This is a genomic window from Halodesulfovibrio oceani subsp. galateae (assembly GCF_055397225.1).
Genome location: NZ_AP042453.1, coordinates 2,709,160 through 2,766,830, shown reverse-complemented (window position 1 = coordinate 2,766,830; position 57,671 = coordinate 2,709,160). Strand labels below are relative to the sequence as shown.

General features: G+C 43.7%; 46 protein-coding genes and 2 tRNA genes (2 of these 48 only partly in view). 32 read left to right on the top strand and 16 right to left on the bottom strand.

The window, feature by feature from the left end:
• From ACZ5V1_RS12440 to ACZ5V1_RS12430, 3 genes are all read left to right on the top strand, one after another.
• On the top strand, positions 1-321 hold the 3' portion of the coding sequence (locus tag ACZ5V1_RS12440; protein WP_160712842.1) for a Na+/H+ antiporter NhaC family protein. The gene continues 1,023 nt to the left of window position 1, outside the view; only the last 321 of its 1,344 coding nucleotides appear in the window; the start codon falls outside the window, past its left edge; the stop codon is at positions 319-321.
• Positions 322-568: 247 nt separating this feature from the next.
• Complete coding sequence (locus tag ACZ5V1_RS12435) at positions 569-1,579, top strand: M23 family metallopeptidase (RefSeq protein WP_464389111.1); 1,011 nt, start codon at positions 569-571, stop codon at positions 1,577-1,579.
• 522 nt (positions 1,580-2,101) lie between these two features.
• Entirely contained in the window at positions 2,102-2,497 is a 396-nt protein-coding gene (locus ACZ5V1_RS12430) for a hypothetical protein (protein WP_464389110.1), read from the top strand.
• Positions 2,498-2,658: 161 nt separating this feature from the next.
• Here the strand turns inward: ACZ5V1_RS12430 and ACZ5V1_RS12425 are convergent, their stop codons facing one another.
• Both ACZ5V1_RS12425 and ACZ5V1_RS12420 read right to left on the bottom strand, forming a co-directional pair.
• Positions 2,659-5,073 (bottom strand): methyl-accepting chemotaxis protein, encoded by a 2,415-nt coding sequence (locus tag ACZ5V1_RS12425; protein ID WP_464389109.1) that lies wholly within the window; start codon positions 5,071-5,073, stop codon positions 2,659-2,661.
• 528 nt (positions 5,074-5,601) lie between these two features.
• Positions 5,602-6,168, bottom strand: a complete 567-nt coding sequence (locus ACZ5V1_RS12420; RefSeq protein ID WP_464389108.1) for a flavodoxin family protein — start codon at positions 6,166-6,168, stop codon at positions 5,602-5,604.
• Between the two features lie 223 nt (positions 6,169-6,391).
• Between ACZ5V1_RS12420 and ACZ5V1_RS12415 the strand changes: the two genes are divergently transcribed.
• Positions 6,392-7,006: a LysE family translocator gene (locus ACZ5V1_RS12415; protein ID WP_160712558.1), complete on the top strand. Its 615-nt coding sequence runs from the start codon at positions 6,392-6,394 to the stop codon at positions 7,004-7,006.
• 193 nt (positions 7,007-7,199) lie between these two features.
• On the opposite strand, the gene ACZ5V1_RS12410 is transcribed toward ACZ5V1_RS12415, so the two are convergent.
• From ACZ5V1_RS12410 to ACZ5V1_RS12400, 3 genes are all read right to left on the bottom strand, one after another.
• The gene (locus ACZ5V1_RS12410) at positions 7,200-7,925 is read right to left on the bottom strand and encodes a LuxR C-terminal-related transcriptional regulator (RefSeq protein ID WP_464389107.1); all 726 of its coding nucleotides are present in this window, start codon (positions 7,923-7,925) and stop codon (positions 7,200-7,202) included.
• Positions 7,926-8,436: 511 nt separating this feature from the next.
• Positions 8,437-8,646: an alkylphosphonate utilization protein gene (locus ACZ5V1_RS12405; protein WP_160712562.1), complete on the bottom strand. Its 210-nt coding sequence runs from the start codon at positions 8,644-8,646 to the stop codon at positions 8,437-8,439.
• Positions 8,647-8,755: 109 nt separating this feature from the next.
• Complete coding sequence (locus ACZ5V1_RS12400; RefSeq protein ID WP_464389106.1) at positions 8,756-9,196, bottom strand: PACE efflux transporter; 441 nt, start codon at positions 9,194-9,196, stop codon at positions 8,756-8,758.
• Positions 9,197-9,354: 158 nt separating this feature from the next.
• On the opposite strand from ACZ5V1_RS12400, the gene ACZ5V1_RS12395 reads away from it, so the two are divergent.
• Positions 9,355-10,239, top strand: a complete 885-nt coding sequence (locus ACZ5V1_RS12395) for a LysR family transcriptional regulator (RefSeq protein WP_464389105.1) — start codon at positions 9,355-9,357, stop codon at positions 10,237-10,239.
• Between the two features lie 92 nt (positions 10,240-10,331).
• Here ACZ5V1_RS12395 and ACZ5V1_RS12390 read toward each other — a convergent pair.
• The 3 genes from ACZ5V1_RS12390 to ACZ5V1_RS12380 all read right to left on the bottom strand — a co-directional run bounded on the left by ACZ5V1_RS12390 (position 10,332) and on the right by ACZ5V1_RS12380 (position 15,050).
• Positions 10,332-10,407 (bottom strand) — tRNA-Thr (locus ACZ5V1_RS12390).
• Positions 10,408-10,548: 141 nt separating this feature from the next.
• Positions 10,549-13,707, bottom strand: a complete 3,159-nt coding sequence (locus tag ACZ5V1_RS12385; RefSeq protein ID WP_464389104.1) for an efflux RND transporter permease subunit — start codon at positions 13,705-13,707, stop codon at positions 10,549-10,551.
• 2 nt (positions 13,708-13,709) lie between these two features.
• Entirely contained in the window at positions 13,710-15,050 is a 1,341-nt protein-coding gene (locus ACZ5V1_RS12380; protein ID WP_464389103.1) for an efflux RND transporter periplasmic adaptor subunit, read from the bottom strand.
• A gap of 415 nt (positions 15,051-15,465) precedes the next feature.
• Here ACZ5V1_RS12380 and ACZ5V1_RS12375 point away from each other — a divergent pair, with 415 nt between their 5' ends.
• Genes ACZ5V1_RS12375 through ACZ5V1_RS12365 form a run of 3 tightly spaced genes read left to right on the top strand, consistent with a single transcriptional unit; the run spans position 15,466 to position 20,050 of the window.
• Positions 15,466-17,055, top strand: coding sequence for an ArnT family glycosyltransferase (locus ACZ5V1_RS12375; protein WP_464389102.1), 1,590 nt, complete (start codon positions 15,466-15,468; stop codon positions 17,053-17,055).
• Positions 17,055-17,597, top strand: coding sequence for a zinc/iron-chelating domain-containing protein (locus tag ACZ5V1_RS12370; protein WP_464389101.1), 543 nt, complete (start codon positions 17,055-17,057; stop codon positions 17,595-17,597). Before ACZ5V1_RS12375 ends, ACZ5V1_RS12370 begins: the two co-directional genes overlap by 1 nt.
• A gap of 26 nt (positions 17,598-17,623) precedes the next feature.
• A complete protein-coding gene (locus tag ACZ5V1_RS12365; protein ID WP_464389100.1) occupies positions 17,624-20,050 on the top strand; it encodes a penicillin-binding protein 1A in 2,427 nt (808 codons plus the stop codon).
• Between the two features lie 167 nt (positions 20,051-20,217).
• On the opposite strand, the gene ACZ5V1_RS12360 is transcribed toward ACZ5V1_RS12365, so the two are convergent.
• Positions 20,218-21,594 (bottom strand): ATP-grasp domain-containing protein, encoded by a 1,377-nt coding sequence (locus ACZ5V1_RS12360; RefSeq protein WP_464389099.1) that lies wholly within the window; start codon positions 21,592-21,594, stop codon positions 20,218-20,220.
• A 298-nt stretch (positions 21,595-21,892) separates the two neighbouring features.
• Between ACZ5V1_RS12360 and ACZ5V1_RS12355 the strand changes: the two genes are divergently transcribed.
• The 10 genes from ACZ5V1_RS12355 (at position 21,893) to ACZ5V1_RS12310 (ending at position 34,252) form a co-directional block, all read left to right on the top strand.
• A complete protein-coding gene (locus ACZ5V1_RS12355; RefSeq protein WP_464389098.1) occupies positions 21,893-23,281 on the top strand; it encodes an NAD(P)/FAD-dependent oxidoreductase in 1,389 nt (462 codons plus the stop codon).
• 500 nt (positions 23,282-23,781) lie between these two features.
• Positions 23,782-23,859: transfer RNA gene (locus ACZ5V1_RS12350), tRNA-Glu, on the top strand.
• Between the two features lie 882 nt (positions 23,860-24,741).
• Positions 24,742-26,358 (top strand): aldolase catalytic domain-containing protein, encoded by a 1,617-nt coding sequence (locus tag ACZ5V1_RS12345; protein ID WP_464389097.1) that lies wholly within the window; start codon positions 24,742-24,744, stop codon positions 26,356-26,358.
• A 9-nt stretch (positions 26,359-26,367) separates the two neighbouring features.
• On the top strand, positions 26,368-27,072 hold the full coding sequence (locus ACZ5V1_RS12340; RefSeq protein WP_464389096.1) for an acylneuraminate cytidylyltransferase family protein: 705 nt from the start codon (positions 26,368-26,370) through the stop codon (positions 27,070-27,072).
• Positions 27,072-27,737 carry an HAD family hydrolase gene (locus ACZ5V1_RS12335; RefSeq protein ID WP_464389095.1) on the top strand — a complete coding sequence of 222 codons (666 nt, stop codon included), beginning with the start codon at positions 27,072-27,074 and terminating at the stop codon, positions 27,735-27,737. The genes ACZ5V1_RS12340 and ACZ5V1_RS12335 overlap by 1 nt, the downstream gene beginning before the upstream one ends.
• A 57-nt stretch (positions 27,738-27,794) precedes the next feature.
• Positions 27,795-29,591, top strand: coding sequence for an ABC transporter ATP-binding protein (locus tag ACZ5V1_RS12330; RefSeq protein WP_464389094.1), 1,797 nt, complete (start codon positions 27,795-27,797; stop codon positions 29,589-29,591).
• A 17-nt stretch (positions 29,592-29,608) separates the two neighbouring features.
• The gene (locus ACZ5V1_RS12325) at positions 29,609-30,982 is read left to right on the top strand and encodes a nucleoside/nucleotide kinase family protein (protein WP_464389093.1); all 1,374 of its coding nucleotides are present in this window, start codon (positions 29,609-29,611) and stop codon (positions 30,980-30,982) included.
• Positions 30,983-31,049: 67 nt separating this feature from the next.
• Positions 31,050-31,718 (top strand): phosphotransferase family protein, encoded by a 669-nt coding sequence (locus ACZ5V1_RS12320; protein ID WP_464389092.1) that lies wholly within the window; start codon positions 31,050-31,052, stop codon positions 31,716-31,718.
• A 43-nt stretch (positions 31,719-31,761) separates the two neighbouring features.
• Complete coding sequence (locus ACZ5V1_RS12315) at positions 31,762-32,502, top strand: hypothetical protein (protein WP_464389091.1); 741 nt, start codon at positions 31,762-31,764, stop codon at positions 32,500-32,502.
• A 1,255-nt stretch (positions 32,503-33,757) separates the two neighbouring features.
• On the top strand, positions 33,758-34,252 hold the full coding sequence (locus ACZ5V1_RS12310; protein WP_464389090.1) for a LysR substrate-binding domain-containing protein: 495 nt from the start codon (positions 33,758-33,760) through the stop codon (positions 34,250-34,252).
• Positions 34,253-34,836: 584 nt separating this feature from the next.
• Here ACZ5V1_RS12310 and ACZ5V1_RS12305 read toward each other — a convergent pair.
• Positions 34,837-36,510, bottom strand: a complete 1,674-nt coding sequence (locus tag ACZ5V1_RS12305) for an amidohydrolase (protein WP_464389089.1) — start codon at positions 36,508-36,510, stop codon at positions 34,837-34,839.
• A 379-nt stretch (positions 36,511-36,889) separates the two neighbouring features.
• Positions 36,890-37,363: a phosphate-starvation-inducible PsiE family protein gene (locus ACZ5V1_RS12300; RefSeq protein WP_464389088.1), complete on the bottom strand. Its 474-nt coding sequence runs from the start codon at positions 37,361-37,363 to the stop codon at positions 36,890-36,892.
• A gap of 138 nt (positions 37,364-37,501) precedes the next feature.
• On the opposite strand from ACZ5V1_RS12300, the gene ACZ5V1_RS12295 reads away from it, so the two are divergent.
• Positions 37,502-40,159 carry a cation-translocating P-type ATPase gene (locus tag ACZ5V1_RS12295; protein ID WP_464389087.1) on the top strand — a complete coding sequence of 886 codons (2,658 nt, stop codon included), beginning with the start codon at positions 37,502-37,504 and terminating at the stop codon, positions 40,157-40,159.
• A 60-nt stretch (positions 40,160-40,219) separates the two neighbouring features.
• Here the strand turns inward: ACZ5V1_RS12295 and ACZ5V1_RS12290 are convergent, their stop codons facing one another.
• Positions 40,220-40,681: a universal stress protein gene (locus ACZ5V1_RS12290; RefSeq protein ID WP_464389086.1), complete on the bottom strand. Its 462-nt coding sequence runs from the start codon at positions 40,679-40,681 to the stop codon at positions 40,220-40,222.
• A 722-nt stretch (positions 40,682-41,403) separates the two neighbouring features.
• Here ACZ5V1_RS12290 and ACZ5V1_RS12285 point away from each other — a divergent pair.
• A complete protein-coding gene (locus ACZ5V1_RS12285; RefSeq protein ID WP_464389085.1) occupies positions 41,404-42,903 on the top strand; it encodes an ATP-binding cassette domain-containing protein in 1,500 nt (499 codons plus the stop codon).
• 783 nt (positions 42,904-43,686) lie between these two features.
• Positions 43,687-45,321 carry an L-serine ammonia-lyase, iron-sulfur-dependent, subunit alpha gene (locus ACZ5V1_RS12280; RefSeq protein ID WP_464389084.1) on the top strand — a complete coding sequence of 545 codons (1,635 nt, stop codon included), beginning with the start codon at positions 43,687-43,689 and terminating at the stop codon, positions 45,319-45,321.
• A gap of 291 nt (positions 45,322-45,612) precedes the next feature.
• Here ACZ5V1_RS12280 and ACZ5V1_RS12275 read toward each other — a convergent pair whose 3' ends face one another.
• A complete protein-coding gene (locus ACZ5V1_RS12275) occupies positions 45,613-45,882 on the bottom strand; it encodes a hypothetical protein (protein ID WP_464389083.1) in 270 nt (89 codons plus the stop codon).
• A 127-nt stretch (positions 45,883-46,009) separates the two neighbouring features.
• A complete protein-coding gene (locus ACZ5V1_RS12270) occupies positions 46,010-46,393 on the bottom strand; it encodes a DUF4345 domain-containing protein (RefSeq protein ID WP_464389082.1) in 384 nt (127 codons plus the stop codon).
• Positions 46,394-46,619: 226 nt separating this feature from the next.
• Between ACZ5V1_RS12270 and ACZ5V1_RS12265 the strand changes: the two genes are divergently transcribed.
• The 11 genes from ACZ5V1_RS12265 to ACZ5V1_RS12215 all read left to right on the top strand — a co-directional run bounded on the left by ACZ5V1_RS12265 (position 46,620) and on the right by ACZ5V1_RS12215 (position 55,521).
• A complete protein-coding gene (locus ACZ5V1_RS12265) occupies positions 46,620-47,735 on the top strand; it encodes a sensor domain-containing diguanylate cyclase (RefSeq protein ID WP_464389081.1) in 1,116 nt (371 codons plus the stop codon).
• A 67-nt stretch (positions 47,736-47,802) separates the two neighbouring features.
• Complete coding sequence (locus ACZ5V1_RS12260; protein WP_464389080.1) at positions 47,803-48,348, top strand: SiaB family protein kinase; 546 nt, start codon at positions 47,803-47,805, stop codon at positions 48,346-48,348.
• 9 nt (positions 48,349-48,357) lie between these two features.
• Positions 48,358-48,741 (top strand): DUF1987 domain-containing protein, encoded by a 384-nt coding sequence (locus tag ACZ5V1_RS12255; RefSeq protein ID WP_464389079.1) that lies wholly within the window; start codon positions 48,358-48,360, stop codon positions 48,739-48,741.
• A gap of 71 nt (positions 48,742-48,812) precedes the next feature.
• On the top strand, positions 48,813-49,478 hold the full coding sequence (locus tag ACZ5V1_RS12250) for an HD-GYP domain-containing protein (protein WP_464389078.1): 666 nt from the start codon (positions 48,813-48,815) through the stop codon (positions 49,476-49,478).
• A gap of 47 nt (positions 49,479-49,525) precedes the next feature.
• Complete coding sequence (locus ACZ5V1_RS12245; protein WP_464389077.1) at positions 49,526-50,707, top strand: PP2C family protein-serine/threonine phosphatase; 1,182 nt, start codon at positions 49,526-49,528, stop codon at positions 50,705-50,707.
• A 139-nt stretch (positions 50,708-50,846) separates the two neighbouring features.
• Entirely contained in the window at positions 50,847-51,857 is a 1,011-nt protein-coding gene (locus tag ACZ5V1_RS12240; protein WP_464389076.1) for a hypothetical protein, read from the top strand.
• Positions 51,858-51,895: 38 nt separating this feature from the next.
• Positions 51,896-52,207 carry an HMA2 domain-containing protein gene (locus ACZ5V1_RS12235; protein WP_464389075.1) on the top strand — a complete coding sequence of 104 codons (312 nt, stop codon included), beginning with the start codon at positions 51,896-51,898 and terminating at the stop codon, positions 52,205-52,207.
• Between the two features lie 130 nt (positions 52,208-52,337).
• On the top strand, positions 52,338-52,592 hold the full coding sequence (locus ACZ5V1_RS12230) for a hypothetical protein (RefSeq protein WP_464389074.1): 255 nt from the start codon (positions 52,338-52,340) through the stop codon (positions 52,590-52,592).
• A gap of 145 nt (positions 52,593-52,737) precedes the next feature.
• Positions 52,738-52,944 carry a hypothetical protein gene (locus tag ACZ5V1_RS12225; RefSeq protein ID WP_373794389.1) on the top strand — a complete coding sequence of 69 codons (207 nt, stop codon included), beginning with the start codon at positions 52,738-52,740 and terminating at the stop codon, positions 52,942-52,944.
• Positions 52,944-53,306 (top strand): hypothetical protein, encoded by a 363-nt coding sequence (locus ACZ5V1_RS12220; protein WP_464389073.1) that lies wholly within the window; start codon positions 52,944-52,946, stop codon positions 53,304-53,306. Before ACZ5V1_RS12225 ends, ACZ5V1_RS12220 begins: the two co-directional genes overlap by 1 nt.
• A 79-nt stretch (positions 53,307-53,385) precedes the next feature.
• Positions 53,386-55,521: a heavy metal translocating P-type ATPase gene (locus ACZ5V1_RS12215; RefSeq protein ID WP_464389072.1), complete on the top strand. Its 2,136-nt coding sequence runs from the start codon at positions 53,386-53,388 to the stop codon at positions 55,519-55,521.
• Between the two features lie 49 nt (positions 55,522-55,570).
• Here ACZ5V1_RS12215 and ACZ5V1_RS12210 read toward each other — a convergent pair whose 3' ends face one another.
• Both ACZ5V1_RS12210 and ACZ5V1_RS12205 read right to left on the bottom strand, forming a co-directional pair.
• Entirely contained in the window at positions 55,571-56,005 is a 435-nt protein-coding gene (locus ACZ5V1_RS12210; RefSeq protein ID WP_464389071.1) for an HMA2 domain-containing protein, read from the bottom strand.
• Positions 56,006-56,384: 379 nt separating this feature from the next.
• Positions 56,385-57,671, bottom strand: the 3' portion of a protein-coding gene (locus tag ACZ5V1_RS12205; protein ID WP_464389070.1) for a SulP family inorganic anion transporter. It continues 483 nt past the right edge of the window; 1,287 of the gene's 1,770 nt are visible here — the last part of the coding sequence; the start codon falls outside the window, past its right edge — the gene reads right to left on this strand; the stop codon is at positions 56,385-56,387.

Sequence of the window (57,671 nt, the reverse complement as noted above, 5' to 3'; positions counted from 1 at the left end):
GCTGGTGAATTCAGCATCGCGGCTCTGGCTGCCTTGGCTGATGGCTGTATCGCTAACAACACTGTGGCGATTATTCTTTCCGGCGGTATGGCAAAAGAAATTGCAAAACGTAGCGGGATTTCTGCAAAGCGTAGCGCAAGTCTGCTCGATATTTTCTCCTGTGTAGTACAGGGCTTGGTTCCTTACGCAGCACAGGTTCTGCTTGCCGGTTCCCTTGCAAAAGTATCCCCTGTGGATATTGCAGTGAGCAACTGGTACTGCCTGATTCTCGCATTTACCGGTGCAGCAGCTATCTTCTTGGGAAAACCGTCTGAACGATAGTTTTTGCCGACCTTACAAAGACCAATACGAAGGGTTCCTTGCATACGCAGGGAACCCTTTTTTTGGCTATTTTTTAGACCGATATGGATTCCGACACCTAAAACGACTGTTTTTACGCTCTGGATGCTCTTAGCCATCAGTATTCTTATTATAAATTGCTAAGAGCTATACATAATAGCATTAAAATCATCTCGAGAGATATCAAAAGTATGTAATATTCTTACGATATTTCAGTTTCGAGGTGAGTATGAGTATACAATGTATTCGAGTGATAGTTGTTGCATGCTGCTTAGCCTATAGCGTTACAGCATACGGTGTTACTTTCATCCCACCGGTTGCTCCACCAGATAGCGGTTACTGTTTTATTCAAAATTATGTCGATGTTGATCCTGAACACGGTGGGCAGGATTGCTATACCCATGCCAGAAGTTATGAGCAGCATAAGGGAACGGATTTTCGTGTGTCTTACGACGCAATGCTCGCAGGGGTCGATGTTCTCGTAGCCGCTAACGGTACGGTGCTTCGTACCCGCGACGGCATGGATGATGTCTTTTTTCAGGATGGAATGGTTGATGTTGAAGGCCGTGAATGCGGAAACGGCGTGATTATAGATCATGGAGATGGATGGCAGACCCAATATTGTCATTTGAAGAAGGGCTCTGTTCAGGTGGTTCAGGGAGAATCGGTAAAGGCGGGCAGTGTGCTTGGTCAGGTCGGTCTTTCTGGAAAAACAGCGTTCTCGCATGTGCATTTCCAGGTAATATGCCGTGGTGAGATTGTTTGCCCGTTTTCTAGTGCACGGTTGGAATCAGTGAAAACAGGGGATGCGACAGGATTGCAGAAGATAGAATCCGGTACCTCCTTATGGCAGAATGAATCAAACGAAGTCTTGCAATATGTTCCGTCTCAATTGTTGAAGGTTAATTATTCAACGTCGCCTCCACGTTCTGCACGAGAGATTCTTCAACGCCCTAATTACATTGAAACGGTAAAGGCAGGACGTACCCCCTTTGTTTTTTCTGTGGTGACAGCGATGCTTCGGAAGGGAGATTTGCTGATTCTTAGATTGAAAACTGAAGGGGGAACGTTGCTTGCGGAAAAAGTTGTGAGTATTTCTTCGTATACTGCACAGCGGGTTGATTGTATTGGACGTAAGAATTCTGCAATGTATGCACATATGGACTTAGAAGGCATTGTAGAATTACGGCGGGGGAATGTGCAGGTTTTTGAGCATAAATCTCGCGTCTCGGTGCAATAGTCGTTCTAGCAATGCCCCTTCTGCAGGGGCTTTTTTTTTGTTCTTGTTTTTTAAAAAGTAAAAAACGAAAGGCATGGGGTGAGTATTTGAAATAGACGGCTATAACGTAGCTATTAAGCCAGAATATAAAGAAAAATAAGATGATAAGTGATGATAGTCTTGCAATGTGCAAGGCTTTTTTTGTGTAAAATTACAGCATATTAAACGTTATTTTTGATTTTGTGAAAGCCTATAACGCGCCGGCGTGGCGAAAAATCTATAACGCCAAAAGGAGTCAGTATTTCATTGGGTTTTGATTACGGGTCAAAAAACGGGCGAAATTGTGTTGAGCAAGCTGTACTCTCTGCTACAATGGCGATGAAAACTGTTAGTGGATCGCGAGATGCTTGTTCTGAATGTTGCAGCACAAAGTTTCGTATTCAAGATCTTTTAATAATAGAGATGTTGTAGATAAGTTACTTTCTGTGCGTCATCATGGATGTGCTGCAACAATTCGGAATTCTGGTATAAAAGGAGAGAATTATGCGACAGGAAAAGTTAATTGCTATTGCATTTGTAGTTGCAGCACTGATTTTTTCAACTGTAACGTATTCATTTGCTGAAAGAGTTATCGTAATCCAGAAAATGACTCCCGTTAAAGTGCAGATGGTCGAATTCAGCATGTACCGTGTATCCCCTTGTAATATTGGTGCGGTCGTCGTCCGGCCGATGATGCCGCGCCCACGGGGATACCAACCAATGTATATGTCTCCGATTTGTCCACGATACATGATGATGTGTCCTTGCACGAAAGCATACCCAGACGAAAGTCGAATTAGGACTCACAGAAGTGAAAGAGCAGCAATGGTCCCTAATCTTGATAACAGAACATACGGGGTTAAATACCATAACCTTCATGGCGATTACGTTGCTCAATAACCGTTAATGACGGCTGTGTCCGTACCCTGCCTTATGTAGCGGCTAGTGGCTATTTTAGGTCGCGCAGGGTGTTAACATACATGAAGCCCCGCATACTATACTATGCGGGGCTTCTCTATGTGACTGCATTTGCAGTGCGGGGGATGCAGTAGATTCAGTTACTATCTGGATAAAGAATCCAGACGTTGTGCCAGTCTTGAAAGATCCTTAACGTTTTGAGCAGATTCTTGCATTTCTGTCGTAACGCTTCCTACAAGGATATTTATGTCTTCCATTGCTCGGGTCATCTGCTCAGAAGTCGAGGACTGTTCTTCTGCAGCAGTGGCAATAGTTCCAATTTGACTGGCAGCCTCATTCGCAAGGCCTACAATTTCGGAAAGGGCGTTCCCCGATTCGTTTGCGAATGATGTAGCTGTCTCTACGAGCGTCATAGTATCTTGAGTTGTTTGTATAGAAGCGACAGCGTGTTGTTGAATAGCAGCAATTGCACGGTTTACTTCCTGAGTTGCCGTCATGGTTTTTTCAGCAAGCTTACGGACTTCATCTGCAACAACAGCAAAGCCTCTTCCTGCATCTCCTGCCCGTGCAGCTTCAATGGCGGCGTTCAGTGCCAGTAAGTTTGTCTGATCTGCAATATCTGAAATCACACCCAGTACCGTACCAATTTCATCTGCCTGAGAACCGAGCTGCGTCATTGCACCATTCATGGTGTCTGCATGCTGGTGCAGGCTCTCGATGGATTCAATTGCATTTGAAACAATGTTTGCTCCCTGTTCTGCCCGTTCTCGCGTGGCTTCTGACTGCTGTGCAGCCCTTGAAGCACTTTGCGCAACTTCAAAAACAGAAACGTTCATTTGCTCCATGGCGGTGGAAGTTTCACGAATTCGCATTTGCTGTGAATCAACTGAGCCGGAAACATCAGTTATTTTTGATTCCAAAGAGGTGGCAGAATCCAGTAACTCGTGCGCTACCTCTTTTGTTCCTTCGTAAACACCTTCGATAGTGGAGAGTTGCTCATTTATTTCACGTTCGGAAATAACAAGATCTGTTACGTTTCGGGCAACCTCAATGTATCCGGCACGATTGCCTTCAGCATCGTACAAAACATCTGCAACAGGCTGAATGTAGATAGGGCCATTTTCACTCGGGACGGTAATGATGTCTGCTACTACACGCTTCTGTGTTCGTTTTACTTGCTCAATAGGGCAATCTGAAGTCGTACAGACTTCAGTATTGAACACATCGTGACACTGCAGGCACATGAGTCCTTGCTGGTCTGTTCGCGCGGCTTCTTCCACTGCTTTGTTGGCAAGCAGCAAGTTGTAGTTGTTATCAACAGCGAAGATAGGATCAGGAACAGTGTTCAGAACGTTTTTGAATCCTTCCATCTCGTTCAGCATGGTGGTGAGACGTTCCATGAGGGTGTTAAACCAAAGAGTCAGGTCGCCCACTTCATCTTCCTGATTTACAGTAATGCGGTCCTTGAGATCTGCCTTGTCTTCGGCAAGCATTTGGATTTTGGTTGTGATGCTGTTAAGCGGCGCGGTGATATATTTTTTGAGCACTAAAATCATGCCCAGAAGCGGCAGCAGCAGGATTGCTGCAAGAGTTGTTGCCAGTGATGTGTTAGCAGTGCTGGCAAGGCTGAGCGCTTCTGAAGAATCAATGGCACCAATGAGCGTGCCGATGCGCTGCCCTCTGTAGTCGAGCATCGGGGAGCCGATTAGCGTGTAGTTGCCAATCCGCTCAGATGTTTTTTGACGTGATGCGGTGGCGAGAAATTGCTCAGATACCATTTCTACAAACGGCTGATTGTCCGAATTTTTGTTTACAAGAATGGTATCGTAGACAGACGGATATTTGGATGAATTATTAAGGCGTGTGGTAATATTAAGGAACTTTTTGTCCATAAAGAGCATCATTGGGATGTTCTTTTGTTTTGCGATGTCGAATACAGACGCAAAGCTTTTAAGGACTTCGGCAGAACCTACGGTGACGCCGTTATCGTCTTTAACCGGAACAATGCCGCGCATGACAAATCCGCCGCGCCCAAGCTCAATGCCTCGAACAGGGGCACCTGTGCTGTTTACATCCAGTACTGTGCGTCGGAATGAAGAAATATCGTCTGAAATATCAACCCAGCTTCCATTTTTCTTTGTCTGCTTTTTACGCCAAAGACGGACAAGGCTTCTGCCGTTGGGCAGATGGAAGTGAAGCTTCAGTTTTTTACCTGTTGTGGTTTTATAACTTTTTAGTTGTGGCGCGAGTTTTTTGCGAAGCATTGTGCGTGCTTCTTGTGACTCTTTTGATGTAGCATCATCAATATCTCCTGTATGAGCAAGCTGATACGCTGCCAATACTTCTGAAGAATGTGCAAATAGAGATGCAGTTTCTTGAGCAGAAATGCTTACCTGCTCAATATTTTTTTCAATAGCAATGAATGTATCATCAATAATGTATTCAAGGTTATGCTGTTGAATAGCTATAAAACAGTTACTGATGAGAAAGTAGCTTATGATACCAAGTATCGGTACCAGTATCATCTGGGGAAGAGAGAGTTTCCAAAAAAGTTTCATAGCGTAACCTCCATCACAGTTGTGCTATTATGGGCATATGTTGTGCGTTAAATATATGCCGCATGGAATAAGTGATGCATTAAACAAATTTAGCTGCTGAAAATTGCTTTGTAATAGCGTGCAGTGTAATAAATAATCAAAAAACAATGTAATAGTTATTTTTACATTGTGAAATTTTTAACAATATGTACAGCACTATTTGCTACTAAGGGGATAGGTTATGATGAAATGGAGGTTTTGTTGTGATAATAATCACAAACTAAGGTTTTTTAACATTTGGACGATGTTACTCTGTGCCGGAAAATTGGTCATAAAAAAGCCTCTAGTTTTTACTAGAGGCTTTTTTTGTTTTTTGTCAGCGGAAACTGATGGTCGTGGTGCGCGAGGTGGCAGTAAATAAAACATGAGCCGATTGCTTTATGGCTTGAGTATGCTCGACCACACCTGCGCTGCTTCATGTGCTAAATAGGAACGTGGCAGCGAGAATAGGGACGAGATCTGTCCCTTCAGTCGCTGAAGATAGTAGCTTTACGCTACAAGGTTTCGGGCAAAGGCAAGAGCACGTTTTTCAGTGTCTTCAGGGCGGTTGCCGTCGATAGTGCATTTTTCAATGAACAGTTCGCCAACGTTCTGAGTTTTGTAGAATGCCTGAAGCTTATTGAAAGCAAAGCCTAACCCTTCAGCATTGTTTTCGTACATACCGCCGCCTGTGAGCAGAACAGCCTGACGCTTGCCTTCAAGTAACGACACATGATTTGGTTTGTGGTAGTTACAAACGAGGCTCCAGCTTCTGTCCATAAGTGCTTTTACCGGTGCTGTGTAGCCCCAGAAGTATGTAGGGGATGAGAAAAGAGTCACATCAGCGTCGATCATTTTCAGTAAAATTTCTTCTGCATCATCTTTCTGAATACAGTTAATTTCTGTTTCAGATTCTTTGCATTTTGCGCAACCAAGGCATGGTTTGATATCTTTCTTTGTCAGGTTTATGCGTTCTACTTCATGCCCCATTGTACGTAATTCATCTTCCACCCAGCCAAGAATAGTTGCGGTGTTACCGTTTGCTCTGGCGCTGCCGAGCAGTGTTACTATTTTCATTGTAATTCCTTGTAATTTGAATGGTCGATTAGAGGTGAAAAAAGCTATGCAGAAAATGCACTGTAAATTCAATGTGCAGCAGTATATTGCGGTTCAAGAATACTGACAATTCCAAATTGTCATTTGCAAAAGTTTTCTGCAATACATAGAAAATAGTTACTTGCGCACTCGCGCTGGAGAACAAAGAAAGCGCATCAGCGCACGTTAAGTTGGGAGAGATTGGATGACGTTAAGCGTTTGGGTTTCACTGGTATTAATTTGCATTCTTGGAGCAATGTCTCCGGGGCCTAGTCTTGCTGTTGTAGCAAAAAACTGCCTAGGCGGTAGCTGGAAGAATGGTGTTGTCACTGCGTGGGCACACGCTTTGGGTGTGGGAATGTATGCGCTGGCTTCCGTTCTGGGGCTTGCTATTGTTTTGCAGCATAACCCGAACCTGTTTAAAGGGATTGCATATCTTGGCGCTGGCTATCTATTCTGGCTGGGGATAAACGCTGTTCAGTCTAAGGGCGGTGTTGCTGCGAAGCTCACAGCGGGCGGGCAGAGCTCTTTGCTTCAATCTGCTCGTGACGGAGCTATGATTTCGATGCTTAATCCTAAGCTTGCCTTGTTTTTCCTGGCTTTGTTCAGCCAGTTTGTAGCAGCAAGTAATGCTTCGGAAAGCAGAGCGATTGTTATTGCTACTCCAATGCTGATTGACGGATTGTGGTACACAATAATCAGCTTTTTACTTACCAGACCGAGTATTCTTGAAAAGATCAAAGCACGTGCAGTGATGGTGGATAGATTAACTGGTGTGGTTCTTATTGGATTAGCATTGCGAGTTGTCTACACCATTTAGTACCTTATGTTCCCGTAAATAGATTTTCGAAAAAGCCTGAATGCTTCATTCAGGCTTTTTTTTGAAATTTGCATTGGGGTTTATCCGATCAATGTAACCAGCACGATTAAAAAGAGTAATTTGAATACAACAAATGACTCAGTCGTTTCAACTGGGGAATCGCTTTGATCGGGGCAATTGTAACCACTAGGTATTACGGGATGCTTATTAGACCGGCTGTGAGCGCTTTGGCCACTGCCTGAATTCGGGTTGCTGCACCTAATCGTTCTTTTGCAGAATCAATGTGCATTTTCACAGTATGATGACTAATACCGATTTTATCTGCAACTTCGTGAGAAGTAAGTCCACAGGCCAGCCATGTAAGGCATTCCTGCTGACGGGGAGTCAAAGATATAGCGTGCGTATTTTTTGATGTCAGAACATAGAGTCGCTCGTGTGCTGTGCTTGATACGAGAAGTAGTTCTAAAATTCTGTCAGTCGGGACATCATTAAGTTGTGAGACTGTTTCAGGGAAGCAAACGTTAATACCACCTATACGTTTATTGTTGTAAAATGAGGGCATTGTGATGCCGCTGCCATAGTTGAACTCAGACGTTGTCATCTGAATGAGCTTTTGCGCTTTTTCGCAAAGAAGCGGATTTCCAATATCTTTATCACATCCGTATAATAACGGGCCATTGCCTGTAAGGGTGTGATTGATAATATAGTCATACTCAATTGCATTGGTCTCTACGTAGTAGTGGTGCCACCATTCGGGTACCGTAGAGAAGCAGCTGATATTGTTATTAGTATTTTTAAACCAAGTATGAAGTTGGGCTGCTCCCATATGTTTCGCATATTCAACAAATTTTTCCCATAAGTTCTCATGGGAATCAGTAGTAACAATTGTTTCTAATATCTCGTGCAGTTTGTCGTTCATTTCAGTCTCCCATTGCTGGATATGAAAGGCTGTGTGACCTACCTGTTTAGGGAGGTGTTTTAAGCAACATTATGATGTATAGATGTGCACACCATTACGTGTTGAAGTTGCAGTGCATGTAAACGAGTAAGTTGCTTTCTCGCGAGCATGCCACTTCGGCATATAATTCAGATTGTTAGATCCATTTATATACGAGTGTCAGCACGGTTTTATGTGGCGTGTGATACCAGCATTAGCCCATAAAATATGCTGTGCTTTTCTTTTAATGCTTTGTTTAGAAGTATTGCCTCCTCTATACCCTTGGTAGGTGTGGCGTTTTTTATCTACCAGGCGGTTTATATCGACACGGTACGTATATGTAGGGAAAGTGGATCAACTTAGGAGCCGTTGTGTCTCTCAACGGCTCCTTAATCTTAGATAATCTCTTTTTTTCTGCTACTAAAATCAGCAAAAAATAAAAAAGACCGGACAAATCGTTGTTCGGTCTTTTTTTATATGATTTGAAAAGTCGCTATGCTTTTTTCAGGAAGCAAGTCTTAAGGACGATCTGTCCTTTACCTACGCGACATTCAATGTGTTCTGGATTAGAAGTAGTCTGAATTTTTTTGATAACAGTTCCGCGCTTCAGAGTCATGGAAGCACCTTTAACTTTAAGGTCTTTAATTACCAGAACGCTATCGCCGTCGTTAAGAACGTTGCCGTTTGAATCTTTAGTTTCCATACAATCCTCTTTTTTATAACGTCGGTAGTATCCTACCGGTGTGTTTTTTGCTCGCGCCGATTATGGCAGATGTGGCAAACAAAAGAAAGTTGTTTGAAGCGCCTGATTATTAAGCAACTACTGCAACCGGCGGTGGAAAAACCCTGTCGTAGGCCATGTTGTATACAAATGCATATACCGGAACAAACGCTGCAAAACCGATATCAACCATCAATGCTTTCATGAATGAGAAGTTGAGCATAAGCATGACTGCCGGAACCGTGATAACTAACAGTGTTATCTCAAAAAGTATTGCGTGGAGCACTCGGAGCATTCCACTTCGAGGATACAGCGGTTTGTTGAACCGAACCAATGCGTGATCGAACAGGTAATTGTACATGTAGTTCCATGATGCACCGGCGATACTGAGCATAACGCTCATGGCACCAACCTCTTCTGCCGGTTTGCCCAGCGCAAAAGTCATGATTGGAATACAGAGTAGTAAAAGGAAAAACTCAAAGAGAAGTGTGTGACGCAAACGGTCTTTAGGGGTACGCATTACAATAGTCATGTTAAAAGCCTTTATTATTACTGATTTTGTTTTTGAACGAATCATTATTCTTTTTGTTCAATAGACATATATCTCTTGAAAAGAGATTGTTCTAATTAGATACTATCCGAAAAGCGGATAGATAAAGAATCAGGAATGTATTTTTGCAGGAGGGTAAGGTGCTATTTTCTATTGAACAGCTAGAGGCTTTTGTCGCGGCAGTAGAGCACGGGTCGTTTTCCGCAGCAGCCCGATATTTAGGCAAAGCGCAGAGCAGGGTCAGTACGTCGGTTGCGAACTTGGAAATTGATCTAGGTGTGACGTTATTTGATCGTTCAGGAAAATTCCCTGTGCTGACCAGTGAAGGCGAACGGATGCTGAGCACCGTGCGGGCTGTGTTGTATCAGTGCAGAGTTGTCACAGATACAGCGGATCAGATTATTGAAAAGCCACAGGTTCTACTCAGGCTGGCGGTAGAGGAGCTTGTTTCTTCTGAAGTCATCGGCGGTGTACTGGCGGAATTTTCAAAAGAGTTCGACTATATTCAGGTAGAGGTGCTGTGGGCTGCCATTGGTGAAGTAAAAGAATTGATCCTGGAAGATAGAGTGGATGTAGGTATTGCTATGCCTGCATCTGGTTTTCCGGACGAAGATTGTTCATGGGAGCAGCTTGGGAGTGAAAAATTTTGGCCTATGGTCGGCTCAGTGCACCCCCTTGCAAAATTAACTTCTGTGACTGCCGATGACTTATGGGAGCACACACAACTTGTTGCTTCCAGTAAAGATGGAGTGCGCGAAGCAGATTCAGGGATGTTCAGTGAGAAAACGTGGCTGTGTGAAGATAGCCAATTGATGATAGAACTAGCACGTCGCGGTGTGGGCTGGGCATGGCTTGCAGAATCGCAGACATTGCGGCTGCGTCAGCGAGAAGAAATGGTTTCGTTGCCCCTGACATTTCTACAGGAAGGTTACAGCAACTCTTTTTATCTGTTGTGGAAAAAAGATTATCCGCTACGTCCTGCTGAAAAGTGGTTGGCAGCGCGATTGCAGAATGTGCTGACATAACCATGTGGGATGTGCTCCATCCATTAGATCAATCTTCAAAGGTAGATACAAAAAAAGCGGACAACTTACTGAGTAAGTTATCCGCTAAAATATGGAGCTCTCAAGCAGAATTGAACTGCTGACCTCATCCTTACCAAGGATGCGCTCTACCAACTGAGCTATGAGAGCTTCTATATAGAGACCTTGACTGTGTCGAAGGTCAATAGTGCTGTATTGTGAGCACGAGTAACGTGCTGCGAAGAGGGTGTTTATATGGAACACATGTGGGCGTCAACAAGAAAATGTTTTTTTACTGTAAAAAACGTAAAGCTAAGACTCTTCCTGTGTTTTTTCGACTGGAGGTTCACTTTTTGCGTTTGTTTTCTTGCCAAAAAACTCAAGCCAGCGTTGTAAGTGATAGTAGAATCCCGGAACTAGTAACGGAGCAAAGATAGTTGCGGTGATCATACCGCACATTACGGCGATACCAAGAGAGTGTCTGCTTGCAGAACCGGGACCGGATGCTACAACCAGTGGTGATACACCAAGCACAAAGGAGAATGCTGTCATAAGTACTGCGCGGAAGCGTAACTTTGAAGCGGTAAATGCTGCTTCTTTCGCTGTTTTTCCTTCTTTGTAGAGATCCATAGCAAATTCAACAATAAGAATAGATGTCTTGGCAGCCATACCAATCAGAAGAATTACCCCTACCTGCGCATAAATGTTATTGCTCAGTTCATAAATTGGTGCCCAGTAATGGATACCTGCTATGGCGCCGAAAATTGCTAAAGGAACAGACCCAACAATGGCGATAGGCATAATCCAACTTTCGTACTGCGCCACAAGGAACAGGTATACGAATGTGAAGGAAAGCAGGAAGATGAGCGGTGCAAGGTTGCCTGCTTCAATTTCCTGAAGTGAAAGTGCTGTCCATTCAAATGTGTAACCGGGGGGAAGCTTTTCGGAAAGTTTTTCCATGGTTGCAATGGCATCACCGGAACTATATCCGAGTGCCGCACCGCCATTGATGGCAACGGTGCTGTAAAGGTTGTAGTGAAAGACCTGTGCAGGGCCGAGAATCGGAGTGATTGCTGCAACGGAACTAACCGGAACCATTTCATCTTTGCCGTTGCGTACGTAAAAAAGTCGGAAGTCTTCTGGCGTTGCGCGGAATTGTGCATCTGCCTGAATATTTACCTGATAAATTTGTCCTTCCTTCACAAAGTCGTTCACATACAGAGAGCCGAATTGTGCTTGCAGTGTTGCGTAAATATCCCCGAGTGAAATTCCCAGAACCATCGCTTTGTTTCTGTCTACATCAAGGAAATATTGAGGAACATCTGTACGGAAAGTGGTGAACGCCATTTGTACTGCTGGGTCTTGCGTTGCATCAAAGGCAAGTTGTTGAGCAACCTTGGCGATGTTTTGCGGTGGACGACTTAATGTATCCTGAAGCTGGTATGCAAACCCGTTGGTGGTACCGATACCCGGAATTGCAGGTAACTCAAATGATCTAAGAAAGGCATCAGGATATTTTCTATACAGCTTATTAGCTTCAGCCATAATATCCCGTAACGTTTTACCCTCCGGCCTGCTGTCCCAATCTTCCAGCATAACAATAATAAGACCGGTGTTGGATAAGTTACCGGAAAGAAAGCTACGGCCGGAAACTGTAATTACACGCTCTACGCCGCTCACTTCTTTCGTCATATCCGTAATTTCTGTCAAAACTCTCTGGGTTCTATTTAATGATGAAGCTTCAGGAAGCTGTGCATCAACAAAGAAGAATCCCTGATCTTCGTTAGGAATAAATGCAGTCGGAGTGTTGGTGTACAGGTACCCTGTGTATCCGAAGATCGCGAGAACTATGACCAGCGTAAGAAACCCTCTACGAAGGATGCCTGTGATAATTATTCCGTATCGTTCTGTTGACCATTTAATGGCGCGGTCAATCGGTCGAAGGAAAAAAATAGGTTCGAGCTGTCCTTCTTTAAGGATGAGTGAGCACAGGGCAGGGCTTAACGTTAGTGCGTTAACCGATGAGATAAGAACAGATACGGAAATGGTTACCGCAAATTGTCGATACAAACCGCCGGTAATGCCCGGCATAAACATAACAGGAACAAATACAGCCAGTAGAACAAGCGTTGTTGCAATGATCGGGCTTGTTACTTCTGACATGGCGACACGTGCCGCTTCTTTAGGCGGTAGTTTCGAGTCAGTCATGTGCCGTTCTACGTTTTCGATGACCACAATGGCATCGTCAACGACGACCCCGATGGCAAGCACAAGTCCAAATAGCGAAATGGTGTTGATGGAATATCCCAGAGCCTGCATAACGGCAAAGGTACCAATCAGGGATACAGGGATAGCTACTGTCGGAATAAATGTGGCGCGTACGTTTTGCAGGAAAAGAAAAACAACTAAAACAACAAGGAAGACAGCCTGAAGCAGGGTGGTCACAACTTCATCAATGGAGCGACGGATAAAAATTGTTGTGTCGTAAGGGATTAAATAGTCGACCCCGTTAGGGAACTGCTTGGAAAGAATTTCCATTCTTTTGTAAATATTTTGTGCAATATCCAACGCGTTGCCGTCGCTGTTCTGATATACAACAACAAAAGCCTGCGGCTTGTTGTTCAGATTTGCATAAGAGTCGTACGATTTGTCACCCAGTTCTGCACGTCCGATATCTTTGACACGAACAATTGCTCCATTGGGTGATGTACGAAGGATTATGTTGTTAAATTCTTCTGCGGTAATTAATCGACCTTGAGCCTGCACTGTGTATCTGAATTGTTGCTGCGGAACGTTCGGGCCGCCGCCAACGCTACCGGCTGCAACAATAATGTTCTGTTGTTCCAGAGCGTCTTGAACATCAGACGTAGTCATTCGGTACGATTCCATAAGTCTTGGATTAAGCCATATGCGCATTGAATATGGGGAACCGAAAATCTGTACGTCTGAAATACCTTTGATTCGTTTAAGCGGATCAACAATAAATTGTTTCGCGTAGTTGTTTAAAAACAAGCTTGAATACGTGTTGTCCGGTGAAATAATACTGACGCCGAGCAGCATGGTTGTGGACTGTCTTTTAACGGTTATCCCCAATCTTCGAACTTGCTCCGGAAGGTTAGGCAAAGCCTGTGAGACTCGGTTCTGTACGTTTACCTGCGCAATATCCGGATCAGTATTCGGAGCAAAGGTGATTGAGGTTGTGGATGTACCTGTGGTGTCGGCGGTAGAAGAAATGTAGATCATGTCTTCAACGCCGTTGATATTATCCTCAAGAGGCTTGATGACCGTTCGCTCTAAAATTTCTGGGCTCGCACCCGGGAAATTTGCCGTTACGGTAACAACTGGCGGCGTAATGTCCGGGTATTGAGCAACAGGGAGCGTGATCAATGCCAAAGTCCCCACAAGGGTAATGACGATGGATATGACAATGGCGAACTTAGGCCGGTCAATAAAGAAATGGCTGATTGTCATACTCAGCTCCCACTATTTGGAGTGGAAGATGGTGACGTTTTTTTCGATGAATTGGGTGGTGGCAAAATAGTATTTGGCTTAGCCGGCGGTAACTTTTTTGCATTCGGATCGGCGTCAGGTGACGCATCTTTTTTGTCAGGTTCTGTTTCAGTCCAGCGTGGGTTTTCGGGAATATTTTTTTTCGAACCAGTTTTTTTCGGAACAATTTTCGATGGGCCAGAACCTTTAATTTTCTTTGTTGGATGCTTTGTAATAACACCTGTTTTGGGGTCAACATTAACAAGGTGAGGATCAACAGGCTTGCCTTGCTGAACCTTCTGTAAGCCTTCTACAATAATATGTTCTCCGGCATGGAGTCCGCTTATTACTACCCACATAGCATCAAGACGCATCCCGAGTTCAACTTTACGGGACGTTGCAACATTGTCTTTATCCACTACGACAACGGTGTAGCCGGATTGGGTTTGCTGTACGCTCGATTGCGGGATGACTGGCATACGTTTTTTTTCTGCATCTTCTACTATAACAGAAACGTACATGCCGGAAAGAAGCAGGCTTTCAGGATTTGGAAAAACGCAGCGCAAATCAATTGTGCCGGTATCTTTATCAATAAACGGTTGTGCAAAATCCAGTTTTCCTTCCAGAGGGTACGAAGTGCCGTTAGGAAGTCTGAGCATGAATTTCAATTCAGGTGATGATCCGTAGCCCCATTTTTCGCGGTATGTGACAACGTCCTTTTCATCCACAGTGAAATACACGTAGATTGGGTCAATTGAGTAAATAGTCGCAAGTGTGCCGCTGCTAGGAGAAATAAGGTTGCCGACAGAATAAACAATTTTACTTATGCGACCTTTGAACGGGGCAGTAATAGTGGTGTATCCAAGATTGATGGCAGCAGAATAGACCTGAGCTTTGGTTGCATCGACTTCCGCTGCGGCTTGTCGTTCTGTACTGGTGTACGCATCCAATTCAGATTTACTGATGTTTTTTCCTGCATACAGCTCTGCACCGCGTCGAAGATTTTGTTTTGCTTCAACAAGAGCCGCTTTTGCTTTTTCAACATTAGCCTTTGCCAGCTGAAGATCAGCTTCAAATGGTTTAGGGTCTATTTTGAAAAGCACCTGATTTTTTTCGACAATATCACCTTCCACAAAGCCCTGTGTTAGCAAAAAACCTTCCACGCGGGATTTAATTTGCACGATGTCTTTTGAATCAACACGCCCAACGGCGTCCCATTTATTGGCGACAGGAAATTCTGAAACAGAAATAACATCCACACTCGGCGCAGGGCGTTGTTGCGGAGCTCCGTTATCGGAACAGGCTGCAAGTGTGAATACACACATACAACATGCCGCTAGGGATAATATTCTCTGATAGTAACAAACTGCCATGCCGCCTCCGGATGTAGTCTCAATATTTTTAATTCACGGATTTTCGGAATAAATGTAAAGCTGACGAGTCGAGGGAAATGTCAGACAGTGTAGCATGTTACCATAGTTTCTATGCAAAGCTAAGAGAGAAGTGTGTTATATCCATGAGGCTAAATAAAAAATACAGGGAACTACGTTCGTTTCGAAGATTAATTGAAATATCAAATAGTTATTTAAAAACCTGCAGAGTTGACAATTGGGGATAACTGGTATGAATTAGGGAGCGTTTTCCGTATCAAGGATATAATGCGCTTTTTCTGGTGCTCGTCACATTTTTTTGAGCCTTGAGCTAGCGTGATCATTGTATATTGTTTTTGTGAGGTCTATTTTGAATAACACGGCTATTTGGCAGCGACATCCATATCTTGTGGCTGCTGCGATTATTGTATGCACAACTTGTATTCGCATCGCGTTTTTATCGAGTAACCAGCTTGATCTTGTGTACGACGAAGCCCAGTATTGGGATTGGACTCGTCACATGCAGTTTTCTTACTACTCCAAAGGACCTCTGATTGCATGGATCATTAAAGGTTGGACAACGCTTTTTGGTAACACACAGTTTGGTGTTCGTTTTGGCGCTGTTTTTAACTCTTTTTTGACTCAAGGTATTCTGTTGTACGGCATGGGACACATAATGAAGCGTCCGATTGCAGCCCTCTGGGCAGTAATTCTTGCCAATACAATTCCATTGTTCCTCGCTTCCGGCGTATTGATGACAACAGACAGCCCTCTACTTGTGTGCTGGCTTACGTCTCTATTCGCAATCTACGCTGCCAGTGAAAATCCTGAACGAAAAGCACCGTATGTAATACTCTGTATTGCGGTTGCTCTTGGAATTCTTGCTAAATACATGATGCTTGCCATGGCGGGTGTTGTGTTCTTTTATTGTATCGGGCTGTGGCGCAGAAAGATGCTCAGTCCCGTGTTTGTAAAGCGTGCGGCCATTGCTATTGCTGTTGGCACAGTTATCGGTTTCTTGCCGATTCTTATCTGGAATATGCAGAACGACTGGGTGGGCTTCCGCCATGTTGCTAAGCTTGCAGGGGTTACTTCCACTGCTACTGCAAAACCGTTTTTCCGTTTTGACCGCTTTCCTGAATATTTCGGCTCTCAGATCGGCTTAATCACCCCGTGGTGGTTTGCTTTCCTTATCTTTGGTGGTTGGACAGCCCTGAAACAGGGGTGGACGAAAAAAGGTGCCGAAGCTCTCGGAGATGACAGCAAGGTGCGTCAGGCTATCTTGTTAAGCGTCGGTTTCTGGATGTTGTGGGGCTTCTTTATTTTTTGGAGTTTCCATACCCGCATCTATCCTAACTGGTCTGCAATGAGCTACGCAGCGGGCATTATGCTTGCGGCACTGGCAGCTGAGCAGGGACATGTCTGGGGTAAAACTGCACTGGTTATCCGCAGCAAACGTATTCCGCTTCGTAAAACGGGCGTTATTATCGGGGTAGTGCTGTTTCTTGTGATGCATTCACTGGGAGAACTACCGTTTAGAACCCGTTCTTTTAACCCTGCTATGCGTTTGATGGGTTGGACAGATATGTCCAGTAAGCTTCAGGAGCTTACTGATAAGATGCCGGACCCTGATAAAGTTTTTTATTTTTCTGACCGCTATGGTGTGACTGCGAACCTTTCATTCTACGCACCTAAGCAGCCGCAGGCGTTTTGCGCGGATTTCGGACGTCGAAAAGCACAATATGACCTGTGGGAGACACCTGAAGCCAAAAAGGGCTGGGACGCAATATTTGTCCGTCATAAACCTATTGATCTTCAGCCACTTAAGAAGCTGTTTGAATCCGTCGAAGTTATGGAGTATCAAACAACGCATACGAATGGCTACGGTCCCAAATATTATATTGCTATCCTAAAAAATTATAACGGCGAATGGCCAAAACGTGACAGCGGAAGTTATTAATGACTGCATCTATCTCTACGAAAATTGATCCAACTGTTTGCGAACGTTGCGCAGAAAAATACGACACCTGTTGTCATGCAGACCCCCAAGATATCGAGCTTTGCTTCCCATTGTCGGATGCAGAGTGGGCTAAAGTTAAAGCGGCGGCTCCTGAAGTTTCAGGGGCAAATGACGTTATTAACTCGCCTGAATTTATCACGACATTAAAACGACTTTTTCCTCATGATGGATTAAAAATAGATACACAATTCCCTGCAAACGAGACTCATAGGGTTCTGCAATCCAATGAAAAGGGATATTGTGTTTATCTGACAGAGCAAGGGTGTAGACTCCCGAGAGAAGCGCGCCCATGGTTCTGCCTGCTGTTTCCCTTCTGGGTACGCGGCAACGAGCTGACTATGTTCACGGCACAAGGGTGTCTTGTATGCCGTGAAACCGACACCGTAGAAGAATCGCTGGAACTGCTAGGAATGGACAAACCCCAGGTTAGGGAGTTGTTTGCATCACTGCGTTCAGCGTGGGGCTTCGATAAAGGCGAGTAGCCACCCTGCAAACGAGATTAAACTTTATGAAAAAAATATTCCTGTATGTTTGTATCTGCGTTGCGCTTGTGGCGGCATTGGGTACGTTAGCTGCCTCCGGTTTATACTGGTGGGCATCTAAAGACTTACCAAGTTTTACCCGTATCAATGACTATCAGCCGCCATTGGTCACAACTGTATATGCTCGTGATGGGCAAGTGCTCGGGCACTTTTATCGGGAAAAACGTTTTCTGGTTTCTCACGAAAATATGCCTGACCTCGTTAAGCGAGCTTTTCTTGCTGCTGAAGATGATAGTTTTTACGACCATGATGGAGTTGACCCGAAAGCAATTTTCCGCGCGTTTATCAAAAATATGCGTGCTGGCTCTATCAGACAGGGTGGTTCTACAATCACTCAGCAGATTATCAAGCGACTGCTTCTTTCCTCTGAGAAAAGCTACGAGCGTAAAATTAAAGAAGCAATTCTCGCATTTCGTCTTGAGCGTTATCTGACGAAAGATGAGATTCTTACTATCTACTTAAACGAAATTTATCTTGGTGCTGGAGCTTACGGCGTAGAAGCCGCGGCTCGCACCTATTTTGGTAAACATGTTAATGAACTGACCATTGCGGAAGCTACAATCTTAGCTGGGCTTCCACAGGCACCTTCAAAATACAACCCATTACGTGCTCCGGGGTCTGCTAAGGCTCGTCAGCGTTACGTGTTGGGTCGTATGCTCGATCTTAACTGGATTACTCAGGAACAGTACGACACCGCAATTACAGCACCGCTTGTTTACAAGAGCATGGAAGATCCAAGCTGGAAACGTGGGGCATGGTATTTAGAGGAAGTACGCAGGAAGCTTATTAACTACCTGAGTGAAGATAACATGCGTAAGCTTGGTATCGAACTTCCTCGCTACGGTGAAGACGCTGTCTATGAAGCTGGTCTTCAAGTACACACAGCTGTTGATTTAGACTATCAGGATGCTGCTGAAGTGGCCTTACGTGCAGGTTTGGAAGCATCTTCCAGACGCAGGGGCTGGCAGGGACCTATTCAGTCGATTGAACCAGAAATGGTAGATGATTTCTTGCAGCAGCAGGAAGTTATTCCAGCAGTTCTGACAGATAAAAAATGGATTCAGGTACTGGTCACCCGAGTTGAAAAATCCGGTGTGGACGTACGATTTGGCGAAATGAAAGGTCGTATCCCTGTATCAACCATGAACTGGTGTCGTAAGCCGAACCCAAAAGTGGCGACCGATCATGTTCCATCTGTTAAAGACGCACGACGAGTTCTGAAGGTTGGAGACGTTGTCTGGGCTTCTATTGCAGTACCTGACCGTCTTAAAGATACTTGGGAACCACGTCTGCTGACAGAGCAAGACGTTGTGCCGTTGGCTTTGGAACAGCATCCTAATGTACAGGGTGCGGTTGTTTCAATGGACCCACGCACAGGTGATGTGTTTGCATTGGTTGGTGGGTATTCTTTTACAGAAAGCCAGTTTAACCGTGCCACACAGGCGAAACGTCAGCCTGGTTCTGCATTTAAACCGATTGTATATTCCACTGCGATAGATAATGGGTACACCCCTGCTTCTATCGTGCTGGATGCACCGATTGTATATACAGATCAGTCTACTTCCAAAGTCTGGCGTCCTCAGAACTTTGAAGGCATTTTCTATGGACCGACCTTGCTGCGTACTGCACTTGTTAAGTCCCGTAACCTTTGTACCATCCGTGTTGCAAAATCGCTCGGTATTCCAAAGGTTGTAGAACGTGCTAAAGCTATGGGGCTTGAAGGGCCGTTCCCGTATGACCTTTCTGTGTCTCTTGGTTCCGTTGCGGTTTCACCGATCAACTTAACCGAAGCATACACAACATTTGCCAACGGCGGCCAATGGTCAAAAGGACGTCTCATTAAGTCTGTAAAAGATGCATGGGGTGATGATATCATCTCCATTGAGACTCAGCGCACTCAGGGCATGGACCCTGAAACATCCTACATTATGTCTACCTTGCTTAAGGAAGTTGTACAGGATGGTACTGGCTGGCGTCTTAAAGTCCTCAAGCGTCCTATCGGCGGTAAAACAGGCACAACAAACGATGAAAAAGATGCGTGGTTTGTCGGGGTGACTCCTTACCTTGTAACAACCGCATACGTTGGCTTTGACCAGTTAACCCCTATGGGTAAATGGGAAACAGGCTCTCGTGCTGCATCTCCTGTTGTGCGTGATTATCTGCAAAAAGTTATTAATGACTTCCCTGAGGAAGATTTTGAAATGCCTGCAGGGGTTATTCAGGTTCGAATTGATGCCGGTTCCGGCAGAGTTGCCAGTGCATATAGTGGTAAAAGTTACTTCCTACCGTTTAAGCAGGGAACGCAGCCGACCATTATGCAAGGTCAGCGCCTGACCCGTGAACAACGGGACCCTGTTGAAAGTGGTGAAGATTTGCTTAAGCAGATGTTCTAAAAAACGTCATATAAAAGCCGGTATAACTAAGTTGTACCGGCTTTTTTTATGGCGAAATTTTATTCGGATATTTCGTCACGAATGCTTTACGTTGAAGCGCCCCGATGAATGTGTTCATCGGGGCGCTATATATTCAGTAGTAGGTACGGATGGGTAATCGACGCAGCCTACTTGATGATCCGTTTTGGTCGCTCAGGAACCAAGCCCTGAGGATAGATGGTGATGCTCTGCAGGAAGGTATCGGCAATGAACTTTCCTGTTTCGTTGAGTGACCCGTTTGTTTGCAATAAAGGCTCAGTCCAGTCCAGTGTACTTATAGGCCCCCCGGGGGCAACCGAGACCGAGGACTCTGGTGTTTGTGTTACACCGAATGGTAGCTTTTCATATTCAGTCAGGTTCTTTTGCACAGTTACGAGGTGGGGCTGCGTGTTGTGGAAAATCATCTGCCCCAATTGTGGTTGCTTCGTTGTGAGTTCTCTCAGTGGAATTTGTGGCGGCGGTGGAAGTCCTAAAAACGCTGCCATGTGTGTCATGTACACATCAGGTCTATCCAGTATCTTGTCGACGCTGGCGCACATCTTTGATGATCCAAGGAAGCGCGGGTTAGCTTCAATAAAGTAGAGCTGCTCATCATGCAGTAGTGCGTCTATACCAAAGGCACCCATAAAGCCTTTTGAAGCAAGCCATTGCCCAACGTCACGAATCATTGCTTCTAATTGGTTAATGATGTGTTCAGGCAGATCGTGAATCATACCAAAATCGTTGCCTGAATAGCCTGCGTTTAACGGCGTGAGTTCCGGCACGCCAATGCATTGGAGGCTAAGCGGGTGTAATGAGACTCTTCCGTCTGAAAATACTGTTGCTGACGCAGACAAAGAGGATGCACCTGAAAAATACGGTGAGTAGGCGACAAGTTGAGTCTCGTGCTTTTGGAGCCATTCCCATGCCGTTTCAAAACTTTCCTTGGAGTCTACTCGCACAAGGCCTGAGCGTGCCGATGCTGCGTGAATGCGGAGCATGACAGGTTTTTCCATGGCTGCACGGTAAATTTCCTGTTTCGCGGCTTCCGTTATCTCAAGATACTTCCAAGGAATGATACGTATGCCTTTGTCGTGCAGCGCTGTTTCTATCCATGTTTTATGGTTAAATGGATGCTGGAATTCAGAAAACAATCCTAAAAGCATGGTGTGCCTGTGGTGTAGAAAATAAGCCGTGTCGATGAAGGCCATAGGCTTGTACGGAATCAGGCAGGATGGTTCTTCCAGCTCTTTAATCAAAATACGGCGCAACTCTTTAATGCCCTCCGATGTGTCTGCAGAGGCGTCGTAGGTGTACGGGTTCACTCTATGATGCATCATACTTTCATAGGTGTACTCGGTAATTGCTTCGTGCTGCGCGGGGCTGCCGTAGCAAATCGAAACAATAGGGTTTTTAAAGTCAGTAAGGGGGATAGCATCGCACCCTCGACTCCCGACCCAGACGATCTTTCGATCCTTGATCTTTCCACTAATACGCTTTCGGTATGTCGTACGTTCTGTAGGCATAACTACCTCAGCTCTGGAGTTTGGGGTTAATGACAAAATGAAATCTCGATGCGACAGGGCACATCGTCCCTAAGAGTGTATTGCAGGTAGAATGAGGCAGAGTATTATAGAATGAACGAAGTGGTGTTTTTTTGCGATTTGAAAAAAAGTGAGTTGACACCGATGAGGATTTGAGTACAGGATATACTAAGCCATTGTGCGCGCGATTTAATGCGCACGTCGCTTAAGGCTGTTTTTCCCCGTGTTTTGTGGGGGAGAATACGGCTTGGGCTAAATAGAATGTTTGGAGATTGCTACTATGTCTAATAAGACAGATTTTGACGTTATTGTTGTTGGCGGCGGCCCTGCTGGGCTGTTTGCTTCCTACTATCTTGCAGAAAATTCTAATCTTTCTGTATGTATGATTGACCGCGGCCCGGCGGTAAAAAATCGAACATGCCCAATTGGAAAAACCCAGAAGTGCGTGAAATGTAAACCCTGCCATATCCTTTCCGGTATCGGCGGAGGCGGCCTTTTTTCCGATGGTAAGCTGAACTATATCCACAAGCTTGGAAAGACTGATTTGACCCAGTTTATGGGACTGCAGGAAGCAAAAGATCTGATCGATGAGACAGAAGTGATCTTTAACAAGTTTGGCATGGATGGCCCTGTGTATCCTTCCAACATGGATACAGCAAAAGCCATTCGTAAAGAAGCAAACAAGAACGGTATTGATCTTCTGTTGATTAAACAGAAGCATCTCGGTTCTGACTGTCTTCCTGATCATATCGACAATATGTCCAGCTACCTTGCTGAACGTGGTGTTGAGATTAGAACTAAGGAAGAAGTTAAACGCGTTGTGGCTGAAGACGGAAAAGTGCAGGGCGTTGAGACTAACAAAGGTACTTACACCGCCAAGCAGGTAATTCTTGCTCCGGGTCGTGTAGGCGCAGATTGGATCAGCACTGTATGTAAAGAATACGACTTAAATGTTTCTCAGCGCGGCATCGAAGTTGGTGTACGTGTTGAAACACATAATGACGTAATGTCTGATATTACCGATGTGGTATACGATCCTACGTTCTTCGTGCGTACTTCTAAATACGACGACCAGACCCGTACTTTCTGTACAAACCCTGGTGGCTTTATCGCGCTTGAAAACTATCAGGATTTTGTGTGCGTTAACGGGCATGCATTCCGCGATAAGAAATCTGAAAACACCAACTTTGCGTTCTTATCTAAAGTAGTGCTGACTGATCCTGTTTCAGATAACACAGGCTACGGTACAGCTATTGGTAAGCTTGCAAGCATCATTGGTGACGGTAAGCCTATTTTGCAGCGTCTTGGTGATTTACGCCGTGGTAGACGTTCTACATGGACTCGTATCAACAACGGTCACATTGCCCCGACTATGACAAACGTAGTTCCTGGTGACATCGCTATGGCGCTTCCTGAGCGTATTGTGACAAACCTTGTTGACGGTCTTGATCAGCTTAACTCCGTAATTCCTGGTATCGCTGATGACGGAACCTTGTTGTACGCTCCAGAGATTAAGTTCTTTGCTACTCAGGTTGAAACTTCCAACGAGCTTGAGACATCTATCGATGGTCTCTACGTTGCTGGTGACGGCCCTGGTGTAGCAGGCAACATTGTTTCTGCTGCTGCTACCGGTATTGTTCCGGCTAAGGCTATTATCGCGAAAAATTAAAACATCAAGCGACACAATGCGTGTCGTTGGTCAGTTCTATATAATGATAAGCTGCGTTCTGAAAGGGACGCAGCTTTTTTTGGGATGAAAAAAGGTCAAAAAAAAGACCACCAAATGGTGGACTGCATTATTGAAGACAAAAGAAGAGAGAATCTACCTACAAACTCTGTTAGCGTATTGCTGCTTGGTTCGGCCTTGTCATGCACTTAGTGCACCGGCTCCGAATCCTAAATCTTTTATTCAGTAGATTCTCTCACTGTCTGTTCGTTCTTTTTACCCATTAGCCTTTCTTATCCTCCGTTAGGGTTGATGACTATATCTTCTGGAAGGTATATCGATATGTGCTTCCTTACAGTTCTAAGATAAGACCCCTTGAGCTCTGTGGCAAGAGGGAAAAAAGTTTTTTCATAGAAAATAATAAAAAATCTAGTTGACAGCGAAGCCTGTTTTCCATAAATACCTTTTCGCACGTGAGGGAACTCACGAAGCACATATGAAGCGTCCCCATCGTCTAGCCTGGCCCAGGACACCTGCCTTTCACGCAGGCGACAGGGGTTCAAATCCCCTTGGGGACGCCAAGCAATTTAAGCTCTTACACGAAAGTGTAAGAGCTTTTTTTGTTACATTGTAAGCCCAGGGTGTAAGTTTTTTATTTTTAGGCTGCATCTGCTTCACCGTTGTTCCTGTCTTTTTTCGTAGCCCTTTCAGAGACAGTTTCCGTCTTCGGGGTAATCGTGCTGAGAATGTCCACAGATCACAGAGGAGAAGACGGTTTAACTATGACAAACTCTGAATCAAGAGTGACCTTTGTTTCTATGCTTTTAAATATGGTCGCCAACTCTCTATAAAAAAATGCGAAGTTCCAGCAGCCACGTCCCTACGTTTTATTATGAGCATAAAAAGACTATTTAAAAGCAAAGCCTTAAAATTAAGACTGAAATATTTTAAACTGTTAGTCCTGCTTTTTATTTAAAATAAAAGTACTTATCTAAAGAAAAAGCATTGCACATATTACCTGCACAATGCTTTTTCCATTTTATCATGCGAAATGATAACACATTACAATAAAAATAAGTCCGCTACTTCATAGATGTAGACAAACTACTTGTCATACAGTACAAAATACAAGCGTTCAGATAAAATTGGAACAAAATCGATAGGCTACGCCCTATAGTCTTGAAAAAAAACATAAAAGTACTTGCAAAGCAATCGGTTTATTGGTGGCGCTATTGCATGCATATTCAGTGTGGTATTGTTTCAGAAATAAACCATGGAACAGCAGCTCATTCCTAGCTTTAGTCTACTTATGCGCACCACCAAAGATCATGGCAAAGCAAATAGCTAAGCGCCTAGCATCTTCAAACTCCAATTAGCCAAATGTCACATATTTTACACTTCACAACCATAGTTGAATAGACTAATCCCTATTCGTTTTCTTAAATTAGACGTTAGGAGTACTGATGCAACAACATAAAAAAATAGTCCATTTGGATTGCACCCTTCGTGATGGTGGTTATTACACGAAATGGGATTTTTCAAAAGATCTGATGGAAGACTATCTTGTTGCCGTAAAAGCTGCTGAGATTGATGTCGCAGAAATTGGCTTCCGTCTCTGGGCAAACAATGGTTTTAGGGGCGCCTGCGCCTATACGACAGACGAATTTTTGGAAACTCTAAATATTCCTGATGGTCTATCGATTGGTATTATGATGAACGCCGCAGATATTGTCACTGACGAAAAACTTAATCTAGAACGATTAGAAAAGCTAATGCCGCGGCTAGCCAAAAACTCACCAGTTGATCTCGTTCGCATCGCCAGTCATGCGCATGAATTTGAACCAGTGCTCAAGGCCTGCAAATGGCTGAATGAAAAAGGCTATATAACCAGTGCCAACATCATGCAAATCAGTGAGCACTCGGAACAAAAAATTGAAGAAATTGCCGCCAAGGCCTCTGAATATCCAGTTGATGTGCTTTACTTTGCTGATAGTCTAGGCAACATTAAGCCCGAAGATGTTACAAAAATTACCAACGCAATACGTAAACGTTGGGGTGGCCCTATTGGTATTCACGCGCACGACAATCTTATGCTGGCATTCGCCAACTCTACACAAGCTTTGGACAGCGGTGCTGAATGGGTCGACAGTACCATCACGGGAATGGGAAGAGGCCCCGGGAATCTGCGAACAGAAGAGTTCGTCCTTGAAATGGCAAAATTTAAAGAAAAGCCATATGACTTATTGCCGTTGCTTAAACTTGTTCGAACAACTTTCAACCCGCTAAAGAGTGAATACGGTTGGGGTAGCAATCCCTTCTACTACATGGCTGGCTTATACTCCATTCATCCTACCTATATTCAGGAAATGCTTAAAGACAGCCAATATGATGAAGAAGATATCCTGTCTGTAGTATATCACTTAAAAAACACAAACAGCGCAAAGTTTGACTGCACCGCCCTTAACGCAGCCAAGAATTTCTACTCTGGACCACCACGGGGATCATGGACTCCCAGCGTCGCTCTAAAAAACAAAACTATATTGTTATTGGGAGTTGGGCAGAGTATCGAACAACACAAAGAAGCGATTGAAACATACATAAAAAAAGAAAAACCTACCGTTCTGGCATTGAACACACTTAAGCATATTGATTCCGATCTCATTAACTACCGTGTGGCTTGTCACCCTGTTCGACTGCTTGCAGACGCTAAAAAGCATCTAAAATTTCCGGCCCCTCTAATCACCCCTTTAAGTATGCTGCCAGAAAGTTTACAAAATGTTTTAAAGGCCAAAAACGTGTGTGATTTCGGAATTGAAATTCAACCAGAATGTTTTGAATTCAATGACACATCATGTGTTACTCCAACTTCAAATGTGATTGCATATGCTTTAAGCGTGATTTGTTGTGGACGATCTAAAGAAATATTACTTGCTGGCTTTGACGGTTACGCCATGGGAAGTGCCAGAAATGATGAAATGAATAAAATATTTCATCTTTTCAAGAAAGAAATTGATATCCCGTTATGTTCCGTGACGCCGACAGTTTATAAAATTCCGCAACAAAGCATTTACGCGATATAAAGGAATATCATGATGAAAGATATTTCAATCATCTTGCCTATGCGCTCAGGCTCGCAAAGAGTGATAAAGAAAAACTCAAGGCCTTTTCACCCCAACGGGCAAAGCCTTTTTCAATATAAGCTCGCTCAGATTGTAAAACTCAAAGATGAAGTTTCTGAAATTGTTATTTCTACAAATGATAAGGAAATCATCGATCAACTCCCTAAAGAATTATTAGAAAATTCAAACGTTCGCCTAGTTATTCGTCCTGATGAGTTATGCAGCTCAACTACAAAAGTACAGGATCTTATTGGCCATATTGAAGAGGCCACAACAGCTAGCGTGATTTTCTGGGTGCATGCAACATCTCCATTTCTTAACGAAAACGACTACCGAGCCGCAATTGCCCAATATGAAGAATCCATTAAGAATCAAACAGCAGACTCCTTGATCAGCGTTAATAAAATTCAGCAGTTTATATGGAATGAAAAAGAAAAACGAGTGATCAATACGGACAGAAACATCAATCCTTGGCCAAACACTCAAGATCTTGATCCGTTGTATGAGATCAATCATGCCTTTTATATCAATTCAAGAAAAAACTACAATGAGTTGAAGGATAGAATAGGTAAGTCGCCGGCTCTTTATGTGTGCGCGGGGCTCAAGAAAATTGATATTGATTGGCAAGATGACTTCATTATTGCACAACAACTAATTCCACTTTCTGAGAAATAATGAATTTAGCCACCTACAAAACATTTCTTTTTGATTGTGATGGCGTCATACTCAATTCAAATATAATAAAATCGAACGCCTTTTATCAAACAGCTCTCCCTTTCGGAGAGGATGCTGCAAAAAAATTTTTACAATATCACGTTCAGAACGGCGGCATATCTCGATATGAAAAATTTGAGTATTTTCATGACGTTATAGTTCCTAAATACAATAAAAACATTGTTAAAATTACAACGTCAGAGTTGCTGGACGCCTACGCCACCCAAGTCAAAAAAGAGCTGATGTGTTGTGAAATCGCATCAGGTCTTGCTCAACTGCGCGCAATCGTACCAGACGCGAAATGGTGCATTGTCTCAGGGGGAGATCAAGAGGAGCTTCGTGCGGTGCTTAACACTCGCAAAATAGGCAGCATGTTTAACGGCGGCATTTTTGGTAGCCCGGATAACAAGTTTGAAATTTTGGAGCGTGAACTCAAGAACAGCAACATCAAATCCCCTGCACTATTTCTAGGAGACAGCAAACTAGACCATCAAGCCGCAGCGACATTCGAAATAGATTTCGTTTTTTTAAGCAAATGGACTGAATTTCATAACTGGAAAACGTATTGCCATGAGAACAACTTAAAGACAGTTTCATCAATACATTGCTTGTTAGAGAGTTTTTAGCCAAGATAATCCAACCTAACTTCAAAAAACAACCTTTTACGATCGCATACACTAAAAATGATACATAAAGTTTTTACTCTTCTGAGTAATAAAGGTAAGAAAAACGCAATATTGGTAACATCCATTATTATCTTTCAAGCCTTACTAGAGGTTGCTGGTGCCGCATCTATTGTTCCATTACTCATCCTGTTTGTAGACTCAGGTCGCGCACTGGACAACAGCATTATTAAAAAGATTGCAGAGATCACCTACAGTCTAGGTTTTCCTAAAAGCATCGACTTCACCGTCGTTCTGATTTCAGCTTTGCTCGTTCTTACAATTTTAATTTTTTTAGTGCGTTCATACAGCAGCTATCAGCGAACTCTGTTCGTTGAAAAAACGCGCTTTTCACTCAGTCAACGTTTATTAGCTTCTTACCTGAGTCAGGATTACGAATACTTCCTAACGCAAAATTCTAACGACCTGTCCAAAAATTTGCTATCTGAGGTAGATCAAGTCATAGGAAAAGTCATACACACCTTTGTGAACATGGCTGCCAATGTTGTTGTAGGATTTGCCATCCTTGTATTTCTATTTATCGTAAACCCAGTTGTCGCATTGGTGACCTTCTTTGGAGCTGGTGGAATATACGCACTCATCTACGCTTCTTTATCCAAAACCTTATTCCATATGGGGCAAGATAGATTAAAAAGAAATAAAGAACGTTTTATATTCGCAGGAGAAATATTTGGCGGAATTAAGACCATCAAAATCACAGGAAACGAAGAATATAGTGTGCAGAAATTCTCCGTGCCCAGCCTAGCCTTTGCTATGCTGAACGGAAAAAGACAGGTCATTAACGACGTTCCGTCATATTTTATTGAGGCGTTTGCACTCGGTGGATTAATCATATTCACCTATTTAAATGTTACATCACCTTCCGCTTCCTCCCCAGAAGAGCTCATCCCGCTCTTGGGACTTTACGGTTACTCATTTTATAAGCTTAAGCCCGCAGTAAGCAGCATCTTTGTAGGGTTATCAAGCTTAAAGTACGGCGCTAAAACTATTGAAAAAATTCACAATGATTTAATGATGCAACTCCCCTTGAGTGCGCCTCTGAGTGGGACAGAAAAATTACGTGTTAAGCATAAAATACAGTTTGCCGATGTTGACTATAGTTACAGCAATAACTCAGAAAAATCCGCATTGTCATCTATCAACCTTGATATCCTATCTGGAACTAGCCTAGCCATTGTTGGCAGTACCGGGTCAGGGAAAACAACCCTAACAAATATATTACTAGGCCTATTGGAACCAAATAAAGGCAAAGTACTGCTTGACTGCCAAGAACTCAATAAAACCAATGTCAGAAGCTGGCAAAAAAATATTGGATATGTCCCGCAAGACATCTTTATGATGGACGCTTCAATAGCAGAAAATATTGCGTTTGGTATACCCAAAAATCAAATTGATATGGACGCCCTCAAGAAGGCCGCACACGCAGCGAGAATCGGTCAGTTCATTGAAAGCAAATTAGCTGATGGATATGACACAACAATTGGAGATCGAGGTATACGCTTATCCGGTGGTGAAAAACAAAGAGTCGGTATCGCCAGAGCACTATATTCCAACCCCGACATCTTGGTTTTTGACGAAGCCACGAGCGCCTTAGACAGTGTTACAGAAAAAGAAATCATTGAAGAGATCGACAAGCTCTCTCAGCACAAAACGATCATAATGGTTGCTCACCGCCTTAGCACCGTAAAAAAATGTGATTTAATTGTCGTTTTAAGCAATGGTAAAATTGAAACCACTGGCGCATATAGTGAACTTGTAAAGGAAAAGAACTCTTTTTCTAAAATGTTAAATAGCTAGGTAGCACTCTTAAATCCATGAATTTGAATAATGTCCTGATCCTTTTAAAAAACGATCTAAATAGCATTGGAGAGGAAATTCTTCTGGCCAAAGAGCCCGATGAGAATGATATAGATGTAGACACATTCATCACCAACAGGTCCCATTGTGCTGTCATACACCTCGGTACAAAGCCTCCTGTTCCGTTAGTGTTCACACATAAAACCAGAGGCTTTGCCTATTATTTATCGCAAGGTGGCTTTATCAAGCCTATTGACCTTTACGATGCGCCGTTTATTTCAGACTCCTCTATCACTTGGTTTGCTTCTCGCGCGCAAGCTAGTCAGTTTAACCCCAGAGTAAAAGTCTTGTCACAACAAGATCAAGCCGCATGCTTGATCTATAAAGCGATTAAGAAAAAGAAACATAAAATATCTCGATATGAAAAAATACGAAAAATTATACGAAATATGGATATTGAGGCCTTGCAAGAAGCAGTTCAAGGCCTATGTTACAGCCAAGGTGAAGATAAGCAGTTTATAAAAAATGCCAATAACGCTGCTCAACTTTTGTGTTCCGAAGAATCTACATCTGCAAAATTTGAAACTTTAACCGATCAGTCGCCACAATCCCATATAACTTTAACAAAGCGAATTGGTCGAAAAATAAATACAATTGTTTCCATTTTGAAAAACTCACATTTTATTGCGCAAGTTCGTGAAACCAAAGCACCAATAGTTTGTTGTGTGGGAGTCGACGGGGCTGGAAAATCAACGACAATAAAAAATTTAGACACCTCAGCACAAAAACTGGACTGTTTTAAAACAAGGATGGAGACTAAAACACAATATCATCCACTGACAAAATTCTATATGAAAAAACTCAAATGGGTATTTAGTTTTATCAGGTTTATTTTTAATAAGTTAAAGGGAGCAAGAGTAGAAAGTTTCTTAGAATACGTGGAAATGCGCACTAATCTGTTTTTTATTTATTTTGACACCAAGCAGAAAATCTACAGTCTAATCCAGAAATCAAAAAATGGTAGCATGGTAGTTGTAGACCGTTGGTGGCTCGATTTCTTTATCGCCCAAAAGAACGAATCAGTTCTGCAAAAACATTCAACTGTACTTAGCAAGTTCTTGTCACTTCCGCACCCGGATCTATTTATTCTAGTAGAAGTTCCAACCAAAATTTCTCTACAAAGAAGGGCTAATGAAAATCAGCGCGATATTTCCTACAAAAAGGAAAAACTTGCTGCTTTTATGGTTCAACACTTTAACGTCAAGCTGTTAAGACTTAATGGTAGCGATGAAATTGAAGACAATATAAAAAAAATCCATCGCGACCTTTATAAAACATGGTGTAACTCTCTCTCCAGAACCAAGAGGCCTTCAGCAAGTGACACTGTATAAACTAACTAAAAACAGAGCTTCTTTTTCGTTTTATAAGTATTTTATAAAAGCAATCTTCGTAAAGAACATGAAACGAATAGAATCATTTCCCTCAGCATCAAAAACAAGCCGCTTTCTTGACAAACAGGGTATTGCGTATTGTCCAAGGATGATATTTCAAACGAGATTTCTTTGTTTATATATTGAGGGTTACGAGAATGTTAAAAGTGCCCAGCCTCTTACGAATGAAAAAGGGACATTTTACCGCACGGTTGAAGACGTATTATTTCGCATGCCAATCAAGCATAACAATGTTTCATGGCATGCTATCCTTGCACCTGAAATATTAAATAGCATCCAACACAAGCCAGAGATATACAACTACATCGAAGTAATTCTAGGGGATAAAAAATATAATAACACCGGAATGCATGGTGACTTGAACCCGAATAACGTCTTAATAGATCGTGATCAAAATTTTTGGATTGTAGATTGGGAAAACCACAGTGAAAATGGATCTGTTTTATGGGATCTATACTGGTTTTATGGCATCTGGAAAAGAAGCACACCTAAGCCACCTGATGATATTATTTCTATTTATAATCATGTCGAAAAGTCTTATGTCAATAAATCGGAAATGCTTTTAATTTATGCTCTAATGAAATTTCGGCTCGATTTGCAACGGCATAATAAAACTAGTAAAATAGCCTTAGAAAATTTTTTCCAAAGGGTATCTGCTATCATGGTAATGTGCTAACTCAGCACCTAGGATTCAGCCGATATCTGACGAGATATTTAAAATGCACATAAACACCCTCCTTAAAAAAATCATCAGCGCTACGAAAAAAAATAAGTCTATATCGCCATCCCATGATGAATGTATAATTTTTGGCAGTGGTCCATCATTAGACAAGTTAGATGGAGATTCTACTTTTCTAAACGAAAAAGACCTGATTGGCTGCAACTTCGTACATCAACACCAATCATTGGCCGGAAAAAGCTTTAAATTTTTTTCTATGGTCGATCGCGACTACACCCGGCAAGTAAATAGAGCTTATTTTCAGAACATAGACAGCGAACATTTTTTAGTTTCTACAAAAAACGCATATCTGCTCGATTGTTGGTGTTTAGCCCAAAAAAACATCCATATGATTCCAACCAAAACATTCGGTCCTGGAATTGAAAATGATTTGATCATTTCAGGTAAAGAACTCGTCACAGGCAACTCTCTACCTTTTTTAATACAATGCGCCGCTTTTTTAGCTGGCTATAAGACCATATACTTATACGGCGTAGATCACTTTAGTATGGACTGTTTCGACGATAGCAAAGACCATAATTTCAACGAATACCATGGTAGAAAAGTAAAAAACCTGGCAATGAGTCGTGATAAATTGTTGTATATCAATGAGTTGTATAGTTTTGTTGCCAAGCTTTGTGAACAAGAGTCAGTTAAGGTGTTAAATTTAACCCCTAATAGCAAGCTTGAAGTATTCAAAAAGATCAATATTGATGGCTTAGTTACTTCCTCATCAGATTAATAACAAAACAGCATCTTATACCGTGAATTTAAAACAATTAGTACAGTATAAAACAGGCTTCGCATTAATTCGAATAAGCAATTCGGGTAGTACAAACGGAAGCTGCTTCAAACACTGCAGGTGGTTTCTGTAACGGTATATAGTAGCGGCAACGAGGCTATCAAGCTTCAAGTACGTGCAGGAGTGGCACTTGAATTGTCTCGGGATTCTGCTAGCAGACTCTAATCCGCATCTTTGGAGTCGATAGTGCTTGATGATGCCGTACAGGCAGTTATTGTGCTCGACGCTAGTGAAATGTCAAGACTGTTAACTGGCTGTCCATGTTGATTGCTGATCATTATGAGATGCTTTTACTGGCAACTTATCTGTATTCTGCAATAGTGATCTTACTACAAAAAAGTGGAGCCTCAGTTAGGCTACAAATCACAGAGCGACTATTTCATATTTAGACGAGCCTTACGCCATTTTTTTCAGCTAGCCTTGAACAAAGTTTGAAGTTAAACCAAATACGTTAGGGAAAAGATGGTTAGACGTCCGTATTAAAGCGATTGCAGGCGAAAGCACTATGCAAGCTCTGTTTCTCGAAGCTCTCGCTGAATTAATTTCGCCGGAGCATATCGACGAACGTCTATATATTAATCAATAATACGTCGTAACAGCTTGATATGTTGAACTTAACAAAAGAGTTGATAGCATGGGATTCAAACGGGCTTGGCAATAAAATTTTTCGGGTAACAGCTAAGTAATTAAAACGAAAAATAATGAACATCAAAGCGGCCTAGTGGCAGCGGTATTGTTCAAAATATTAGGATAATCATCCGATTTGTTTTGAACCTATCTTCCTTTCACGCAGGCTGCAGAGGTTCAAATCCCCTTGGAGACGCCAAGCAAGTTAAGCTCTTAACGAAAGTGTAAGAGCTTTTTTTGTTCGAATTTCTGGGGAACGTCTTGAGTGCATGAAGTACGCTTCTTAAAGGGAAGCTTACGGATTAATGTCATCGATGATGTTTGCAGGCTAAAGAAAGGATGAAGCTGGTCTGACGGTATGAGTGACTAACTTAACATATGAATGCATGTTGAATTTAACTAGTGATATTGTAATATAACTGTAAATTAACGTATGGTTAGGTTGGTGTAACTTAATGAATTACTGCATTTGAAAGTTCTTTTATTAGCCGCAGAAAAAGGTTCAATTTTTTCTGCGGCCCGTAAAATAGGAAAGAAACAGCCTTAAGTAAGCCAATGGATCTCTGACTTGGAGATTGACCTTGGCGTAGTTTTTTTTGATCGAACCGGCAATAAAACTAAGTTAAGTAAAGATGGAGAACAGTTACTCCCTTATCTTTCACATGCCATGAGTCAGTTTGAAAAATTTGTTCAAAGTGCAGAGATGATCGCTCAAGAAGAACCGATAATGCAGACTATAGGGATTGAAAACTATCTTCCTGATCTTGCTTTTGTTTTGTCGCTCTCAGCAGCATTGAATTTACCTTATGTAAGTGTCGAAGTGTGTCGCGATGAAAGACTCCAGTTGATGCAAGCCATAATTGAAGGCGATATTGATATCATAATGATTCATGAGTCAGATACTATTCATCATCAACATCTCGAGCATTGCCGTTTAGGTTATTACAAAGAAGTGCTGATATGTAGCCCTGATCATCCACTCGCAACTTTAGAGGGCGTATCCCCCGATGATTTGAGTCTTTCTCGAGAGTTAATTTGGGAGAACTATCTCAGGGTGAGGTAGGGGATAATGGTGAAGGCTATAGCCCTAGCTATGGCGTGTTTTCTGACATATGTTGCTTATTACGATGCTAAAAAAAAATAAAGGCTTTGCGTTCTTACCGGCAGAAAGCGTCACCCACTACATAGAAAGTGATCAACTACTAATTGTAAATTGTGATTTTAAGCCTGCAGGTATCGATCGTAGAATAGAGTTATGTTGGCGTAATGGCTTAGTGCTGTCGAAACACGGTGATCAGGTCATAGATGCGTTTAGAGCTATGCATGAGCTTGCCAGTCGATCTGTATCTTAATCAAGAGGTGATATTTGGTTCAGAGGACGAATTTGGGATCTGAGCTGTCGTTTCCGATAAGTTGCTTCAAAGGTGCCAATGCACCTTCGCCCTTAATAGCCAGTTTTTGATTGTGTTGTAGATTGATTATTTTTCTTTATATGGCGCATGTAGTTAAAAGAGTAGTTAAGTACCTCAGGCACAATGAATATCTGTGAAACCAGTTGCCTGACTGTTACTTCAACATAACAAGCTGTTACTAGACTCAGTTTTTTATGGAAAAGATGGTGCAAGCACGCCATGCACCATCTATTGATTATTCTTCTGAGTCGAATACAACCTCACCTTGTAGCACTGTCATCAGGATTTCTGTATCCGCAATCTCATCGGCTGATAACTGAGTAATGTCCTGCTTTAAAATGACAAAGTCGGCTGATTTTCCAACAGTTATTGATCCGGTAATATCACTTACTCCTAAACTTTCAGCAGCATTGATCGTATAGGCATTGATAGCGGAATGCACATCTGGCAAACCCGTGTTTCCCATTCTCAGGCTATTCGCAATTCCAATTAATGGATTAATATCATGCACATTCCAATCACTGCTTAATGTGACATTCGCACCTGTATCAAAAATGGCTCTTGGGTTCATCAAAGCCTTGGAGCGCTCAGCCCCTAGAAAGGGTTCTGCCCACTGGTGATCGTGTTCTGCTACGTAATCAGAACCGACTTGGAAGTCGGCTGTTACATTCAGTTTTGCGAAGCGAGGCACGTCCGTTAAGTTTACCAATTCAACGTGAGTAATGGTGTAAGGTTTTTTTGAACCTTTTTTACGAATATGTTCTACGGCATTTAATGATTCGCGAACCGCACCATCACCAATTGCATGGATGTGGGCGCTGAAGCCTATCTTGTCTAGTGCCTCCAGCCAGTTTTTCATTTGATGTGGTGGGATATAGTTGATGCCATGAGGCTTATCCGGAACATAACTATCCAAATACGGTGCTAGTGTTTTCGCCGTGCCATTAATAATGATCCCGTCGCTATACATTTTAACCTGATCTACCAATAGTAAGCGTGAGTGATCGTTCGATTGCACTTTCTTCAAAAATTCTAGCTGAGGTGCCACTGGATCTGTTGGGTAAATCCACGGACGTAGTGAAACACGGGCGGTCAAATCATCATTTTTTTCGGCTTGTTCCCACACCTTATACCAACCGCGTTTCCAATAAAGTCGCCCATCCCCAATGGTGGTGATGCCATGTGCTGCTGCTTCTTCAAGGCCAATCATTAGTCCTTCATAGCTTTGGTCGAACTCCTTTTCTAAGCTATTCCACGCAATCTCCATGATGGTATCGCCAGCGTTATCAAATAGAATTCCATTTAGTTCACCGCTTTTTTCATCTTTAAGGATCTTTCCCCCTTTAGGCTCGGGGGAGTCTTTGGTGATACCTGCCAATTTAAGTGCTGCGGAGTTGACCCACATTGAATGCGAAGTTTGCTCCATGAACACGACAGGTTGTTTTGGAAAAACACGGTCAATCACTTCAAGCGGTGTGTAACGATTGTCTTCAGTTAAGATTGCATCCAAAGAAAACCCATAGCCTATCAGCCAGCCATCAGGTTTTGCTTTTTTACTGCACGCCATTAAATAAGGGATTTGTTCTTCAAGTGATGCGTCCATATCTAATTCACAGTTTCCGCCAACTTCTGAAGCTGCCTCAAACACATGGTTGTGATTATCAATAAAGCCCGGCAGTACATATGCCTGCTCAAGATCAATAATTTCAGTGTGTTTATTACGGTATGTATCCATTATTTTTGCTTTGCCAACAAAAACAATATTACCATTGTGAATGGCTATTGTATCGGCACTCTTGTGGCCGTATATCTTAGCGTTTGTGAGAATTATATCTGCTTGTTCGACAGCCAGTGCATGAGGACTCATGAGTAGGCTCGCTATTACTGTCAAAAGATAAATTCGCTTCATTCTTCATTCCTTTCATAATCCGGAATTATAAAAAATAGGGAGGAGTGTTCGGGATGAAGAGAGTCTATTGCAGCTCAAAAATAAAAGCAAAATAGTAACGGTAAGAATATTGAAGTATTAAAATCGGGCTTAGTAGAAGTTCATCTGTCTAAGTGAGGTTGACCATCATTTGCTGGACACCGTTAGGTTGTAGTCGGCTCAAACTATTCAACAGACACGGATAACATATATATTTTTATCAAAATATTAGGTGGGATGTTCCAGTGGTGGAAGTTGATTTTTATGATCAGACTGAACTTATGTTACGCTCTTTCGACCCTGTCGCCTAACCACTTTCTTTTGTAGTTTTCGTTGCAACTTGGTTTATCAAAAAAGCTCTCTACGATTTTTTTCCAAGAAGCCAGTATGTCACGCCAAGGCATAGAACGACTAACCCGATAGCACCAATATCTTCCGCTTTGGTATATTCAAGATCCAACACAATAACTTTTCGGGCTGCGGCCATAAGAGCGGTAGCTACGACCATGCGGATATGCAACACGTCTTCGCGCAGGTACATGGTTATATTGGCGAATATTTCAATGGCGATAAGCACAGCCATAAATGCACCGAAGGTTGCCAGTATGTCGTGAATACTAAGCAATAAAAAAGGTGGTTCAAGCATTCGTTGATACAGAATCCATACAACATCTAATATTCCCCAAATAATCACAAACGTCATTAGTATTGCCAAGCATCTCACTGCCAGCCTGATTTTCTTTTCCAGTAAGTTTATAAGCGGATCTTCTTTACCTAGAATGTTGCATTTAGCATTTAATGTAGTGTCAGGACTCTGCTGTTTTTCATTATGCATGATTTCCTCTCGTGACATATTCTGTATCGTACATATATAGCAGTGTAGTTATGATTCGTACAAACTGTTTTGATTATCTTGTTCCAATCATGAATTGTGATATGTTCATATGGATGCCACCTTCACAAGGAGAGGACTATGGAATGGTACACCCAATCTCAAGATGAAATATTTAAATCGTTTGTTGTCGATTCTAAAGGGTTAACTCCTGAACAGGTAGAGTCCCAGCGTAAGCGTTATGGTGAAAACAAGGTTGGAAAAGAAGAGGGCGTTAACTACGCGCGTATCGCGCTTCATCAGCTAAAAAGCCCCCTTATTTTAATATTATTAATTGCTGTTGTGGTTACTCTTCTCCTTGCCGAGTATGTTGATGCATTGGTTATTCTGACTGTTATCGTTTTGAATGGAGTTATCGGCTTCGTTCAAGAGGCTAAAGCAGAACAAAGCGTCCGATCTCTGCAACAAATGATTACACCGAAGACCATCGTCACTCGGGGCGGAAAGGAAATGGAAGTGCCCAGTGCGTCCTTAGTACCGGGTGATATCGTTTCTTTGGTTTCAGGAGCCATGGTTCCTTCAGATATCAGATTGTTTTCGATCACAGAGTTACGAGTCGACGAGTCTATGCTGACAGGGGAATCTGTTCCAGCGATTAAGACAACCGAGACTCTACGTGACAGCGGATTGTCTCCCGGTGATCAGACCAATATGGTCTTCATGGGAACTATTGTTGTGAACGGCAGAGCCAAAGGGGTTGTCGTAGAAACTGGCGATCGGACAATGCTCGGCATTATTGCCAGTACTATTCGCTCGGCAGGAAAAGTCGTCGCTCCAATTCAGGAAAAAATCGAGAGGCTTGCAAAGTACATCGGCCTTCTCGTTATGATTTCGACTTCCTTGTTGTTTGTCTTTGGTCTTATTTTAGGAGCGTCCGTTAAAGATATGTTCCTGACAGCCGTTGCAGCAGCTGTTGCAACGGTTCCCGAAGGCTTGCCTATTGTCGTCACCATTGCGATGGCTGTCGGCGTTAAACGGATGGTAAAATACAACGCAATTATCCGTAATCTTCCTGCCGTGGAAACTCTTGGTAGCACAACGGTCATTTGTTCCGATAAAACGGGAACTCTCACTGTAAACCGTATGACGGTGACCCGTCTGTTTGATGGAATCAACGACTTAGCTGTGAGCGGTATTGGCTATACCCCTGAAGGTGCGTTTGATGATATGCAAGGGAATCTTTTCCCTCTAAGTGACCAGCAGTTGCAGGTCTTACGTGTAGGACTTCTGTGTAATGAATCTCGACTGGTTCAGCGCGATGGTGCGTGGGAAGTAGAAGGAGATCCGACGGAAGGGGCACTTATCGTTTCAGCGATGAAAGCGGAACTGAGGGTTGAAAAAGAAATTTTGGATTGGCCCCAGATAGCCATTTTGCCGTTCGAATCAGAACGCGGCTTCATGGCGACGTTGCATGAAAAAGATGGAAAAGCTTTTATGTTCGTAAAAGGTGGTCATGACCGCCTTATGGAATTATGCACGGAATGCGTTTACAGTGAAGGGTTGAACCGCAATGCCATTCTGGAGAAAGCTAAAGAGTATGCTTCTCAGGGGATGCGAGTGCTTGCCTTCGCTATTAAAGAGATGCCCGCAGGCACCACGAGCATAAGTGATGATGATGTGTCGACTGGCTTAGTGTTTATCGGCCTACAGGGAATGCTCGACCCACTTAGACCGGAAGCTATAGAAGCTGTTGGCAAGTGTCACGATGCGGGAATTCGTGTTGTTATGATCACTGGGGACCATGCTGAAACGGCAACAGCTATCGCACGCAATCTGGATTTAGAGGTTGCTGATTCGGGTGCAGTTACAGGTACACGGCTTATTGATATTGACGAGAAGGGATTGGATTCTCTGGTACGCGAGACTTCAGTTTTTGCCCGCATTGCACCGGAAGATAAGTTTCGTATTGTTAATGCCCTCAAACGGCAGGGAGAGATTGTTGCCGTGACCGGCGATGGCGTGAACGATGCACCTGCTCTTAAGACTGCTCACATCGGAGTAGCAATGGGCAAGGGGGGCACGGACGTTGCCCGCGAAGCTTCGGATATGGTTCTTGTAGACGATAATTTTTCAAGTATATTTCATGCGGTACGTGAAGGCCGCATTGTGTTCGACAACCTGCGAAAGGCTGTCTTTTTTCTACTCCCGACCGGCCTTGCGGCGATCTGGTCTATCTTGTTGACTATGATAGCGGGCATTCCGATTCCGTATGTCCCTGCTCAGTTGCTGTGGATCAACATAGTAACAAATGGATTGCAGGACGTAGCCTTTGCTTTTGAGCCAGGTGAGAAGGATGTTGAGCAGCGCGCCCCAAGACCGACAGGTGAAGGTATTGTAAACGGCCTGCTGATACAACGCACGGCTATAGTCAGTGTGTGCATCGCGTTAGGTGTCTTTTTTATATTCACCCTCGCATTAAATTCTGATTATGAGTTGGAAAAGGCTAGAACCATGGCTATGACAACTATGGTGCTTTTCCAATTTTTCCAAGCCTTCAACTCTCGCTCTGAGTATACCTCGGTATTTCAGATGAACCCATTCTCGAACAGGTTCCTTTTCGTTAGTATGACGCTTGCGTTGTTGGCTCAGATTTGGGTGGTTTCATCCCCTATGATGGAAGTGATATTCCGGACAAGACCTTTAAGTGTTGTAGAGTGGGGAATGTGCACCTCGGTTGCGGTTTCCGTTGTTCTGGTGGTAGAATTCGATAAGTATTTACGAAGAAAATTTCGCCGTTAAATGAAAAGAATAAAGCCCCCGACCAGAAGGTCGGGGGCTTTATTCTTTTCTTATTCTTACTTAGACGAAGCAGGCTTGATCAGGATAATATTCGCGCAGTTGTCTGGTTACAAGCACTGGGCATTTAGCTCCGTGGAGCACCTTGATGGCAACGCTGCCCATTATAGCTCCTTCAATGGCAGAATGGCCACGGGAGCCCATGACAATGAGGTCGCAGCCTATTTCGTCTGCGACATTGAGAATCACGTTGCCGGTTTCGCCAGCTCGAGACATGGTGGTTACTGAAGCGCCGCAGTCTTCTAAAAGTACTTTGTACTCTTGTAAAAGCTCCTCTGCATGGCTTGAAAGCTCTTCCTTGACTATCTGTAGACCTCTACCACTCAGCAACTGACTAATCGGTCCATATGCATGAAGAAGTATAACTTGGGCGCCGTTTTGGTTAGCAAGGGAAGCTGCGTATTTGGCTGCATTCTTGGAAGGAATGGAACCATCAATGGGAACAAGTATCTTTTGGGGCTTCATTCATCTGCTCCTTAGTTGTAGTCTCTTAAAATTACGGTGTATTAAAAGAATAACATACTCCGAATTAACAGCAAGGGCTCTTCATTGAAAATAAGATCTCTTTGCCTTTAATCAGGCCGGAGGAGACTTGAAAATTTAACTGAGTTTTTCGATAGATTATCTCTAGTTTCGTACTTCATCTATATCTAAAAAGATAAGAATCATAATGACCAGTACGTATAAATAAGTCCCATTGGCATATTGTCCGATGGGCTTTTTTTGTTCAAATTTTGAGGGACAGAGAATTAACTTTTATTCTTTAGCGCGTAGAAAATTATGAATGAGATTGTTGCCTTTTTGTTGAAATGGATTTTTTTTGCGTTTGGTGAAAACGGTACAGAATTGGGTATTGGGGTATTGAGATGAACTTGCCGCTACCTAAATTTAGTGCCTTTAAAGAGAGGCTGGAATGAATAAACTTGAGTAACTATGAATGTGGTAATAATCTGCAAATAGTTGTAGCTAAATCAGGGTCTGTTTTGAGGCACTATAGTAATGGGTGTAAAATAGGCGTGTGCTCCCAACTTAGTGTTTGAACCCTGATGAATTGTATGGATTGGGCATTCGCGATCATTGTGTGATAACGTTACGACTGAAAATATTTGGATGAAAAAATGGATCACCAATCTTTATATATACCGATTCTTCGACTCGAAAATGTAAGTGTTCGAAGAGGGGAAACAATGGCTCTTTCGAACGTTTCCTGGGAATTGAAATCAGGGGATAATTGGGCAGTCATTGGTGGCAACGGAGCGGGCAAAAGCACGTTTCTTTCTCTTGTGCGTGGCGATATTTGGCCAACTCAGACTATGGGGCAGCGTCACTATTTCGATAAAGACGGCAAACCATCCTTGTCGCCTATAGGTTTTAGAGAATACACAACTACAATTTCTGCCGAACTTATAGATCATTACCTTCGTTTAGAGCGTGTTCTTGATGGCAAGACTTTGCTTATGACCGGTCTGCGTAATACGCCTCTGGTATATACCCCGCCTAAGCAGGAAGAGTGGGATAACGTACATGCCCTTGCAGAACGCATGGGTGTTGTTGAGTTTTTGGATAAGCCACTGCCGGAATGTTCCAGTGGTCAGATTAAGCGACTTTTTCTCGCTCGCGCTATGGCCTGCAATCCACGTATGCTTTTTTTAGATGAGTATGCTGATGGACTCGATCGTCAGGCCCGATTGGAAATAGTGGCTCTTATCGATCGAATGGCAGAATCGGGAGTGCGGGTTATTTGTGCTACGCATCGCGCAACAGAGCTTCCGGCCTGTGTTAACCGTATTCTCATGCTAGAGAACGGACGTATTGTTCATGCAGGAGCTCGAACTGTTGGTAATTCAGGCAGTAATGAGTCTTCATCAAAAGTCCAGCCAGAGGGACAAGGAGCTATAGATAAGAACTCCGCATTATCTGGTCATTCTGTGACTATTCCGGAAGACATTCCACAGACGGCAGTAATGAACCTTTCCTTACTGCCTGCTCCAAAGCCTGTTTCTCCTTCTACTCCCGTGTTATCTCTTTCCGATGCAACAGCAGGGATTGTACGCAATGCCAATTTGATTGTTAACGCTGGTGAACGTTGGATGCTCACAGGCCCTAACGGTGCAGGCAAGTCTACACTGTTACGTATGATTGCAGGAGAGCTGCCTGCTGCCTACGGTGGTGAAGTCCGCTGGTTTGGACAGGGGCGCATTCCGACTGATGGCGAGTACAAGGATTTTTGGAGCATCAGAAAACGCATGGGGTTGGTGTCTCCTCGTTTGCAGACCTTGCATCGGATGGAACTACGCGTCGTTGATATGGTTCTTTCTGGATTTTGGCAGCATATCGGATTGCACAATTACCCGACCCCGACAATGGAGAAGGCCGCTCATGATACCCTCACTGCCCTGGGTATTTCTAGCCTTGCCGAACGCAATGCTAATACTCTTTCCTACGGTCAGCTTCGCAAGGCTCTCATTGCCCGTGCTCTTGTAAATAGTCCAAGCCTGCTTATTCTAGACGAACCTTTCAGCGGGTTGGATGCACCGTCTCGTCAGGATATGCGCGCCATTCTCAGTGGACTTGCCGATGAAGGACTCACTATGTTCCTTGCAACACATCATCCTGAAGAATCGCAAAATTGGGCGACGAACACGGCAACTATTGAGGACGGTATTGTTACAGTATTGCCGGAGTAAAAAGTACACGGATAAATTTTTCTTGATGGTGGAGGGTGGCTGCTACAACCTCCACCATCAACACTGATTACTTTTGATTAATAAAGTGAGTTCTGAGCGAACCTTTCGGTGAGTTACAAAGAAACATGCCATCACGAAAGCTTGGAATGTATGTCACATCTTTTTTTGCAACATATTCTGTGAATTTTCTCATGATTCACATGCCATCCTTCTCTGCGCAATTGAGGATATTTCCCTTGGAAACGATCTTCATTGCATCTGAATTTTCCCATCTACTTTTTTATAACGCAGTATATATCTAACTATCTATACAGAAGAGGCAAACTGCCCTAAGTCTTGTAGTTATCTGCTCCTTGAGTCTTTGGAGCAGGTTGGCGATATTGTATTTCGTTTTATAAAAAATGCTTTCTGTACTTATAATTATTCATGTATTCAATGTTGTTATTGTTGTGTTACTGGGGAGCAAGTCGGATTTATTGCTGCTATCTCTTGCAACTAGCAAGTATTATAGAATCCGGTATTTTTTCAGTGCAATTTTCTGCTATTCTCGCTGTGAATCCTGATGAGAGCAATAGTACTTCGTTGACAGCCCCCTTACTGTATATCGGTATTTGTGTCGGTAAACACAGGTGGAGGGTTCTCTGTTGCCAACGTTGTATTTTATTGTTTTGTGCGGTTTTTAAAGCTCATCGTTACAACATACTATCCATACATTGCACTGTATCTATCAAATTGTTTCTTGGAATTGAATATAGGTATGACAAAGCAACATAAGGAACCAGTATGACCAAACTACCATCAAGTATCTTCAACGAAGTCATAGGGCCAGTGATGACCGGTCCCTCCAGCTCTCATACAGCAGCTCCATCACGTATCGGAAATCTTGCAGGTCAATTAGCAGGCGGTAAGTTGTCGCGTGTTCAAGTGACATTTGAAACCAATGGTTCTTTTGCCACAACATACAGAGGGCAGAAATCAGATCAAGGGTTAGCAGCAGGGTTGATGGGTATGTTTCCACCAGACCCGAGGTTGTCTGACGCTCTTTCGCTCATAGAAGCTTCAGGAGTAGATCTGACTTTTGTAATAAAAGATTTCAAAGCTGATCATCCAAACGTTGTGCTCTTGGATATTGTTGATGAGCATGGCGGCTTCGTTTTTGTGAAAGCATTATCCACCGGTGGCGGGCGAATAGAGTTGAATGAAATTAATGGTTGTCCGATCTATATGGCTGGTGACTATCATGAACTCGTTATTCTTCTTCCAGAGCAAATCACATCTTCTATGGAACAACTTTGTAGCAAAGTGGAAGGGCTGCTTGGAAAATCCGGCGTCGTTGTTCACGGAAGTACTGTGAGCGACAACAATAAAAAAGATGGCGCATGGCGCGGGGTGATTGTTATTCATACTCGTCAGACACTTTCTTCGGAGTTGCTCAGTAGTGTGAAAGCGCTTTGCGGCAAAGCTGAGATTCGGGAAGTTGCGCCAGTTATGCCGGTGCTTGCTTCTGCCAAGTGCGAAGTTCCTTTTACTCGTGCAGAAAAATTGCTTGAATGGTGCGCGGAACATGATGATGCACCGTTATGGAAAGCAGCTGCGGCCTATGAGGCAGCGCGTGGTAATGTGGATGAGGAAACTGTTCTAAACATGATGAAGGATATTGCCGTAGTAATGGAAGCAGCCATTACCACAGGTATGACCGGTAATTTTTCAATGAGAGGTTTTCTGACACCTACTGCCGGTAAGCTGTGCAGTGCTGCTGAACAGGGTAAATTTATTCCGACCGGAATGTTGAATAAGGGCACTGTGATGGCTGTTGCCGTGATGGAATTAAATTCAGCAATGGGTTGTGTTGTTGCTGCGCCCACAGCCGGTTCATGCGGAGTATTACCAGCGGCTGTTTTTAGTACTCTTGATGAACTCGGTGTGCCTGAAGATTTACGAATGGAAGTTGCAGCAAAAGCAATGTTGTCGGCCGGACTTATCGGCGTATTTATTAGTGAACAATCGACATTTGCAACTGAAGTTTGCGGTTGTCAGGCGGAGTGTGGTTCTGCAGCCAGCATGGCAGCAGCTGCATTGGTGGAAATGGCTGGTGGATCAGCACTGGCTGCTTGTGATGCAGCGGCACTTGCTATGCAGAACTCTTTAGGGCTTACGTGTGACCCCGTGGCAGAACAGGTAGAAGTTCCTTGCATTGGACGTAATGTCGGGGCAGTAAGTAACGCTGTTTCTTCCGCAAATTTAGCCATGTTTGGCTTTAAGGGGAATTTGCCGCTTGATGACGTAATTTGCGCTATGTGGGAAGTAGGGAACGCTCTTCCGGATACGCTGCGATGCACAGGAAAAGGCGGATTATGTACCACTCCTTCTGGCGTCAAAATTAAAGAGGAAGTCGATAGAATTCGCTTTGCCTCATAGTAAGCTGTTACCTGTCTAGAAGAATAGCTACATGTCGTGGCAGAAGTGGATATGCGGCTGACTGATCGTCCTATAGAATGAAATTACAATATTCTGATTTGTCACTTTCAATATTTGTTTTGAAGGAATGAAAGCTCTTGCCTGTGGGGGTGAGAGCTTTTCATATGTTTAACAGGTACAGATTCAGTTTTTATTCCCAGACTAACAGAGCGAAATATTCTGCGTAAAAAAAAACTCCCCTCGCTATAGTGATTCTATAATGAGGGGAGTCTGTTGTTGTATATCGACCAGCTAATCTTCTTCTTTTTTGGGCTTATGATGTTCTCTGGTGTGTTCTTTATGGTCATGTTTTTTTACATGGTGGTGTTTGTCATCAGAATGAGAGTGCCCTGAGTGCGGTGCAGGATGCTTGTGGCCTTCAGATGATCCGCCGTGTTCGGTTTGCGGATGACTTTTTTCATGTTCCCGATATTCCATATGATCTTTGTTGTGTTTATGTTCATGCTCATCATCATACTTTCGTTTCATCTTTTCACTTGTTTTCTTAGATGTATGTTGCATTGTTTTTCCTTAAAAAAACGTTCTGTTTTGACAACTGCAGTGCGGGAAAATGTGACTGTACTTTGTCTGAAGAAGTTGTCTTTTTTATTTGATCAAGCCGTGTCGGTTATGCGCAATAACTTTGGCGCTACATTGTCAGCGCAAGGAATAATCCTGTGCAACCGAGAAATACTTCGAGAGCAAGATAAATCACCAGCAGCATGTTTGCTTTACCATCTACACACCAACTGACGGTGCGACCAAAGGCGAGTCCGAGCATAAATACCGTGAGTGATCCAAGTGCTGCCCTTGTGCCTATAAAACCCCAAAATGCAAGCATCCAATATGCGATGTTCGCAAGATACAGACCCATTATTGCGCGGAAAATGTTAGCCATATTTATTGTACGAAGTTCAACGTTGTAGAGTTTTTTCAACGTTGTTTTCGGATAGAGCCCATAGCAAAGTGCAATAGGGAGCAGGCCTATTGAACTTATAAGTAAGAGCATCTCAGCAGGAGTCATTTCGGTCATTTCAACCCCCTGACAAACGGATTTGAGTTATTTGGTTAATCGTCTGTTACTGCCGCAATGAACGGTAGGCAGATGACATGTGTCTCTGTGCTCTTCCTATTTTGGCAGGCTGTGGCGTCTCCCGCATTTATATAAAGTAATCTAATAACGGGGGCAGATTAACATCTTGACTATGATAATGGATTTCAATATCAAAAAAAGCGATACAAAAAGGTAGGGACGGTTTGTGAAAGAAAACGTGTTTAACCGCGAGGCAAAAGTTATCCGTAAAGCACGCTCGTTATTGTCGGGAGATGTGTTTCAACAGGAAGACGGAGAACAAAGCTATCGGGACTTACTTGTAGAGTACGAAAAATTAGTACGTCAGAGTAAGCGGTTATTGAAGATGGGGGATAGAATGCAGCACGCACTTTCTTCATTAAATGAAGAATTGCAATTGCGTGAGCAAACGTATCGGGGAATTTTTGAAAATGCGACGGAGGGCATTTACCGTACAGATGCACAGGGGACATTGCTTGAGGTAAATACGGCACTTGCAAATATGCTGGGGTATGAATCTGCAGAAGAATATTTAGGCAGTGCTGATGAAATTGGAACTGCTTTTAATAATCATCATGTGCTTGGCCAGTACAACGAAATGCTGAACAGCAAGCAGGTTGTGAAAGGGATGCAGGCAAAACTGCGTTGCGCAGAAGGCGATACCGTTTGGGCAGAAATTAATGCCGGTGTTATTGAATCCCAGTCTGCTGAAGGGAAACAGGTCGCCGGTGTCGTAGGCGTTATTGCGGATATTACAGAACGTAAGCGGATGATGCGCGAAATGTGCAGACTTGCCCGTACGGATTGCCTGACCAGCCTCTGGAATCGAGGATATTTTGTAGAACTTGCAACACAGGAAATTGTTCGTTGCAAGCGATTCGGTAACGATCTCTCAATACTTCTTGTGGATGTTGATTACTTTAAGCGGGTGAATGACAGATTTGGGCATGACGTAGGTGACAAAGTTCTCGTGGGTGTCGCTGATACTCTGCGGGAAACATTGCGGGAAGTGGATGTTATTGCACGGTTCGGGGGGGAAGAATTCGTTGTGATGTTGCCGGATACAGGACTTCAGGCAGCACAGCAGGCAGCGCGCAGAGTGCGTAATGCCATGCGTGAGCAAGTTTTTGCGTATGATCAGAAGCATCCTATAAAAGTCACGGTGAGCATTGGCGTAACAGCGTATCAAGATTCGTCAACGAGCTTGGACTTGCTTCTTAAACGTGCTGATACCGCAATGTATTCTGCAAAGCATAAAGGGCGTGACAGGGTAGAATATTGCCCTTTGGATTCTGTGGGGTAGATGAGAATGACTAATAAACGAGATGGCAGAGGGCGTAATGGTCACATGCGGCATTGAGAGGGAACAGATGGATTTCGAACACCAGAGACAGCAGTTCGAGCGGGATGAAGGTGTCATTTTTTATTTTAATGGGCCGGTTTCCCAGAGCGTTGTGGAAGGGATTGGCGATGCGGTTCGGGCTAAAATGCGCCACGATGCTGTGGGGATTGGCGTCACACAAAAAGTTTTCACCATTCTTATCGAGCAGATGCAGAACATTGTACGGTATTCCACTGATAGGTTGATGGAAGATGAATTCGGTGCAGAGGCAGCTCGAGGGCAGGTTATTATCGGGCAGAATGGTGATGGTTCATACTTTATTTCAAGTGGTAATAGAATCCGCAGTGAAGATGCCACTGATTTGTATAAGCGTATAGAGAACGTCAGGTATATGTCTCCTGATGAGCTGAAGGTGCTCTATAAGGAGCAGCGTCGAAAGGCAAAAAGCGGTTCAGAAAAAGGAGCCGGACTCGGTTTGATTGAAATGGCTCGCAAATCTGGAAAGCCGCTTGATTTTGCCATAGAGCCGCTGGATGAAGAGACATCTTTTTTTTCAATGAAGGTAACAGCATAGGTCGTTCTGATGGAAGAATTTATTGTTGTTGAGACAAAGTCCTCACCACGGATAACGTTTAATCCTATGACGCATTGTCATGAGATTACCGGTGAATCGTATCCTGAAAATTGTTCAAAATTTTATGGCCCCATGTTCGAGTGGCTGGAAACATATTTGGGTAATGTCAGCAGTGTCAGGCTCGAGCTCTCAATAGATATTTTGTACTTTAATAGCTCCAGCTCAAAAGTATTTATGGATTTGTTTGATCTTCTCGATGATGCCGCGTCGTTAAACACGGATGTTGTTGTTAATTGGCGCTACCATGAGGACAACGAACTGGCTCTGGAATGCGGTGAAGAGTTTATGGAAGATGTTCAAAACATACATTTCAATCTGGTGAGCTATCAGTAGACGGGGTGTCTTTTGTCTTTGCATTTACGCCACGCTTTGTGCGGTGACCTATGACAATTATGGATGTTCCCATGGCAATAGGTGCTCTAGCTCAACGTGAAGACAACCGAGTGCAGCGCGAAGTGCTCCGCTCGCTTCATTTGTTTGCAGAATCTTTGGGTAATGCCATTGATGCGAAAGATCATTGCACCTGTCTCCATTCAGAGGAAGTCGCTATTATTGCGCAGGCAATAGGAATACAGCTGGAACTTCCGTCAATGGAAACTCGATTGCTACATATTGCAGGTCACTTGCACGATATCGGAAAGATAGGGATTCCTGATTCTATTTTAAAAAAAGACAGTGGCCTCACTGATGAAGAGTATCAGGAAATTAAGCTTCACCCGCAATTGGGTGCGGAGATAGTTACGCCAGTCATGGGGGCGGTGGGCAATGGCGAAATAGTCAAAGTCATCCTGCATCACCATGAGCGTTTTGATGGCAAAGGATATCCGGATGGAATTAGTGGATTCGATATTCCTCTAGGTGCGCGGATTATTGCCGTGGCTGATAGTCTTTCAGCCATGCTTCAAAACAGACCGTATCGTGACGCTATGGAATATGGAGATGCTGTTGAAGAGATAATCCGATGTGCAGGAACGCAATTTGATCCTGTGATTGTTGCAGCCTTTGTGGAGATTAAGGACGGTGTGCACGACCTTATTCAGTCCATTCGTGGCGTCGGCGTTGCTGTGTGACATCAGTGACAAGCCATACGCAGTTTATGAGCAGAGAGGGGGAGAAGATGACTGTGTTGAGAAAAATTATGGATGCCATCGCGTGGTCTACAATTAACGTCAAAATGACCAGCTTGCTATTACTGCTGATTGTGGGAATACCCTTGTGTATTCTCATCATGGGGGAAGAGCTTGGTCGAATAGACTTATACAATACTCTCGGAACGTGGGCGATTTTGGGGTTGATCGCTACGTGGCCTCTTTCACGAGTGTTATCGTACTTGATTGCGTTGCGTCCTATTCAGGAGTTGAACGGGCTTTGCGTGGGAATGCAGAACGGAAATTTTACACCTTTTGAAGAGTGTCCGCCCGAACCTTCCAATCAGGACGAATTACAAAAGTTGCGGCATAATTTGTTCTGGATGGGGCATGTGATTGGGCGTCGGCAGTGCGAGCTGCAAACAACAACGAATAAGTTGGAAGAAGCCCAACGGCAAAATAGAAGCTCTTTGGATTATGCAGAGGTAATTCAAAAAGCATTTTTACCTCCAGCTGACGGGTTTACTGACCTGTTCAGCGATTTTTTTTTGCTGTGGGAACAACGTGACGGTGTTGGCGGTGATGCATACTGGCGTAAAAAAACTGCGAACGGTTTTTTTGTGGCGGTTATTGATTGTACCGGACATGGGGTTCCCGGTGCTTTTATGACACTGATTGTTCATTCCTTGCTAGATCGAATAGATATTCAGGCATATGAAAAAAATCCTGCAGATGTCCTTTCGGCAATGAATGTTGCTATTAAAAAGGCATTTCATTCGGACACAAAAAATGAGCGTCCAGATGATGGCATGGATTGCACCCTGTTGTATGTGGATAACAAAGGAAATTCTATGGTTTTTGCGGGGGCACGTAACTACCTGTTTGTACGTCGACCTGACGGCAGTATCGAAGATTACAAGGGCGATAGAAAAGGTGTGGGGAATGAGCATACGCCAAAGGATGCTGTTTTTACGAACCATGAAATCGCTATAGAAACCGGTACACGAATCTATATGCTCACGGACGGGCTCATTGACCAGATAGGAGAAGAGCGACGGTTGCCGTTTGGTCGAAAATTATTCCGCAATTTTATCGCGCAAGATTATGCCAGCTTTGAAGAACAGCGAGAGCAACTTCGGTTACTTTTTATCAGGTATCAAGGAACAGAAAAAAGGCGGGACGATTTACTTGTTCTGGGAGCGGAGTTGTAATTTTATTTTGCAAAGCGGTGTGGTGTCACCTGCTGCGATGCTTGATTTTGTGTTTTGTTGGCAAAAAATAGTATATGGTAGGGAATCATACCTGCGTAATGACATTTGACGCACTTTTTTAAACGACAAGGTGTTTTGCATGGTTAAAAATATTCTTCCAAAATCTCCTATTGCAGCAGCCGGAGTGGGCATTCTTGTGGGAGCTGGCATTGGCGGCATTAAGGGATGGTTAGGTGTCAGACGCGGCGACACAACACAAAAAGAAGCTGTTGCAGGAGCTATTAAACAGGGATTGATGTTTGGTGGTATTGCAGCTGTTTCTACCCTTGCTTCTGGGAGCAAAGGCGGCGGTGCCGGACTGGCGACAATGGCAGTTATGGGTTTAAGTCGCGGGAGCAATGCGTTACCTGCGATGCTTATGGGCATGACTGGTGGTCGTGGCGGTGGCGGTGGAATGGGTGCCGGAGGTCTGGGCTCAGGCAGCATGGATTTTAGCAGTATGATTAAAACGGGCGGCGGCCAAGGTGCTCAGGGCGGTCGTTCTGGACAGAGAGGACAAGGCGGTTCTTCCGGAAAAGGTCGACAAGCTGGTAACAATCAGCAGAAAACTCAGTCAGAAGAGCGTAAAGATATGTCAGGCACACAGTCTTCCGGTTCAATTTTGGACACGATTTCAAACGCTGTTGCTGACATGATCATTCCGGACGCTAAAACAGATACAGGCCAAATTGCGCAGGGCGTTCCTGAGCCTGAAGTATTTCAAGCTGAAGTGTCAAAGAAAGCAGAACCGACTGTGGAATCCGTTGCGATGGAGTTAGAAGGTTGTGCTGAAGGAATGCGCGAAGACAGCACGACTCTGCTAAACCATAAAGGTCAGGCAGACCAAAAAGATCAGGTAGTCCAGAACGGACATAAAGATCAGGCAGACCAGAACAGCCTGGCTGAGCGAACAAATCTGGCAGGCCAAAGAGATCAGACAGATCAAATAGATCCGGAAGACCAAACAGACCTGATAGACCCAATAGATAAGGCAGAGCAAACAAATTTAGCAGGTCAAACAGATCCGGAAAATCTGATAGATGCAGAAGATTCTCGTGCTAAAAAATTAGAATCAAAAGAGCCAAAGCAGGGCAAGCAACAAAAGCCGTAGCCTGCTAGGTATGCAGCATACAGTTTTATGGAGAATTTATGGATTTTACTACTGTAGCAAAATTGCGGAAATATTTGTCGGTGAAACATCACCTTCCGGGTAGAATTCGTATCGCATTCGACAAATCAATTATCACAGATCCGGAAGCACTTGCGCTTGTAAAATCACCACCGAAAATGCCGGACGCAGTAAAAAAGACCAGCCTGAATATTTTTTCTAAATCAATTGTTATTGAATACGACGCAAACCGCATTCCACCGCAGATGCTTGAGGATTTGATAAATGCACCTTCAGATGAAGTTGCGAGTGGTATTGTGGAAAAGTTGTATACTCTTTTATATGAAAGTTAAATAATGACAGTAATAACAGGCCCCTGCTTTGTGTGCAAAGCAGGGGCTTTTTTTATATGTAAATAAGTTGTTGACGATGATAATCGTTTTCACTACAACGTGAGTATGAAATGCATGGAGGGACACACTGATGGATAGAAATATTCAAGAAAGAGCAAAACGGTTTGCAGCGCAGTGCGATACATTGTCGTTTGTAGAAAGCTCCTGCGCTTGTTCAGTTGGTGATGTTAAAAGACGCTCACGGAGCAGGGACTACGGTTTGCTGTTATCACTTTGTGGGGTGATGGTTTGCAATCAGTTGAACCTTGGTGTCGGTCAGGCTGTATGTCACGGCGTTATGAAGGTGTGCATGAATAATATGACGCATCAAGTATACGACAACTAGTCATACAATAACTAGGCAATACTTCGTAGTCGTTGGTGTCCCTTTATATGAATACATATTTTTAGGTAGAGATCTTTTTGTCATAAGGTCTTTGCGATACAATCTATCGCAAAGGCTTTTTTTTATCCATATGGAGGCACTTAGCATGAAGGACATTTCAGAAAAATTGTTGTTAGTGGCGGCCGGCGCGGCTTTAGGGGCTGTCGGCTATCTTGCATGGAAAAACAGGGACGAGCTTCACGAGTTACTTGATGTAGCTCTTGATAAGGGAAAAGAGCTCATGGAGCAGCAAGTGGAAGATTTAGGAGATCTAGCTCCTGAGTCAACAGTTGCAGAAGAAGGAGGTAACTAATGGCGGTGAATAGATTAGCATACTTTTTTGCAGGTGCAGTGCTTGGTGCCGCAGGGCTGGCAGTGGTCAAAAGCGGTAAAGGGCAGCAGCTTGTTTCCGGTATGATTCATGGTGGCTGTGGGCTAACAGAAAACGTTCTTGCCCGTGTGGAAACCGTTAAAGAAGATATCGAAGATTACATGGCAGAGATCAAATACAAGGCTGAGCAAGGAAAAGAAGCCGCTTCTGGTGCAAATAAGCCAGAAGAACCTGCCGCTCAGTCTAAATCTGCGCCAAAGAGAAAGCCGAATGTTGAGACGGACGAAGAGTTCGATGAAGAGGCGGAACTCCAAGGGGAAGATCCACGACAATTCTTTCGATAAGAGGACTCAGTAATTTTTCTATTCGCACGGAATATTGTGTGAGTTGTGGTGCATACGCACAACGAGTGGCGGAGAATACATGACGGTTATACGAAGTTTTCCGGGGCGTATCCGGTTCTCGGCGCAATCTCCTGCTGCTGTCCAGCTATTACAGCAGCAGGCGGAAGTTGCGCTCGATCAGATTAAGACACACATAGCAGTAGAATATAATCCTCGCACAAAGCGTGGTTTGTTGACGTTTGAAAAAAATGCTGACCTTACAACCCTGCTTGTGGATGTAGTTGAAGGTATGGCGCAGAAGCTTGCGTCGGCCAACATTCTTACAGAAGCAGAGGGAGCATCAGGCAGCCTTGTGCCTGCAGAAGCACAGGTTCCCCAAGCTGGGAACGATGTGGAGAATCCTGTCTGGATTATCTCCCAAAAAGTTATGAATCATTACATGGCACGCATGTTCATGCCTGCCACATTCCGTCCTTATTGGACTGCGTTTAAAGTGGCTCCACTTATGTGGGCAGGTTTACAGTCACTGCGTCAGCGTAAGCTGGATGTAAATGTGCTGGATGCAGCCGCTGTCGGCGCTGCTCTTGCCATGCGTGACTTTAATACCGCAGGTACAATTAACCTGCTGCTCGACATCAGTGAAACTCTTGAAGAGTGGACAAAAGAAAAATCCCGCAGTGACATTGCAGCTTTGTTTAGTGGTGACAAGAAACCGGTATGGGTGATGCGCAATGACGAGCCTGTTTCTGTTTCTCCAGATGACCTTGTCGTGGGTGATCTTGTGGTTGTGCGTTCAGGCGCACGAATACCTATTGATGGTGTTGTTGCTGAGGGCACAGCCCTTGTGAATCAGGCATCAATGACTGGTGAACCACTTGCGGTTGAAAAGAGCATGGATAGCGAAGTGTACGCAGGAACCGTCGTGGAGGAAGGGCGTATTATTGTATACGCCGAATCCGTCGGTAATGAGACACGCTTTGCCAAGATTGCTCAAATTCTGACAGAATCTGATGATCGTAAAGCAGACATTCATAGTCAGGCTGTAAAAATGGCAGATAAGATTGTGCCATTTTCCTTTATCCTTTCAGGACTTGTTTTTGTTGTGACTCGCAACATGACGCAGGCTGCAGCTGTTTTGCTTGCGGATTACTCTTGTGCAATTAAGCTTGCGACTCCGCTTGCGGTTCGTTCTGCAATGCTTGAAGCGGCACATAACGGGGCGGTCATTAAGGGTGGAAAGTATCTGGAGCACTTGTCCAAACTGGATGCAATTGTTCTGGATAAAACAGGAACCCTCACAGAAGCGCGTCCGGAAGTTGTGAAAGTCTGTGCCGTTAACGGTTTTACTGAAGAGTTTGTATTGCAGCAGGCTGCATGCATGGAAGAGCACTTCCCGCATCCGGTTGCCGATGCCATTGTGCGTAAGGCGGACGAGGCGGGGTTAGTGCATTCGGAAGATCATGCAGAGGTTGAGTACATTCTGGCGCACGGTATTGCGACCTCCTTGGACGGTCATCGTACCGTTTTGGGCAGTAAGCATTTTGTGCATGAAGATGAAGGCATTTCGTTTGAAAATGCAGATGATGTGATTGCTGAGTGCTCCGGCGCAGGGCTTTCTTTGCTGTACTTTGCGTGTGGCGGAGAACTTGCCGGTGTTTTTGCGATTAAAGATCCAGTCAGGGACGATGCGAATCAGTTTATTCGAAAGCTTGAACGTAGAGATGTGGAACGCATTATTATGCTGACAGGCGACGGAGAAGAGACTGCTGCATCGGTTGCGACGGATTTGCAGATTGAAGAATACTATTCTCAGGCATTGCCGGATGAGAAGACAGCGTTAATCAAGAATCTTCAGGCTCAGGGGTATACTGTAGCCATGGTGGGTGACGGTATTAACGATTCCGCAGCACTGACCACTGCTGACGTAGGTGTTTCAATGAAGCACGGTGCGGACATTGCCCGCGAAGCGTGTGATATTATGCTTACAGGCGAGCGGTTGGATAGTTTGACGGATGCTATAGATATCTCAAAAAGTGCAATGCAGCGGATCAGGCGCAACTTTATGTTTATTGTTGCAAGTAACACTTTGTTTATTGGACTCGGTGTTTCGGGCGTAATTACGCCAGCCTTGATGGCGTTGCTGCATAACTCCGGTACGGTTTTAACATGTGTACACTCAATGAGACCAATGTTGTCAGAACGCGATCACGCGTAACTTTCATTTAATTTAAAAAAAACATGCGGCGTTAATGCCGCATGTTTTTTTAATTAAATAGAGTACGTTTGTTTTGATAGATATGTGTTGCAATCAGAGAAAGCCAGACCATTCCAGCAATCGCGTGTTTATCTTCAGAGACTGTTAGTAGTGCCAGTGCAGTAATACCGACAGCCATCATTCCTCTTTTTACAACTCGTCTTCCCTTTCTGCCTGTAATTGTGCGATTAAAGCTGGTTAGCTTGTTTCGTACTTGTTCAGGGTCCAGACCAACACAACGGGCAATTGTTGAGAACAATTGCTCTGCTTGAACTTTACCTTGATCAAAAAGTACAAGTAAGCTTCCTACCCGTTTGTTTACGGCAACTTCTGCTACGCCTTTGGTTTTTGACAACGCATCTTTTACGGCATTTGCCCGTTCTTCAAGTTTAAGTGACTCGCATCTAAAGCGAAAACGTGCATGGTGTTCTGTTGTTGTGCTCATAATGGTGCCTCCTTGTGCTGTCTTTAGACTACGCGGAATTATTTTGTCTCAAAGTATATTTAATAGCGCGCTAGTGAAAGTCTTTTATGCTGTATTGGAGAAGGTGTGCTACTTCACAAATATTTTTTGTTGCTGGTATGTTACTACAGCAAGCAGTCGGCATTTTGTTTTTGACATAAGTTCGCAATGCGGTGCGGGAAATCCATACTGTGAGCGCGTGTGATGCAGGCTGATTTTGTGTATGGGATTTTGCAATAGGCTTTCGGCGGCGTGCATAGGGCATGAAAAAGGCAGGAACAAATGTCCTGCCTCTTCAATAGCTTGCTTTTACGTCTTGAACCGGACGAACGTATCGTAACTGCCGGGCGGTGCTGTTACATTACTGTTCGTCTAATGCGAGGGTGTTGCCAGCGCATTCGTCAAAAATGCGAGCCTTACAGGTTTTACATTTTTCAGTGTTGACGGAAGCAGCAAGTTTTTTAATCGCAACTCGTTTGTTTGCGAAAATATGGTCAGTACCAAACCGTTGTAGGACACCGGCTCTGTTCAGCATTCCCCTAACCTCAGGGTTCAGGGAAGATAGGTACATTTCACAGCCTTTTTCGCGGAAAGCGTCTCGTTCTGCAGAGAACATTTCGCAGCCCGCAATATCGATGAATGTTACAGCCTTAAGTATCACAAGAAGTTTCGTCTGGGTAGGACATTCATCAATTTCTTTGTGCAAACTTTCAATAATGTTGTTGGTTGCACCAAAGAAGATTTCTCCACGTAAGCGCACAATCTTGATTTGAGGACATTCGAGGTCCTTTTCACTTGTTACTTCAACGATAGATGAAATTCCAGCCTCGTCCCGATGGACAGTGACGGAAGCAAGTTCTGGATGCGATGTTTTGTTAATGTACAAAAGAAGTGAAAGCACTACGCCAACATAGATTGCAAATTCAAGGTGCAGAAAAAGTGTTGCAAGCAGCGTTACAATCATAACGCCAAATTCCTGCCGACTTGTTTTCATGATGCCTTTGATGTGATGAAAATCAATCAGTTTAAATGCAACAATCATGAGCACTCCTGCCATTGCAGGAATCGGGAGATATGCAGTTATCGGCGCGATAAGCAGTAAGATACCGGCGAGAAAACATGCAGCAAAGACTGCGGCAGCAGGGGTGCGGGCTCCCGCGGTGTAGTTTACACCAGTACGGGTGAATGAGCCGGATGCAGCGTAGCAGGAAAAAAAGCTACCTATGACGTTGGAAAGTCCCTGCCCGACAAATTCCTGATTGGTATCGATATGCTGTCTGGATTGCATGGCGACTGAGCGTGCAATGGATACAGCTTCTGTCAGTCCAAGAATGGCTATGGCAAGCGCGCTGGAGCCGAGTTGTTGAACGGTACTTGCGGATAACTGCGGGATCACAAATTGTGGAAGCTGTGAAGGCAGTGCTCCAACGAGTTTGATTCCTGCATCTGCCCCGCCGAACATAGCAGCTGCAATGCCACCGGAGATAAGCGCGACAAGCATACCGGGAAGTTTTGGAGCGAGTTTTTGAAATACCACTGAAATTATCAGGGCGAGAAGCGCGATGATAAGAGCAGGAGTGCTTATTTCACCTAGATTGTTGAGAAGATACGGAACTTTTTCATAAAATGTAGAGCCGGAAGGAAATGC

Bases quoted from the DNA above. Each gene is read 5' to 3' on its own strand.
- ACZ5V1_RS12435 (WP_464389111.1), top strand. From the start codon at position 569: ATGAGTATACAATGTATTCGAGTGATAGTTGTTGCATGCTGCTTAGCC.
- ACZ5V1_RS12320 (WP_464389092.1), top strand. From the start codon at position 31,050: ATGAAACGAATAGAATCATTTCCCTCAGCATCAAAAACAAGCCGCTTT.
- ACZ5V1_RS12330 (WP_464389094.1), top strand. From the start codon at position 27,795: ATGATACATAAAGTTTTTACTCTTCTGAGTAATAAAGGTAAGAAAAAC.
- ACZ5V1_RS12380 (WP_464389103.1), bottom strand. From the start codon at position 15,050: ATGTGTGTATTCACACTTGCAGCCTGTTCCGATAACGGAGCTCCGCAA.
- ACZ5V1_RS12210 (WP_464389071.1), bottom strand. From the start codon at position 56,005: ATGAGCACAACAACAGAACACCATGCACGTTTTCGCTTTAGATGCGAG.
- ACZ5V1_RS12235 (WP_464389075.1), top strand. From the start codon at position 51,896: ATGGATTTTACTACTGTAGCAAAATTGCGGAAATATTTGTCGGTGAAA.
- ACZ5V1_RS12220 (WP_464389073.1), top strand. From the start codon at position 52,944: ATGGCGGTGAATAGATTAGCATACTTTTTTGCAGGTGCAGTGCTTGGT.
- ACZ5V1_RS12280 (WP_464389084.1), top strand. From the start codon at position 43,687: ATGACCAAACTACCATCAAGTATCTTCAACGAAGTCATAGGGCCAGTG.
- ACZ5V1_RS12425 (WP_464389109.1), bottom strand. From the start codon at position 5,073: ATGAAACTTTTTTGGAAACTCTCTCTTCCCCAGATGATACTGGTACCG.
- ACZ5V1_RS12305 (WP_464389089.1), bottom strand. From the start codon at position 36,510: ATGAAGCGAATTTATCTTTTGACAGTAATAGCGAGCCTACTCATGAGT.
- ACZ5V1_RS12225 (WP_373794389.1), top strand. From the start codon at position 52,738: ATGAAGGACATTTCAGAAAAATTGTTGTTAGTGGCGGCCGGCGCGGCT.
- ACZ5V1_RS12325 (WP_464389093.1), top strand. From the start codon at position 29,609: ATGAATTTGAATAATGTCCTGATCCTTTTAAAAAACGATCTAAATAGC.
- ACZ5V1_RS12240 (WP_464389076.1), top strand. From the start codon at position 50,847: ATGGTTAAAAATATTCTTCCAAAATCTCCTATTGCAGCAGCCGGAGTG.
- ACZ5V1_RS12230 (WP_464389074.1), top strand. From the start codon at position 52,338: ATGGATAGAAATATTCAAGAAAGAGCAAAACGGTTTGCAGCGCAGTGC.
- ACZ5V1_RS12290 (WP_464389086.1), bottom strand. From the start codon at position 40,681: ATGAAGCCCCAAAAGATACTTGTTCCCATTGATGGTTCCATTCCTTCC.
- ACZ5V1_RS12405 (WP_160712562.1), bottom strand. From the start codon at position 8,646: ATGGAAACTAAAGATTCAAACGGCAACGTTCTTAACGACGGCGATAGC.
- ACZ5V1_RS12245 (WP_464389077.1), top strand. From the start codon at position 49,526: ATGACTGTGTTGAGAAAAATTATGGATGCCATCGCGTGGTCTACAATT.
- ACZ5V1_RS12255 (WP_464389079.1), top strand. From the start codon at position 48,358: ATGGAAGAATTTATTGTTGTTGAGACAAAGTCCTCACCACGGATAACG.
- ACZ5V1_RS12430 (WP_464389110.1), top strand. From the start codon at position 2,102: ATGCGACAGGAAAAGTTAATTGCTATTGCATTTGTAGTTGCAGCACTG.
- ACZ5V1_RS12300 (WP_464389088.1), bottom strand. From the start codon at position 37,363: ATGCATAATGAAAAACAGCAGAGTCCTGACACTACATTAAATGCTAAA.
- ACZ5V1_RS12260 (WP_464389080.1), top strand. From the start codon at position 47,803: ATGGATTTCGAACACCAGAGACAGCAGTTCGAGCGGGATGAAGGTGTC.
- ACZ5V1_RS12345 (WP_464389097.1), top strand. From the start codon at position 24,742: ATGCAACAACATAAAAAAATAGTCCATTTGGATTGCACCCTTCGTGAT.
- ACZ5V1_RS12385 (WP_464389104.1), bottom strand. From the start codon at position 13,707: ATGACAATCAGCCATTTCTTTATTGACCGGCCTAAGTTCGCCATTGTC.
- ACZ5V1_RS12370 (WP_464389101.1), top strand. From the start codon at position 17,055: ATGACTGCATCTATCTCTACGAAAATTGATCCAACTGTTTGCGAACGT.
- ACZ5V1_RS12355 (WP_464389098.1), top strand. From the start codon at position 21,893: ATGTCTAATAAGACAGATTTTGACGTTATTGTTGTTGGCGGCGGCCCT.
- ACZ5V1_RS12365 (WP_464389100.1), top strand. From the start codon at position 17,624: ATGAAAAAAATATTCCTGTATGTTTGTATCTGCGTTGCGCTTGTGGCG.
- ACZ5V1_RS12250 (WP_464389078.1), top strand. From the start codon at position 48,813: ATGGCAATAGGTGCTCTAGCTCAACGTGAAGACAACCGAGTGCAGCGC.
- ACZ5V1_RS12360 (WP_464389099.1), bottom strand. From the start codon at position 21,594: ATGCCTACAGAACGTACGACATACCGAAAGCGTATTAGTGGAAAGATC.
- ACZ5V1_RS12410 (WP_464389107.1), bottom strand. From the start codon at position 7,925: ATGAACGACAAACTGCACGAGATATTAGAAACAATTGTTACTACTGAT.
- ACZ5V1_RS12270 (WP_464389082.1), bottom strand. From the start codon at position 46,393: ATGACCGAAATGACTCCTGCTGAGATGCTCTTACTTATAAGTTCAATA.
- ACZ5V1_RS12340 (WP_464389096.1), top strand. From the start codon at position 26,368: ATGATGAAAGATATTTCAATCATCTTGCCTATGCGCTCAGGCTCGCAA.
- ACZ5V1_RS12215 (WP_464389072.1), top strand. From the start codon at position 53,386: ATGACGGTTATACGAAGTTTTCCGGGGCGTATCCGGTTCTCGGCGCAA.
- ACZ5V1_RS12400 (WP_464389106.1), bottom strand. From the start codon at position 9,196: ATGACTATTGTAATGCGTACCCCTAAAGACCGTTTGCGTCACACACTT.
- ACZ5V1_RS12285 (WP_464389085.1), top strand. From the start codon at position 41,404: ATGGCTCTTTCGAACGTTTCCTGGGAATTGAAATCAGGGGATAATTGG.
- ACZ5V1_RS12335 (WP_464389095.1), top strand. From the start codon at position 27,072: ATGAATTTAGCCACCTACAAAACATTTCTTTTTGATTGTGATGGCGTC.
- ACZ5V1_RS12420 (WP_464389108.1), bottom strand. From the start codon at position 6,168: ATGAAAATAGTAACACTGCTCGGCAGCGCCAGAGCAAACGGTAACACC.
- ACZ5V1_RS12295 (WP_464389087.1), top strand. From the start codon at position 37,502: ATGGAATGGTACACCCAATCTCAAGATGAAATATTTAAATCGTTTGTT.
- ACZ5V1_RS12315 (WP_464389091.1), top strand. From the start codon at position 31,762: ATGCACATAAACACCCTCCTTAAAAAAATCATCAGCGCTACGAAAAAA.
- ACZ5V1_RS12275 (WP_464389083.1), bottom strand. From the start codon at position 45,882: ATGCAACATACATCTAAGAAAACAAGTGAAAAGATGAAACGAAAGTAT.
- ACZ5V1_RS12415 (WP_160712558.1), top strand. From the start codon at position 6,392: ATGACGTTAAGCGTTTGGGTTTCACTGGTATTAATTTGCATTCTTGGA.